Genomic DNA, 56,711 nt, shown 5'->3' on the forward strand with positions numbered 1-56,711 from the left:
AACAGCCACTGGGGCGCGTACCAGTACGTCAGGAAGGGCTTCTTCTCCTTGGCGAACTGCTTCATCTGGGTGATCTGGGCCGCCTCGGAACCGGCGAAGACGACCTGGTAGTTCAGCTTCAGGTTGTTCACCAGGGCCTTGTCGTTGGTGACGTAGGACGGGGAGCCGTCCATCAGCTGGCCCTTGCCGCCGCTCTCCGCGGTGTGGAAGAGGGAGGCGTACTTGTTGAGGTTCTTCCAGTTCGTGATGTCCGGGTGCTGCTTGGCCAGGTAGGTCGGCACGAACCAGCCGATGTGGCCGGTGACGCCGAGGTCGCCGCCCGGCGTGATCGTCTTCTTGTCCTCGACGTACCGCTTCTCCTGGTCCGGGTGGCCCCAGTCCTCCATGATGGCGTCGACGCGGCCCTGGCTGAGCGCGTCCCAGGCGGGCACCTCGTCCACCTGGACGGTGTCGACGCGGTAGCCCAGCTTGTGCTCCAGCAGGTACTGGGCGACGGCCACGTTGGACTGGGCGCCGACCCAGGACTGCACGGACAGGGTCACGGACTTCGCGCCCTGGGCGTTGGCGAACGGGCTGGCCTGCTTGGTCATGTCGGCGGCGCCGCAGCCGGTGAGCAGGGCGAGCGAGCCCGCCACGGCGGTCGCGGTCAGGACGGTCGTACGAATGCGCATGTCAGGCTCCCTTCTTCGCGCGTCGTTCGGTGGGCTGGGTCACCCGGTCGAGCATCAGGCCCAGGCAGACGATGGCGGCACCGGCGACGAGGCCGGTCGCCAGGTCGCCCTGGGCGAGGCCGAAGGCGACGTTGTAGCCGAGGGCACCGCCGCCGACCAGGCCGCCGATGATGACGACGGCGAGAACCAGGACCACGCCCTGGTTGGCGGCGAGCAGCAACGAACGCCGGGCGAGCGGGAGCTGGACCTGCCACAGCTGCTGGCGGCCGGTCGCGCCGAGCGAGCGCGCGGACTCCAGGGCGGCCGGGTCGACCTGGCGCAGGCCCTGCGCGGTGATCCGGACGACGGCCGGGAGGGCGTAGACGACGGCCGCGGCGACGGCGGGCGCGCGGCCCACGCCGAACAGGGCGACGACCGGGATCAGGTACACGAACTGCGGCATCGTCTGGAAGACGTCCAGGACGGGGCGCAGGGCGCGGTCGACGCGGTCGCTGCGGGCGGCGGCGATGCCGGTCGCGAAGCCGAGGACGAGGGTGACGGCCACGGCGGCGAGCACCTGCGAGAGCGTGTCGAGGGACGGCTCCCACACTCCGAGCACGCCGATCGCGGCCATGGCGAGGACGGCGGTCAGGGCGGTGCGCCAGGTGCCGATCACCCAGGCCAGCGCGGCCACGACGAGCAGCACCGCCCACCAGGGCAGCCACTGCAGTCCGGAGCGGACGGGGTCGAGGACCCAGGTGGTGAAGTGGGCCGCCCAGTCGGCCGTACCGCCGACGACGGGGACGCCGGAGTACAGGTGGGCGGTCATCCAGTCGACGGCGCGGTTGACCGGCTCGGCGATGTCCAGCGTCCAGGACCCGGGCCAGTTCAGGCGGCCGAGCAGGCGCGCGGCCACGGCGAGCGCCACGGTGGCGGCGAGGGCGTACGGCCGGCCGGTCGTCCGGCGGTCGCTCGCATCGGCGCCGTTTCCGGCGGCTGCGGTGACGCGGTCCAGGACGACCGCGAGCAGCACGATCGGGATACCGGCCGCGAGGGCCGCGCCGACGTCGACGGAGGCGAGGGCCTGGTAGACGCGGTCGCCGAGGCCGCCGGCGCCGATGACGGAGGCGATGACGGCCATGGACAGCGCCATCATGATCGTCTGGTTGAGGCCGAGCAGGAGTTCCTTGCGGGCCAGCGGGATGCGGGCGGTCAGCAGCCGCTGGCGGGCGGTGGCGCCCAGCGACTCCACGGCCTCCAGGACTTCGGGGTCGGCGCCGCGCAGGCCGAGCGCCGTGAGGCGGGCCATCGGCGGGGCGGCGTAGACGACGGTGGCGAGGACGGCCGCGGGGACGCCGATGCCGAAGACCAGGACGACGGGGAGGAGGTACGCGAACGCCGGGAGCACCTGCATGGTGTCCAGGACCGGGCGCAGGGCGCGGTCCAGGCGGTCGGAGAGGCCGGCGGCGAGACCGAGCAGCACGCCGACGACGACGGACGCGAGGACCGCGACCACCATCAGCGCGAGGGTCTGCATGGTCGGCACCCACATGCCGAGCGCTCCACAGGCCAGGAAGGCGACGGCCGTGCCGGCGGCCAGGCGTACACCGGCGACGCGCCAGGCGACGAGGGCACCGAAGGCGGTGACGCCGAGCCAGCCCGCGGCGAGCAGGGTGAGGTAGACGGCGCGCACGGAGAGCACGACCGCATTGCTGATGTAGCCGAAGAAGTACAGGAACAGGGGGTGGCTGTCCCGGTTGTCGATGACCCAGTCGCTGGCACTGGCGAGCGGCTTGGACAGGTCGACGGTCAGCGCGTGCGGCCAGGCGCCGCTGCCCCAGTGCGCGTCGACGGCGGGCACGAGCACGGCGGCGAAGAGCGCGAGCAGCAGGAGCTTGCCGAGCGCGCGGTTACGGAGCAGGCCGGGGCGCAGGGTGCGGGCGGTGGCGATGGTGAGTGTGGCCATCAGACGGCCTCCGGACTGGTGCGGGGGGCGGGCGGCGTCGCTACGGCGGTGACGCCGGCGACCACGCCGAGCAGGCGCTCGTGGTCCACCGTCCCGAGGCAGCGGCCGTCCTGGACGACGCACGCCGGCTTGCCCTCGCGGGCGACCGTCTTGATCGCGTCGGCGACGACCGCGTCGGGGGCGAGGGCGCCCGGGTGGTCCGGGCCGCCGCAGTCCCCCGGCTTCATCGCCGTACCTACGGTGACGACCTGCTCGCGCGGGACGTCCCGGACGAACTCGCGGACGTAGTCGTCGGCCGGGGTGGAGACGATCTCCTCCGGGGTGCCGAGCTGGACCACGCGGCCGTCGCGCATCAGGGCGATGCGGTCGCCGAGCTTGAGGGCCTCGGAGAGGTCGTGGGTGATGAAGACCATCGTGCGGCCCTCCTCGCGGTGCAGGCGGACCACCTCCTCCTGCATGTCCCGCCGGATGAGCGGGTCGAGCGCGCTGAACGGCTCGTCGAACAGCAGGACTTCGGGGTCGGCGGCAAGGGCGCGGGCGAGGCCCACACGCTGGCGCTGGCCGCCGGAGAGCTGGGCGGGCCGGCGCTTCTCCATGCCTTCCAGGCCGACCTTGGCGACGACCTCGGCGGCCCGCCCCCGCCGCTCGGCCTTGCCCACGCCCTGGATCTCCAGGCCGTAGGCCACGTTGTCGAGGACCGTGCGGTGCGGGAGCAGGCCGAAGTGCTGGAAGACCATGGCGGCGCGGTGGCGGCGCAGTTCGCGCAGCCGGGCCTTGTCCATGGCGCGCACGTCCTCGCCGTCGATGGCGATCGAGCCGGCGGTGGGCTCGATCAGCCGGGTCAGGCAGCGTACGAGGGTGGACTTGCCGGAGCCGGACAGGCCCATGACGACGAAGACCTCGCCCTTGCGCACGTCGAAGGAGACGTCCTGGACGGCCGCTGTGCAGCCGGTGCGGGCGCGCAGGTCGGCGGGGCTGAGCCCGCTGAGTTCCGGGTCGGCGGGGATGCGGCCGGCCTTCGGGCCGAAGACCTTCCACAGGCCGTCGACGGAGAAGACAGGCGCGCTGTCGGTGGTGGGGGGCTTGCGTGTGGGCACGGTGAGAGTCATCGGGCGTCACCTCCGATCAGGTCGACGGCCTTCTCCCCGACCATGAGCACCCCGATCATCGGGTTGACCGCGGTCATGGTCGGGAAGACGGAGGCGTCGGCGATGCGAATACCGTCGAGTCCGCGGATCTTCAGATCCGGGTCGACTACGGCCAGTTCGTCGTCGGCGGCGCCCATCTTGCAGGTGCCGGCCGGGTGGTAGACGGTGTGCGCGACCTTGCGGGCGTAATCGCTCAGCTCGGCCTCGTCCTGGATCTCCGGGCCGGGGCACACCTCGCGCTTGAGCCAGCTCGCGAGCGGCTCGGACTTGGCGATCTCGCGGGCGATGCGGATGCCGTCGACCAGGGTCTGGCCGTCGTAGTCGTCCTCGTCGGTGAAGTAGCGGAAGTCCAGGGCGGGCTTCACGGACGGGTCGGCGCTGGTCAGGTAGAGCCGGCCGCGGCTCTTCGGCTTGGGGATGTTCGGGGTCATGGAGACGCCGAACTCCGGCCGCTCGTAACCCAGTCGCTCCGGGTTGTCCGTGAACGGGATCTGGTAGAAGTGGAACATCAGGTCCGGGCCCGCGTGTTCGGGATCGCGGCGTACGAACAGGCCCGCGTCGGAGTCCATCGCGGAGTTCTCCGGGATCGGTCCGTGGGTCTCCCAGACGATGACCGACTCGGGGTGGTCGAGCAGGTTCTCGCCGACGCCGGGCAGGTCGTGCACGACCGGGATGCCGAGCGCTTCGAGGTCCCTGCGCGGCCCGATGCCGGAGTGCATGAGCAAGCGCGGCGAGTCGACGGCGCCGGCGCACAGGACGACCTCGCCCCGGGCGCGGATCAGCAGTTCCTCGCCGTCCTTGGTGCGCACGTGCACGCCCTCGGCGCGGGTGCCGGCCAGCTCCAGCTTGTAGGCCCAGGTCTCCAGGAAGATGTGCAGGTTGGGGCGCTCGTCCATGACCGGGTGCAGGTACGCCACCGAGGCGGAGGACCGCTTGTTGTTCTCCGGGTGGTAGGCGAGGTCGAAGAAGCCGACGCCCTCGGTGAACGGCTTCTTGTTGAAGCCCTCGACGCGCGGGACCCCGAGGGCCGACTGGGCGGCGTCCACGAAGTCGCGGGCGATGGAGTTCCGGTCCTTCTCGTCGACGGAGACGATGTTGTTCTTCAGGCGGGCGAAGTACGCCTCCATGGGCACCGCGCCCCAGCCCTTGGCGCCCGCGGCCTCCCACTCGTCCCAGTCGGACGGCAGCGGCTTGAAGGAGATGAGGGTGTTGTGGGAGGAGCAGCCGCCGAGCACGCGGGCGCGGCTGTGCCGGATGTGCGAGTTGCCGCGGGGCTGCTCGGTGGTCGGGTAGTCGTAGTCGAGTTCGCCGCCGAGCAGGCCCATCCAGCGGCGCAGGGTGAGGACGTCGTCGCGGCCGACGTCGCTGGGGCCGCCCTCGATGACGGCGACGGTGACGTCCGGGTTCTCGGTGAGGCGGGCGGCGATGACGGAACCGGCGGTGCCGCCGCCGATGACGACGTAGTCGTACTCGTGGGGGGTGTGGGGGGTCTTCGGGGTGTGGGACATGGTGGTGCTCACTCCGGAAGCGTGGAGGGGTCGTACTCGAAGGGGAGGCGGGGCGTCAGCCGGCGAACCAGCGGACCGGCTTCGGCGCGAGGTTCTGGTAGACGTGCTTGGTCTCGCGGTACTCGGCGAGCCCCGCGGGCCCCAGTTCGCGGCCGGTGCCGCTCTTGCCGAAGCCGCCCCACTCCGCCTGCGGCAGGTAGGGGTGGAAGTCGTTGATCCAGACGGTGCCGTGGCGCAGCCGGGCCGCGACGCGCCGGGCGCGGCCGGGGTCGGCGGTCCAGACGGCGCCCGCGAGGCCGTACTCGGTGTCGTTGGCGAGGAACACCGCCTCTTCCTCGGTGCGGAAGGTCTCGACGGTGAGGACCGGGCCGAAGACCTCCTCGCGCACGACCCGCATGTCGCGGTGGCAGTGGTCGAGGACGGTCGGCTCGTAGAAGTAGCCGGATTCCGGGCGGACTTCGCTCGGCTCGGGGCGCTTGCCGCCGCTGCGCAGTACGGCGCCCTCCGCCAGCGCGGAGGAGACGTACGCCTCGACCTTCGCGCGCTGCTGCTCGGAGACGAGCGGTCCGCACTCGACGCCGTCGGCGGTGCCGCGGCCGAGCCTGATCTGCTGGGCCCGGCGGGCGAGTTCGGCGACGAAGCGGTCCCGGATCGACTCCTCGACGATCAGCCGGCCGCCGGCCGAGCAGACCTGGCCGCTGTGGATGAAGGCGGCGTTGAGGGCCTGGTCGACGGCGGTGTCGAAGTCCTCCGCGGTGGCGCAGGCGTCGGCGAAGACCACGTTGGGGTTCTTGCCGCCGAGTTCGAGCGCGACCTTCTTGACGGTGGGGGCGGCGGCCTGGGCGACCTTGGTGCCGCTGACCAGGCCGCCGGTGAAGGAGACCAGGTCGACGTCGGGGTGCTCGGCGAGCCGGGCGCCGACGGAGTGGCCGGGACCGGTGACGAGGTTGGCGACACCGGCGGGCAGCCCGGCCTCGGCGAGCAGGTCCATCAGCGCGATGGTCGTCATCGGGGTGATCTCGCTGGGCTTGACCACGAAGGTGTTGCCCGCGGCGAGCGCCGGGGCGATCTTCCAACTGGCCTGGAGCAGCGGATAGTTCCAGGGCGTGATGAGCGCGCACACGCCCACGGGCTCGTGCACGACCACGCTGTGGATGTCGGGCGAGCCCGCGTCGACGACCCGGCCGGGGGCCTCGGCGGCGACCAGGTCGGCGAAGTAGCGGAAGGCGTCGGCGACGCAGTCGATGTCGATGCGGCCCTCCTCGGCCGTCTTGCCCGCGTCCCGGCTCTCCAGCAGGCCGAGCTCCTCGCGGTCGCGCACGAGGAGGTCGGCGACGCGGCGCAGCAGGGCGGCGCGCTCGGCGACGGGGGTGCGCGGCCAGGGGCCGCGGTCGAAGGCCTGCCGGGCGGCGGCGATCGCGCGCTCCGCGTCCTTCTCGTCACCCTCCGCGACCACGGCGAAGGGCCGGGCGTCCGCGGGGTCCAGGATCTCGCGCGTGGCGCCGGAGCTCGCGGCCAGCCACTCACCTCCCGCGTGGATGGTCGCCTCGGCCTGTCGTTCGGTTCTTTCCGCCATGATCGGTGTTGCCTTCCGTTCCTGTTCGGTACCCCTGCGTCACATGGATGCCACACTCGGGGACCGTCACCGCCTGCCCCGGGCCATGCATGGCATGCGCAATCGGTGGTCGAAAGTGCGCCTCGTCACTGAAAATGCGGGCGAAAAGGTACAAAAGTAGGCTGGAAAAGGGTGTTGGGAGGTATGTGATGCCCAGAAGATCACTGACCTGTGCGGCGACGACCATCACGGCGGCTCTTCTGCTCACCCCGGCCGTTTCCGTCGCCGCCGGAGCGGCCGGCAGTGGCCCGAGCGCCCGTGACCTGGAGAAGGAGGCCCGCGCCAACCTCGTCAGGGCGAACTCCGTCCATCTGCTGCTCAGGGACAACAGCGCGAACGTGCGCGGCAACCGGACCGAACCGACCGTCGTGGACCTGACACTGAACCGGCAGGGCAACTGCGTGGGCAAGGTCACCATGAGCGGGGGCGGCGGCAGTGTGGAGCTGATCAAGCAGGGCGACCAGGTCTGGATGAAGCCCGACACGGCGTTCTACAAGGCGCAGCTGCCGGGCGGCCAGGGCGGTGCGGTCGCCAACCTGTTCAGGAACCGCTACCTCCACGGCTCCACGCACGACCCGCTGCTCAGGAACATGGCCGACAGCTGCGACCTGACCAACTTCCAGAAGGAGGTCGCCGGTCACCGCCTCGGATCGCCGGCGAAGGGCTCGCAGACCACCGTGAACGGCACGAAGGCCACTCCGGTGAGCGGTACCTCGGAGGGCAAGCAGGTGGTCATGTACGTCAGTTCGGCCACCCCGCACCGGCTGGTCGAGGCCACGCGGAAGGGCGGCGGCACGAACCAGACGCTGTCGGTCGACAAGTACAACGCGCCGGTCCCCTCCGCCACCCCCTCCGCGCGCGAGTCCGTGGACATCTCGAAGCTGGAGCAGCAGCTGCGGAACTCCTGAGCTACTCCGTGTCCGTCGGTGAATCGCAGCTCTGGCCGGGCGGGCAGAACCAGCCCAACGCGTTGTTGAGCAGCGCCAGTTCGTCGTCTCCGCCGTCGCTGTCGGGACCGTAGGCGGCGATGGCGTAGATGTTGCCGTCCCCGGCGACGAAGCGCTCGTCGTAGACGTGCCAGGTGCCGACGTCGGGCTCGCCCTTGATGCTGCCGGCCAGGTACTCAAGGCGTGAGCCCACGAAGTCGCCCTGGTCGAGGTTCTCCAGGTTCAGCTCCTGGAAGCCGTCCGGCTTGGGGGTCGCGTCGGACAGGTACTGCTCGAACGAGGCGTCCGGGGACGACTCCGCCACCTGGTAGACCTGGAGCCGGTGCTGCCGGTCCGGGCTGCGGTAGCTGACGACCGCGATGCCGTACGACGACTGGACCGAGGACCGCGACCAGCCCTTGGGGCGCGCTATTCGGAAGCCCTCCGCGTCCTCGTACGACTCGTAGCCCGCGGGGAGCTCGGACGGCGAGGCGGAGACCGAGGCCGAGGGAGACTCGGTGGGCTCGTCGCTCGGCGTCGGGGACTCGGAGACCGTGGAGGCCGGAGCCGACACGGACGCACTCGGCGAACCGCTGGCCCGCTTGGGCGAGTTGCCGTCCCCGTTCTTGACGACGAGGGTCAGCACCAGGCTCACGGCAACACCGACGACTGCGGCCCCCGCGAGGACGGACCAGACCGTACGACGACTGAAACCGCCGGCGGGTGCAGGAGCCTGACCGGGCTCCACCGGCCCACCGACCCCCGGGACGGGCCACTCGGGCGTGGACCAGCCGCCGCTGCCACCGTGGGGCGCGCCGGGGCCGTAGCCGTCGACCGAAGTGCCGACGCCGGCACCCGAGTTCGTACCCGCGTCCGACCCGCGCCACCATTCGACCGACGACGGCACGGGCGGTGCTGCCTCGGGCGCCGGGGCGGCGGACGCGCCTGCCCCGGACGGCGTCGCATCGGACACCGCCCCCGTAGGCCCGCCCGACCCCGTCGGCGTCACATCAGGCACCGCCGGAGCAGGTCGGCCCGGCCCGGCGGGCGTCGCCTCAGGTGTCGGAGGGGCGGACGCATCCTCCCCGGCCGACGGACCGGACGGCGCTCCAGCCGGACCAGCCACCGGCGCGCCGGCCCGCTGGCCGGCAGGCGGCCACGCCGGCGGCTGGTCCGGCATGGCCGGTGGTGGTGGTGTCGGTGGCGCGGTGGGCCGGGCGCTGTCGGCGTCCTCCCAGCGCTGGGTCTCCTCGTTCCAGAAGCGCGCTCCCCCGGTCATCGTCGCCCTCTCACAGCCCCACCAGGCCGGCCAGCGCGCCCGCCGAGGCGAGGACGCTCAGCAGGGCCTGGGAGTCGTCGAGGAGGTTGCGCAGGCGCTCGCGGCGGGTGGGGGTCGCCTGGCCGGTGCGGGTGATCTCGTCCTCCGTGTCGGCGAGGGCCGCGTCCAGTTCCGCCGTCTGCTCGCTGGCCCGCACCCGGGCCAGGTCGGCGCGCAACTCCCGCACCGCGCTCAGCAGTTCCTCTGCCGCCGCGTCGTACTGCGCGCTCGTGCCGTGGTGGCTCTCGGCGTGCGCGTGGTCGCCGATGGCGAACGTGCTGTTCGACACGTCGCCGATGCTGATCCTCGTCTCATCCGTTGCCATGGCCGTCGGCCCCCTTCTGCGGCGTGCCGCCGCCGGTCGTGGAGGAGGCGGAGGCCTTGTCGCCGACGGCGAACGTGCTGCCCTCGACCTTGCCGATGTGCACGCCTCCGTTGCTGATGTTGTTGACCTGCTGGACGAACTCACCGGTCTGGTACCCGGATTCGGCGAGCGCTGCCCGCACCCCGTTGGCCACCCGGTCCTGGATGCTCTTGAGGTAGCGGGAGACGTCCATCTCCTGGAAGTGCGAGCCGGCGTTCGCCGAGCCCAGCTCCCGCACGGACAGCGTGGGCCCGTCGGGCAGCGCGTTCGCGTACCCGCCCGTCAGCAGCCGCCAGCCGTAGACGACGGCCTTGCTGAGGACGACCAGGGAGGCGGCCAGGGAGCGCGGCAGCCGGGCCATGGCCCAGGCCGCCTTGCCGAGCACGTTGTTGTGCCGGAACCGGTGGGCCGTACGGTCGGCGTCCTTGAAGTCCGCGCGCACCGGCAGCAGTACATGCGGGGCGATCTCCAGCATGAGCATGCGGCCCTGGGTGTGGATGCGCACGAACACCGTGACGACCAGCTCCTCCTCCCAGCCGCCCACGCGGATGCGCAGGAAGTGGCGGCGCTTCTCGGCGCCTTCCTCGACCGCGTGCGCCCGGTGGTCCTCGAAGGCCTGCGGGTGGTACGGCGCGTCGTCGCGGCGCAGCAGCCCCTCGGCGGGCAGGAACACGCACTCGTCGAGCTCCAGCCAGCGCAGCCGGTCGCGCACGCCCGGTCCCGCGTACTCGGCGGGCAACCGCAGCCGTTCCACCAGCGGCCGGATCTTCTCCAGCACCAGACGGTTGCTGATCGGCTGCTGCTTCTTCAGCGGGTCGGGCTTCAGCTCGACGGCGAGGACCCAGTCCGGGTAGGCCGCGCCGGCCCCGCAGAACGGGCGCGCCTCGTGGTACATGACCAGAGGCGCGTGCTGTTCGGTCCGGATGCGGTGCTTGAGCCACTGGAACCGCTGGCTGTCGCCCTGCTCGGCGGGGTCGCCGGCGGCGTCCGGGAAGCGCTGCGGGGACAGCTCGGCCGCGAGCACGCGCGCGAAGGCGCCCCGCTGGCCCGCCGTGCACAGGATGATCAGCACGAAGACGATGAGCGCGGCCCAGGCCTGCCAGGGTTTGATCGCGTTCGCGAGGCTCTTGAACCCCACCAGGAAGATGTCGCTCGGGCTCAGTGAGTCGAGGCCCTCGCCGTCGGTGTAGACGTTGCCGTAGTCGTCGTACGACACGTGGGTGTCGCCGCCGTCCCAGCCGCCGAACGCGGCGATCACGGTGACCAGCAGCAGCCCCGCGAACGTGAGGCGGCCCCACCAGCGGAAGACAAAGGCGGCCACCAGGCGGTACATGGGCGGCTCCGGATTGCCGCCCCTGATCCACACGCCGATGGCGAGGTAGAGGCTGGGCCCCAGGAAGACGACCAGCAGACCGCCGCTCAACGCGGCGCCCACCACCCACAGGGCGAGGATCGCCGCGGCCCAGGCGAGTTCCTGCCGACGGGCGCGCAGCGCGTGCGCGAGGACGCGAGCCGCATCAAAACCGAGCGAAGGCGGCACGAAACGCTGGCTGTTGAGGTGCAGCTGCCCGATGACGCGGTCCCGGTAACCGGAATCCAGATAGGTACCCGCGCACAGCAGCCGTGTGGCCTCACTGGCGTGTGGTGGGGTGGCCGGTGGCGTGGGTGGTGGTGCCGCAGGCTGCGACGGGTCGGCCGGCTGCGGTTGCTGCGGCACGTAGGCGTTGCTCACGCGAGTCCCCCGAGGCGTGGAAAGTCACTTGCTCACAGATGAACTGACGGGCCATGAGCATAGAGTGACGAGCCGTGCGGGGGAAAGCGGAATGCGCTGGCAGGGGTGCGTAGTTCAGTTCGCGGGCTCCGGCGGGTCCTCCCCCACCCGGCCGTCGACCGCCTCGCGGATCAGGTCGGCGTGGCCGAGGTGGCGGGCGTACTCCTCGACGACGTCGATCAGGAGGCGCCGGACGCTGACAGAGCGTCCGTCGCGCGAGGTGTGGTGGGCGGGTGCGTCCGGGCCGCCCTCGGCCAGCGCCTGCCGCAGGGCCGCGCGGGAGCGGGCCACGGCCCCCTCCCACAGGGCGTACAGCTGCTCGGGGGTGTCGTGGGCGGCGGAGGTCCACTCCCAGTCGGGCTCGGCGTCCCAGTCGACCGCGCTCCACGGCGCGCCCAGCTCCTGGCCGAGCAGCCGCTTGCTGAAGTACTCGTCCTCGACGAGGGCGAGGTGCTTGAGGAGCCCGCCGAGGGTGAGCGTCGAGGTCGCGAGCCGTGCGCCCAGGCCGGCCGCGTCCAGGTTCCCGCACTTCCAGGCGAAGATCCTGCGCTGCCGTTCCAGCGAGCCGGTCAGCGTGTCGGCCTCGGTGCCCGCGAGGGGCGGCTCGAAGAGAACCGTTTCGCCGAACAGAGCCGTTTTGGTGTCCATGACGAGCACGCTATGGCCCGTTCCGGACGATCCACTGCCGGATTCACTTACCGCTTCGGGAAGCGGCCGGGCCCCGCTCCGGTGGAGAACCGGAACGGGGCCCGTGCGTGCAATGAGTCGGCTCAGATGAGGCCGAGGGCGCGGACCGCGTCGCGCTCCTCCGTAAGCTCCGCGACGGAGGCGTCGATGCGGGTGCGGGAGAACTCGTTGATGTCCAGGCCCTGGACGATCTCGTACTTGCCGTCCTTGGTGGTGACCGGGAAGGAGGAGATCAGGCCCTCCGGGACGCCGTAGGAGCCGTCCGACGGGATGCCCATGGAGGTCCAGTCGCCCTCGGCGGTGCCGTTGACCCAGGTGTAGACGTGGTCGATCGCGGCGTTGGCGGCGGAGGCGGCCGACGAGGCACCGCGGGCCTCGATGATCGCGGCACCGCGCTTGGCGACGGTCGGGATGAAGTCCTCGGCGAGCCACTTCTCGTCGTTGACGAGTTCGGCGGCGTTCTTGCCGGCGACCGAGGCGTGGAAGATGTCCGGGTACTGGGTGGCGGAGTGGTTGCCCCAGATGGTCAGGCGCTTGATGTCGGCGACCGTGGTGCCCGTCTTCTTCGCGAGCTGGGTCAGCGCGCGGTTGTGGTCCAGGCGGGTCATCGCGGTGAAGCGCTCGGCCGGGACGTCCGGCGCGGAGGCCTGGGCGATGAGGGCGTTGGTGTTGGCCGGGTTGCCGACGACGAGGACCTTGATGTCGTCCGCGGCGTGGTCGTTGATGGCCTTGCCCTGCGGCTTGAAGATGCCGCCGTTGGCCTCCAGCAGGTCGCCGCGCTCCATGCCCTTGGTGCGCGGGCGGGCGCCCACGAGGAGGGCTACGTTGGCGCCGTCGAAGGCGACGTTCGGGTCGTCCGTGATCTCGATGCCCTGGAGCAGCGGGAAAGCGCAGTCGTCCAGCTCCATGGCGGTGCCCTCGGCGGCCTTCAGGGCCGGGGTGATCTCCAGCAGGCGCAGCTTGACCGGCACGTCCGCGCCGAGCAGCTGGCCGGAGGCGATGCGGAAGAGGAGCGCGTAACCGATCTGGCCGGCCGCGCCGGTGACGGTGACGTTCACGGGAGTGCGGGTCATGGCGTTCTCCGTATGACAGCTGGCGGTGGGGTCGTCGTTGGCCCCGGATGATCGATCTCTTGGCATCAAGAGAATCCAGCGGTCAGGCTATCGCGCATCCGACATGCGAGACGTCCCGGGCCCTGTGGCTCACCCCACAAGTCTCGTGGTGCACGAACTGGTGCGCGAAGCACAACGAATGTGGCGGCTGTGAACGAAAGTGGCGGCCGTCCGTCCGGGAGAGGGTGGACGAGGACGGCCGCCATGGGGGTACCGGATTGCCCGGATCCCGTGGGGGTACGGTTCGCGTGCCCCGGATTCGGCGGGCCATGCGTCCGTCACCCGAAATAGTTCACGTTTCTCGGCTCACTACCGCGTGCACCCCGTCCGCCCGTCGGCGAGGGTCGCGCAGGCACGGGCCGCGCCCGCGTCCCGTACGGCCACCATCGGCGTGTACGCGATGGTGTCCCCGGCGCCGGCGATGTCACCGCGCTCCCGGACCGTGCCCACGGAGAGCTGCACCGTGTCGCCCGGGGAGGCGTCGGTGATCCGCCCCCAGGCGGCGCCGCACGTCCTGCTGTAGCGGACCTCCAGGGTGACGGTGCCGATGGTGGCGGTCTTCGCGGTGGTCACCAGTTCGCCGCTGCACCCCATGGCCTCGGCGTCCTTGCCGGTACAGGCGGAGTGGGCGCACTTGACCCCGGCGGGCAGGGCCGGGTGGGTGGCGGCCGGGGAGGGCGAGGACGGGGGCGGCGTGGCGGCGCGCTCGTGCTTCTCGCCGCTGCCCTGACGGGTGAAGAAGAAGACCCCGGCGATGATGACGAGCACACCGGCCAGGCTCGCGAGGAGCATCGTCACGCGGTGCCTGTTCGCGCTCGCCGTGCCCGCGCCCGGCCGCGGAGGCCGCGCCCCGCCGTCGTACGGATCCGGGACGCCTCCCGAGCCGCTCGCGCCGCCCGCTTGCCCGAACTCCCCCGGCGCCGCGCCCGCCTGGGAGATCCGGAGCGCCTGCATGGTGGTGTCGTGCCGCGCCTCCGCGCGGTTCCAGGAGCGTTCGGCCAGCTCCCACAGCGTCGTCAAGTGAACCGGGCCAGTGCCGGTGACCTCGGCGAGCGCGACGGCCGCGCCCTTGGGTGCGAGCAACTCGCCGCCCAGGTAACGCTCCCAGGACGTCTTGGCGTAGCCCGTGCGGTCGGCCAGCGTCGCGGGGTTCAGGCCGCTGCGGTCGACGAGCAGCCGCAACTCACCGATGAACTCCTTGATCTGCGGATCCAGATCGTCCGGCAGGGCCTTCCAACGAGGCATCGCTTCCCCCCAATACGCGGTACGCCCCCATGGTCCCCCGTGCCGCCCCGATCGGGCACCCCGACATGTGGCAGTGCGCGGACACGGTAGCGGAACGGTCACTTCCGTGCCACAGCGCACAGACAGGCGTTGAACAGGCAGTTCTCGGCAGGGAAGGCTGTGTCTGCGACGGCGGCCCGCCCCTCATCGGGGGAGGGGGCGGGCCACCGTTCCGCATGTCCACCGGGCCCACGGGGAGGCGTTCACCCGCCCGGCGTCACCAGGCCCGACTCGTAGGCCACCACCACCGCCTGGGCCCGGCTGCCGAGATCGAGCTTGGTCATCGTGCGGTTGAGGTGGGTCTTGACCGTGGCCTCGCTGATGTAGAGGCGGTCGGCGATCTCCAGGTTGGACAGGCCGCGCGCGGTGAGCTTGAGGACCTCCGTCTCCCGGGAGGTGAGCACGCCGAGGTCGGGCGGGGCCGCCCCGCCCTGTGCGGGGCCCTGCTGCCGGGCGAAGGCCTCGACCAGGCGTCGGGTGACGCTGGGCGCGAACAGCGCGTCGCCGCCGTCGACGGCGGTGACCGCGGCCAGCAGCCGCTCCGGCCCGGAGTCCTTCAGCAGGAACCCCGCGGCTCCGGCGCGCAGCGCGCCGTACACGTACTCGTCCAGGTCGAAGGTGGTCAGCACGAGCACCCGGGGCGGCCGGTCGCCGGCCTCGGCGAGGATGCGCTCGGTGGCCTCGATGCCGTTGACGCCGGGCATCCGGATGTCCATGAGGATGACGTCGGGCCGGGTCTCGGCGGCGAGCCGTACGGCCTCCGCGCCGTCCGCGGCCTCGCCCACCACCTCGAAGCCGGGCGCCGCGTCGAGCAGGCCCACGAGCCCGGCGCGGATGAGGAACTGGTCGTCGACGACGAGCACTCTGGTCATCGCGTACGCCCGCCCCCCGGTGCGCCGTCCTACGTCGGTTCCGCCTCCGGCGTGCCCCCGCGGCTCCGCTCGGTGGCCGAGGTGGGCAGGGTCAGGTGGACCTCGAAGCCGCCCTCGGCACGCGGGCCGACGCTGATCGTCCCGCCGTAGAGCTTGGCCCGCTCGCGCATGCCAATCAAGCCGTGCCCGCCGCGGGTCGGCACTCTGGCTTGAATCGCCCCCTCCCCGTCGTCGGTGACCCGGACGGTCAAGTCATGGGTGCCGTACCCGAGTTCCACCCGGGCCCGGGCCCGTCCCGCGTGCTTGAGGGCGTTGGTGAGGGCTTCCTGGACGACCCGGTAGGCGCACAGCTCGACGCCGGGCGGCAGCGGGCGGGCCGTGCCCTCGACGGTCAGCTCCACGGGCAGACCGCCGGCCCGGACCCGGTCCACGAGTTCCCCGAGCCGCTCCAGGGTGGGCATGGGCGCCCGTTCGGGGGCCTCCGGGTCCTCCTCGCGCAGCACCTGGAGCATGCGGCGCAGTTCCTCCAGGGCCTCGCCGCTCGTGTCCGCGATGGTGCCGAGCGCGCCGCGGGCCTTGGCCGGATCGGAGGCGAAGACGAACCGGGCCAGCCCCGCCTGCACGGAGATCACCGACATGTGGTGGGCGACCACGTCGTGCAGCTCGCGGGCGATCCGGCCGCGCTCCTCGGCGACCGCCTGCCGGGCCCGCTCGGCCTGCTCCGCGCGCAGCCTGCGGGTGAGTTCGGCGGAGCGCTGGGCCAGGTGGCCGAACCAGACCAGCACCGAGCAGTACAGCAGCGCCTGCCCCAGCACGGACGCCATGGAGGGGGTGTCGCTGACCACCCCGGCGTACGCCCACACGCCGGTCATGCAGACCGCGCAGACCAGGGCGGTGCGCACCGGGCGGACGGAGGCGACGGTGTACAGCGCGAGCATGGAGCCGAAGGTGCACACCACCGGCCAGTAGCCGAGGCTGATGTAGCCGACGAACGCCGCCTGGACGACGGCGAAGACGGCGAGCGGCCACCGCCCGCGCAGGGCGACCGGCAGGTGGGCGAGGGCGACGAACACGTAGGCGCGGGCATCGAGTTCCGGCCAGCCCTGCGAGCGCGACTCCCGCCCGAGCAGGACGGCGACCACGGCCATGGCGACAGCGATCAGCGTGTCCACGGCGAGGGGGCGGGGGGTCCTCAGCTGCACCGCCGCAGGGTAACGCCCGAGGCCGGGGCGGGGAGTCAATCCACAGGCGTACCACGGAAGTTGCAGTACGGCACCGCTCGGAACACCCTGGCGGTACGAGGAGTTCCGCCCGGGGTCTGACGCAGCGGGCAGCCCGGCGCCCGTACGGTCGATCCGGGGAACGGGGGAAGACGCCGGTGGCCCGCGTCCCCGGGGGAGACGCGGGCCACCGGTCGTACGGGCACCGCTGCCGCTGCTCGGCGGCTACTTGGTGACCGTCAGGTGCAGGGTGTCCTTGAGGAAGGGGAGCTGCAGCCACGGCTTGGGCTGGGCCATCAGCGCCAGCAGGACGATGACGAGGCCGAGGATGCCGTAGGTGACGATGTCCGTGAAGCGCGAGCGTACGGCGAGCATGCCGACGCTCGGCAGTATCCAGCGCATGACCGCGCCGGCCAGCAGGGCGGCGCCGATCAGCAGGGTGCCGTAGCGGAACACGTCGAGCGAGGTCAGCAGCAGGCCGAGGGCGACCGTGCCCAGCACGACCAGCAGGGGCCACTGCCGGTAGGGCGCCGGCGCGTCACCCCCGGCCGCCCTGCCGCCGCCCTCGGGGCGCGCCGTGTCCCTGGTGATCCGCGGGAAGCGGCGCGAGGGCCGCCCGCCGCGGGCGTCCTCAGCCGGCACGGCGCTCCGCCGCCTCGACCACGTTGACCAGCAGCTGCGCCCGGGTCATGGGGCCCACACCGCCCGGGTTCGGGGAGATCCACCCGGCCACCTCGGCGACGTCCGGGTGCACGTCCCCGACGATCTTGCCGTCCGCGTTCCGCGAGACACCGACGTCGAGAACGGCCGCGCCCGGCTTCACGTCCTCGGCACGGATCAGGTACGGGGAGCCGGCCGCCGCGACGATGATGTCGGCCTTCTTGAGGTGCGAGGACAGGTCACGGGTGCCGGTGTGGCACTGGGTCACGGTGGCGTTCTCGCTGCGCCGGGTGAGCAGCAGCGGCATCGGGCGCCCGATGGTCACGCCCCGGCCGACGACCACGACCTCGGCGCCCTTGGTCTCGACACCGTGGCGGCGCAGCAGGGTGAGCACGCCGTTCGGGGTGCAGGGCAGCGGCGCGGGCTCGCCCAGCACCAGCCGTCCCAGGTTCATCGGGTGGAGTCCGTCCGCGTCCTTCTCCGGGTCCATCAGCTCCAGGATGCGGTTCTCGTCGATGCCCTTGGGCAGCGGGAGCTGGACGATGTAGCCGGTGCAGGCCGGGTCCTCGTTCAGTTCCCGCACCACCGCCTCGATCTCCTCCTGGGTGGCGGTGGCGGGCAGCTCCCGCTGGATGGAGGCGATGCCGACCTCGCGGCAGTCGCGGTGCTTGCCGGCCACGTACTTCCGGCTGCCGGGGTCGTCCCCGACCAGGATCGTGCCGAGGCCGGGCGTGAAGCCCTTCTCCTTCAGCGCCGCCACGCGGACGGTCAGATCGGACTTGATCGCGGCTGCGGTGGCCTTGCCATCGAGAATCTGGGCGGTCATGGCACCATCCTCGCGGATGACGGGCCCCGGGTTCCAATCAGGGTCGCCACGTGATCGGCGATGTTGCACTCGTGCGAACCCCTCAACCGTGAGGGACGATGACCGCGCGGCCCTTGATCCTGCCCTCGTGCAGGAGCTGGTAGGCCTCGGCGGCGCGTTCCAGGGGGAAGTGCTCGACCAGCAGCTTGATCTTCTGTTGCTGGGCGAGGGTGATGACTTCCATGAGTTCGGTGAGGTAGCCCCAGTAGGGGGAGGCGACCGAGCACTCGTGCGGCGGGCTGAAGAAGTTGACCGGCAGGGCTCCGCCGCCGAGGCCGACGATGGTGAGGTGGCCGAGCACCCGGGCCACCTGGGCGGCCGTCCGCAGGGTCGGGTCCACGCCGACCATGTCCAGCACCAGCTCGGCGCCTTGCCGGCGCGTCATGTCCTTGATGCGCGTGACCGCCTCGTCGCCCGAGAGCAGGGCCTCGTCCGCGCCCATGCGCTTGGCGGTCTCCAGCTTGTCGGCGGCCGTGTCCACGGCGACGATCACGGTAGCCGCGCTGAGCGCGCGCAGGATCTGGATGGCCATCTGGCCCAGTCCGCCCGCCCCGATCACCACCGCGGTCGAGCCGGGCCCCAGCAGGTGCAGTGACCGCTTGACGGCGTGGTAGCTCGTGAGGCCCGCATCGGTGAGCGGGGCGGCCTCGCGGGGGTCGAGGTCGCCCAGCGGGATCAGGAGCCGTGCCGCCGGGACCAGCAGGTACTCGGCCATTCCGCCGTCGTGACCGCCCAGGCCCCCGCCCAGACCGCTGGCCACCTGGCAGTAGTTCTCCCGGCCCTCCCGGCAGTTGGCGCACACCCCGCAGCCCCAGGGGCCGTAGACGATCACAGGGTCTCCGGGGGCGAAGCCGGTGACACCCGGCCCCAGTGTTTCCACCCACCCCGCGTTCTCATGGCCGAGCGTGAAGGGCAGCCCCTCGCCGCTCCCGGGCCCCGGTTCCTCCATGATGTGCAGGTCGGAGTGGCAGGCGCCGGCTCCCGCGACCTTCACCAGGACCTGCCCCGGCCCGGGCTCGGGAACCGGCACCTCGCGCAGCTCGGGCGGCTTCTGCCATTCGACGAGTCGAAAAGCGCGCATGGCGATCCCTTGCGGCAAGTACCGCGTCAGTCGCGGATGCCGTCGACGTCGACCAGGACGTGGCGCGGGCCGCGGAAGATCTGGTTGTGACGGTACGGCGGCGGGTCTTCGACCAGCCGCGGGTTCTCCACGCGGCGGACGAACTCGCCGACGGCGACCTGGACTTCGAGCCGGGCGAGCGGGGCGCCGAAGCAGAAGTGGATGCCCTGGCTGAAACCGACGTGCTGGTTGTCGGGGCGTTCGAGGTCGACCTGGTCGGGGTTCTTGAACCGTTCCGGGTCACGGTTCGCCGAGCCGTACGCCAGGAAGATCGGCGCCCCCTTCGGGATGGTGGTGCCCGCGATCTCGATGTCCGCGAGGGCGGAGCGGGTGTGCCAGAACTGGACCGACGACTCGAAGCGCAGCAGTTCCTCGACCCCGGTCACGATCAGCTCGGGCCGACGGCGCAGCTTGTCCAGAGCGTCGGGGTGCCTGAGCAGGGTGAGCACGCTGTGGGCGATCAGATTGACCGTGGTCTCATGCCCGGCGAAGAGCAGGAGCAAGGCATTGCTGATGAGCTCGCCCCTGGCCATGGGACCGTTCGGGCCACGGTCGTGCACCATCGCCGAGAGCATGCCGGGGCCGGGCTCCTCGGCGTACTGGTCGAGCAGCCCGGCCAGGTACTCCTCGAACTTCTTCACGCTCTCCCGGCCCTCCTGCGCTCGACCCCGTATCTCCTCGTCGCCCGCCTCCGGGCCGAGGTCCAGGGCTTCCAGGGCCGTGTGGATCCAGGCGTGGAAGAGCGGTTCGTCCTTCATCGGCACGCCGAGGATCTCGCAGATCACGGTCACCGGCAGGGGGTAGGCGAACTCGTCGACGGCGTCGAAGCGGGTCTTGCCCCGCAGCTTGTCCAGGAGATCGCCGACGATGCGGCGGATCTCGGGCTCCAGGCGGGATATCCAGTCGGGTGACTCGGGCGGGCCGTAGAAGTGCCGGATCATCAGGCGCCGAGCCCGGTCGTGTTCGGGCGGGTCCACGGTGATGATGTTCGGCGCCACGCCGGCGACCTGGAGAATCGACTCGTGCCCCGGCACCGCCGTGACCGCCCGGGGGCGCTTCGTGAAATCCGAGCTGACCCGGTTGTCGTGGAGCAGCGAGACGACCTCCCGGTAGGTGCTGACGACGTAGGTGCCGTCCGGCTGCCGCGACACCGGCGTCTTCCTGAGCTCCTCGTAGAAGGGGTACGGGTTGGCGCGGTTGGCATAGCGGAGAGCCTGCTGCCAGGGAGTTTCCTCGACCACGGTTCCTCACCACCTGTCGCTGTTGCGCTCGCGGTCGCCGTGACGCTCGTCAGCGGCTCCGGGGCCGGAACTCGGCCCGCCGCTCGGTCGGGTCGTGGCCGGTCAGGACCACGTCGGGCATCGCGGCCGGGGCGCCCGGTGCCGGGAACCCGGCCGGCATCGCCTGCATGTAGTCGGGCACGTCCCAGCCCGGCGGCGGGGGCGGGAACGGAGCCGACTGCTCGATCAGCCGCCCGTAGTGCTGCAGCCACTTGCCCTGGTCGAAGGCGACGGCGGCGACGGTGCGGCCCCGGTGGCCGTAGGCGGCGATGAAGCGGCGCTCTTTCACCGATCCCTGGGTGAAGATGATCTCGTCGCCGAAGGGCGGTACGCCGACGGACTTGATGTTCACGCCGAACTGGCCGGACCAGAAGCTGGGGAGCAGCAGGTTCGGCCGGTAGTGGGGTTCGAGGTTCACCATGTTGTGGGCCGCGACCTGGGCGCCGAAGACCGCGTTGTCCCAGTGCTCCATCGCGAGGAACTCGTACTCGTACAGCACGTAGGGCTGGCGGGCGACGTCCCCCGCCACGTAGACGGAGTCGGTCACCACTCCGTTGATGTCGAAGGCCCGGCCTCCGGCGTCGCAGCCGACGCCCCAGGGGCCGACTGCCAGCCCGGCGCCGTCCAGCCATTCCACGTTGCGGATCGAGCCCAGCGAGGCCAGCACCAGGTCGGCCTCCACGGTGGTCCCGTCCGAGAGCCGGGCGCCCCGTACGTGTCCGGCGCCGTCGTCCTCCAGCGACAGCACGCCCACCCCGCAGCGCAGGTCCACGCCGTGGTCGCGCTGCGTCTCAGCGGCGATCTCGCCGATCACCCCGCCGAGCGCGCCGATCAGCGGCGCCGCGCCCCGCTCGGCGACCGTCACCGGGATGTCGAGGTCCCGGCAGACGGAGGCCGCCTCCGAGCCGATGAACCCGGCGCCGATGACGAGCACCCGCGAGGGCCGCGCGGCCAGCGCCCGCTGCAGCGCCGTGGCGTCATCACGCGAGCGCATGGTGTGCACGCCCTCCAGGCCGGCCTCGGCCGGGTTGTGCCACTGCCGCGCGCGGGTTCCCGTGGCGATCAGCAGGCGGTCGTACGGCACCTGATCGCCGTTGGCCAGGAGGACCTGCTTGTGGGCCCGGTCCAGCCGGGTGGCGGGCACCCCGAGACGCCACTCCGCGTCCACTTCCCGCAGGCGGGGCAGGGTGGTGTTGCCGGCCGGCACCCACCCCTTGAGCACCTGCTTGGACAGCGGAGGACGGTCGTAGGGCTCGTAGGGCTCGTCCCCGATGATGGTCAGGGACCCGGTGAAGCCCTCCTCGCGCAGGGCTTCGGCGGCCCGCAGTCCCGCCAGGGAGGCGCCGACGATGACGATCCGGCCTCGGGCCCTGAAGTCGCGCACCAGCTCCGAGAGCGTTGCCGCCATGGTCATGACGTCGTGCCCCGCTCCGCGTCGGCCGGGCCGTCCAGGCGGTCGACCACGATCGCCTGCACCGGGCAGGCCGCGGCGGCTCGCCGTACGTGCAGGCGCCGCTCGTCATCGGGGTTGGGTTCGTAGGAGAGCACCTCATCGCCCGTCAGCTTGAAGACCTCGTGGGCCAGGTACACGCACTGCGCGTACCCCTGACACCGGTTCAGATCCACGGCGATACGCATGGGCAGACCCCTTCCGTCCACGGCGATCACTTGGGGTGACGCGTAATGACGGTGAGTGTCACGGCACGGGAGCCGCCGATATGTGAGGGCGTCGGCACCAAGGTGCGCCCCGGCTGTGCCCCGGCCGTGCCGCCGCAGGGCGGTTCTCCACCCTGCCTTTACGACCATAACCCGCAAGCAGGTGCCCCGCACGGGCACGCCAACTCGGCGAGGACCGGCTGCTCTTGAGCACATACGACGGCGCGAGGGTGCGACGACCCTGGTGCGAGGTCAGCACAAGAGGTTGACACAAGATCAGCAATCTGATTTAACTCAATAACTATGGATCTAGATAAAGATGGTTCGCCGTCGCCGATCGAGTTCCGCCTCGATCCGGGATCAGGGGTGCCCACCTACTTGCAACTGGTCCAGCAGGTGGAGCAGGCGCTCCGGCTGGGATATCTGAGGCATGGAGATCAGCTGCCGAGAGTCAAGGACGTCGTCGCCGGGTTGGCGATCAACCCCAACACGGTGTTGAAGGCCTACCGGGAGCTGGAACACCGGGGCTTGGTGGCCGGTCGACGCGGAGTCGGGACGTTCGTCGAGGGCACCGTGGAGCGTGTGGGCCTGCGAGAACAGGCAGCCCTGCACAAGAGCCTGCTGGCCTGGATGCGCACGGCGAACGAGGCCGGGCTGGACGAGGACGGCATGAGTGCCCTGTTCACCGCGGCCCTGCACGATCTGCGGCAGAGCCGTGCAGGGCGCGCGGACGAGGACGGCGGCAGCAGCCGGGCGGGGGTGGTCGCATGAGCAGCGACCTGGCGATCGAGACGGCCGGACTCGGCAAGCGCTACGGCCGCACGTGGGCCCTGCGGGACTGCTCGCTGGCGGTTCCGGCCGGACACGTGGTCGGCCTGGTCGGCGCGAACGGTGCGGGCAAGACAACACTGTTGAGCCTGGCGGTCGGCCTGACCAGGGCGACGACGGGGCAGGTGCGGGTGGCAGGCGGCAGGCCTGCGGGGTCGGCCGCCGCGCTTGACGCGGTCGCCTTCGTCGCCCAGGAGGCGGCGCTCTACCGCAATCTGTCCGTGGCCGACATGCTGCGGATGGGGCGCGTCATGAACCGGCGATGGGATGCCGACCGCGCCCAGGACCGCCTGAAGGAGCTGGGCATTCCACTGGCGAAGAAGGTCGGCGCTCTGTCCGGCGGCCAGCGCTCACAGGTGGCGCTCTCCCTCGCGCTCGCCAAACGCCCGGAACTGCTCATCCTGGACGAGCCGTTGGCCGCGCTGGATCCCGTTGCGCGCCAGGACTTCATGTCGGCGTTGATGACGGCCGTGTCGGAGGACGGCATCTCGGTGGTGTTCTCCTCCCACGTCGTCGCGGAGCTGGAGCGGGTGTGCGACTACGTGGTCGTCGTACACGGCGGCCGGATCCAGGTCTGCGGTGAGGCCGAGGAACTGGTCGCCGGGCATCACGTCTGGACAGGTCCGACCGCGCAGGCCGATTCCGTCACGCAGCGCTTCCCGGTCGTCCGGGACCGGCGCACTGCCGCCCAGGCGCACCTGCTGGTCCGCACCCCCGACCCGTCGGCCGCACCGCCGGGCTGGCAACGGCACCCGGTCGGCCTGGAGGAACTGGTGCTCGCCTACATGCGCGAACCCTCCGCCTCGGCCCTGCCCGGCCCGAAACCCCTACACGGCGAACAGGTGGTCCACTGATGGCAATGACCGATGCACCGTCCCCGGCTCGCGGCGCCTCGCTGCCCCGGCTCGGCCTTGCCTGGGTGACCTGGCGCCAGCACCGGTTCGCTCTCTATGGCCTGCTGGCGATGCTGGCCTGCTTCGCCGCGCTGATGGTGGCCGGAGGCCTGCAGGCACGTTCGACCTACGACCAGCTGGGGCTGGCCCAGTGCACGTCCTACTCCAGCGGCCGCTGCCGGCAACTCGCCGACGACCTGTTCACCTCGTACGGGTCGAAGTGGCCCTTCCTGTTCCTCCTTCTGCTGCCAGGGGCATTCGGTGCCTTCCTCGGAGGGCCCCTGATCGCACGGGAACTGGAGACGGGCACCTACCGGTTCGCCTGGACACAGGCGGCCGGGCGCACCCGCTGGCTGCTGACCAAGCTGACCCTGATCGCGGTGGCACTGGCCGCGGTGACGGAGGCATTCGGCGCCCTGTACACGTGGTACAACGCCCCACTGGACCACGCCCTGCCCAGCGGATTCGGCGACCAGCTCACCTTCGAGCTGGAGGGGATCGTCTTCCCGGTCCAGACGCTGCTGGCCTTCACGGCAGGCGTCCTCGCCGGCGTGCTCATCCGCCGCACCATGGTCGCGGTCGGTACGGTCTTCCTCGGCGCGTTCGGCCTGCTCATGGCGACCGACTACAAGCTCCGCCGGCACTACATGACGCCGCTGACCACCATCGGCAAGCCCGGCCCTCGGGACTGGGTGATCGGCAACGCATACACGGATCCCACCGGTCACCCGCTCGGCACTGCCCAGAGCCACAGCCTGTACATGAAGTACCTGGCGCAGCTCCCCCCTGGCAACGGGCTTCCCTCGGTCACCTACAGGGACTGGCTCCAGGCCCGGCACTACACCATCGTGACGAGCTACCACCCCGCCGGCCGCTTCTGGTCCTTCCAGTTCATCGAGGCCGGCTGGACGGGCCTGCTCGCCCTGCTCCTGGCCATCGTCACGGTCTGGCTGGTCCGCCGCAAGATCGGCTGACCCGGCGTTCGTGCCGATGACCGCCTTCAACACCGTGGTCAGTATGGCCGCCGGGCGGCTGACCAACCGGTACGGGTCGCGGCTGCCGCTGCTCGTGGGGGTGCTGATCCAGGCGGCCGGCCTGCTGGCGCTGCTGGTGCCGCCAAGCATCGGCGGTGGGCTCGCGGTGCCGCCGCTGACCACCTCGATGCTGGAGGCGGAAGAGCACGAGCGGGCCTGCCTGGCCTCGGGCATCCTCAACTCCGCCCGGCAGATCGGCGGCGCCATCGGGGTGGCGGTCTTCGGTGCCCTGGCGGCCGGCGGGTCGGGCTTCATCGCCGGCATGCACCTCTCGATGCCGGTGTCCGCGCTCTCGCTGGTGCTGGCCTCCGCCACGGTGGCAGCGCTGCTGCCGGCCCGGCTGCAGCCCCAGACCGGCTGAACCCGGCGGCTCAGGCCTCAGGTTTCAGAGGGTGTTCGGGTCCGCGCCGGGGGGCCCGCCTCGAAACCGCAGACAACGGCGGCCGTACCCGGCTGGAGGTCTCCGACCCCGATGCCCACGCCTGGCTCGTACGGCGCCGCCCCGGCGCGGACGAGGAGTCCGGCCGGGGCCTGTTGCCGGTCGACGCCGTGGCCCTGCGCCGGGGCATGGAGCACTGCCCCGGCGACAAGACCGTGTGGTGCGAACTGTCCGGCGAAACCGCCGGAGGGCTCGGTGGAGGGCTCAGTGGAAGAAGTGGCGCGTGCCCGTGAAGTACATCGTCACGCCCGCCTTCTTCGCGGCCTCCACGACGAGTTCGTCACGGATCGAGCCGCCCGGCTGGACGATCGCCCGGACACCCGCGCCGATGAGGATCTCGGGGCCGTCGGGGAAGGGGAAGAACGCGTCGGAGGCCGCGTAGGAACCGCGGGCCCGCTCTTCGCCCGCCCGCTCGACCGCGAGCTTGCAGGAGTCCACGCGGTTGACCTGGCCCATGCCGACACCGACCGAGGCGCCGTCCTTGGCGAGCAGGATCGCGTTGGACTTGACCGCGCGGCAGGCCTTCCAGGCGAAGGCCAGCTCCTTCAGCTCCTCGGCGGAGAGCGCCTCGCCCGTCGCCAGCGTCCAGTTGGCCGGGTCGTCGCCCGCGTCCTGGAGACGGTCGGCCTCCTGGAGCAGGACACCGCCGTCGATCTGCTTGGCCTCGACCTTGTTGCACGGGCCGTTCGGGGCCTTCAGCACGCGGATGTTCTTCTTCTTGGTGAGGGCCTCCAGGGCCCCCTCCTCGTAGTCCGGCGCGACGATGACCTCGGTGAAGATCTCCGCGACCTGCTCGGCCATCGCCTTGCTGACCGGGCGGTTCACGGCGATGACACCGCCGTACGCGGAGACCGGGTCGCAGGCGTGCGCCTTGCGGTGCGCCTCGACGACGTCCGCGCCGACCGCGATGCCGCACGGGTTGGCGTGCTTGATGATCGCGACACAGGGCTCGTCGTGGTCGTACGCGGCACGGCGCGCGGCGTCCGTGTCCGTGTAGTTGTTGTACGACATCTCCTTGCCGTGCAGCTGCTCCGCGTTCGCGAGGCCGGCGCCGCTGCCGTCGACGTAGAGGGCGGCGGGCTGGTGCGGGTTCTCGCCGTAGCGCAGGGTGTGCGCGCGCTCGAAGGTGGCGCCGAGGAAGTCGGGGAACTGAGAGTCGTCGTCCGCCGGGGCGTAGCCGGAGGCGAACCAGGACGCGACCGCCACGTCGTACGCGGCCGTGTGCTGGAAGGCCTCGGCGGCCAGGCGCTTGCGGGTGGCGAGGTCGAAACCGCCGCCCTGCACGGCCGCGAGGACGTCGGCGTACCGCTCGGGGCTGGTGACCACGGCCACGGACGGGTGGTTCTTGGCGGCGGCGCGGACCATGGAGGGACCGCCGATGTCGATCTGCTCCACGCACTCGTCGTCCGAGGCGCCGGAGGCGACCGTCTCGCGGAACGGGTAGAGGTTGACCACGACGAGGTCGAACGGCTCCACACCCAGCTCGGCGAGCTGCTCGCGGTGGCTGTCGAGGCGCAGGTCCGCGAGGATGCCCGCGTGCACCCGCGGGTGCAGGGTCTTCACGCGGCCGTCCAGGCACTCGGGGAAGCCGGTCAGCTCCTCGACCTTGGTGACGGGGACACCGGCGGCGGCGATCCGGCCGGCCGTGGAGCCGGTGGAGACCAGCTCGACGCCGGCCTCGTGCAGGCCGCGGGCCAGCTCTTCCAGGCCGGTCTTGTCGTAGACGCTGACGAGCGCGCGGCGAATGGCCCGCTGGTTGCTCTCGGCCGTGACTGTGCTCTCGGCGGTCACTGGATTACTACCTTTCGTCCCTCAATGCGATAGCCGTTGCGGGCGAGCCGCCCCACGACCTCGACGAGCAGCCTTCGCTCGACTTCCTTGATGCGCTCGTGCAGCGCGCTCTCGTCGTCCTCGTCCCGGACCTCGACCACGCCCTGCGCGATGATCGGGCCGGTGTCGACGCCGTCGTCGACGAAGTGGACGGTGCAGCCGGTGACCCTGGCGCCGTACGCGAGCGCGTCGCGGACGCCGTGGGCCCCGGGAAAACTGGGCAGCAGGGCCGGGTGCGTGTTCACGAACCGGCCGCCGAACGACGCGAGGAATTCCTTCCCGACGATCTTCATGAACCCGGCGGAGATCACGAGGTCCGGCTCGTAAGCGGCGACGGCCTCGGCGAGGGCCGTGTCCCACTCCTCGCGGGTGCCGTAGTCCTTCACCCGGCACACGAAGGTCGGCAGGCCGGCCCGCTCGGCGCGGGCGAGCCCCTCGATGCCGTCGCGGTCGGCCCCTACGGCGACGATGCGGGCGCCGTACGCATCGGCTCCGGTGCGCTCGATCTCGTCCAGGAGCGCCTGCAGGTTGGTGCCGGATCCGGAGACCAGCACGACGAGGCGCTTGACCGCGGGGCCAGGGGTGGTGGCGGCCACGATGGGGCCCTTTCTCGGGAAGCGATGTGTCCGGCGGGCTGTCGCCCGGCCGGGCGGGTTTGTGCAGTCGGGGTTTGTACAGTCGTACGAATGCTTCACCCCGCGGGATACGGGGAAGTCTACGAAGCGGCCGACCGGCAGCAACGATACCGGCATTCCGGAAGGCCCCCTCGGGACGGGTGTGTGGCCGGAAGGTAGCGTTCGGGAGGAATCGAATACGAGCAGCCTCGGGAACGCGGTCGTCGTGCGGTGCGTTCACGGGGTGGAAGCTCACGTCGGACTGCCTTATTCACCTAGGGGAAGACGCTCTTTTGATGCCCGATCGCAGCCTGCGACTCCTCACGTTTCCCTCGCGCCCGGCCCAGCGAGGCGAGCGTGGTGCCTTGCTGCTGCGGGAGCGGCCGACCTCTCCGCCCGAGGCGCCCCAGGGCGGCCGGGACGGCAACGGTCGGGGCAGTGAGCAGCAGGACGACAACCCCTTCGCGCCACCGCCGGAGGGCACCCCGGACCAGCCTTGGCAGCCCCGGCACCCCGAAGGGTCCTCGGGCTCCGATGGGTCCTCGGGCTCCGGGGGCGGTTCCCCCTGGGGCAGCCAGTGGAGCGACCAGCAGCCGGGCCGCTCCCCCGGCGGTTTCGGCCAGCGCCCCGGCGGCTTCGGTGAACGTCCCGGCGGCGGGCCCCAGGGCCCGGACCGCCAAGGCGGCCCCGGCATGCGCTGGGACCCGACGGACCCGGCCCAGCGCCGCGCGCGCTACGCACTGCTGTCGGGCATGTGGGCCGTCTTCTTCGCCCTGTTCAGCTGGCCGTACGTGTCCCTGCTGCTGGGCGCGCTGGCCCTGTACTGGGCGATCAGCGCCCTGCGCGCCAAGCCCCGCACCCCCGCCCCGGACGCCCCGGCCCCGGCCGCCCCGACGGGCCGCCCCCAGGTGACGGCGGCCCTCGGCGGCCTGCTCGCGGGGTCCCTGGCCCTGGTCCTGGTGGGCGCGACCTTCACCGTGCAGCTGGTCTACCGCGACTACTACACCTGCGTCAGCGACGCCCTCACCCACGAGGCCAAGCAGTCCTGCAACCAGCTGCTGCCGCGCGAGCTGCGCGGGGTGCTGGGGGTCAACAACGGCTGAGGCCGAGCGCGCGGCCTGGCACGAGGTCAGCCTCCGGCGGGGGGATCGGCAGGGGGATCGGTGGGGAGCGGGGGCGTGTCCGGGGTGTCCCTCGGGGTCGCGGCCTCGCGCAGAGCCGCCCAGCGGGTCTCGCGGGACAGGTCGTCGTGCCAGTCCGGGAGCGGGGGGAACGGGTCGTCGGCTGGGAGGAAGTCGTAGAGGTCGCCTTCCTCCTCCTCGGGCCCGTCCTCGTCCTCGGTGGGCTCGGAAGCGGTGAGCGTGGAGGCGGACGGCTTCTCCGATTGGGGCGCGTCCTTCGTCGGCCTTGCCTCCTTCGCCTGCTTGCCTTCCTTGGCCGGTTTTCCTTCCTTCACCGACCTGCCCAGGGTGCCCTGTGCGGGAATTCCGGCCCGTGTCCGCGGGCCCCGTAGTCGCCAGGCCCGTACGGTCAGGGACAGAGGCAGCGCGAGCAGCATGATCCAGAGGCCCGCCGCCGCCCCGGTCTGCCACCACACCGGGCCGAAGCGGGCCAGTGCGCCCACGCCCAGGGGGCCGCCCGCCAGCTCGGCCAGGAGCGCGAGGAACGCCGCGCAGAGGATCGCCGTCAGCAGGACGACCCCGGCGGTGCGCCCGGCCGACCAGCGGACCGGCGCCGACTCGACGGGCTCCGGCCGGCCGGCGGACCCGGACTGCGGCCGGCCCGGAGCGCGTCTCACGACGAACCAGCCCGCCGTCACCCCGGCCGCCACCGGCACCAGCCCCGCCGCCCAGTTCAGCAGGCTCCCGGCGCCCGGCTCCGGCACTGCCGCGAGCAGAGGGAACGGCGGGAGCAGCGGGGCGGGGTCGGAGGCGAGCGGGTGCACCAGGTGCCCGGCGCCGAGGGCGAAACCTGGGCCGAGGGCGTAGGAGGCGGACCACACCGCCGCGTTCGGGACGAGCGCGACGCCGAGCAGCAGGACGGCGAAGCGGCCCGTCCAGCCCTGCGTCAGCTCCACGAAGGACAGCCGGGCCGCGTCGCCGTGCCACACCAGCGACACCCCGACCAGCAGCGCCCCGCCCCCGACGAGCACCGCCGTCGCGGCCCCGGCCGCGCGTGCCGCCGTACCGAACACGCCCAGCAGCGTCCCCCAGGCTCTCGGCTCCGCTCGAGCAGGGAGGCGCCGCCATCGCGGACGGCCGTACGCCGACCACACCCCGATGCCTGCCGCGCCCGCCGCGACGAGCGGCAGAGATGCCGTCACCCAGCTCCACTGGGGCCGCAGTTCGCCGCCGGAGCAGTACAGCGCGATCCCGTAGCCGGTGGCGAGGTAGCCGAGGACGACGCCCGTCCACGCCGCGTACGCCGGCACCGGCGGCGGGCCGTCGGAGTCGGGGGGCGGCGCGTCCACCGCGTCCCGGGCCGCCCGGAACAGCAGCCACAGCGGAAGCGCGAGCAGCAGCAGCGGAGTCACGCCCATCGGCAAGGGGGCGCCGGAAAGGGTGTCGGTGCGGACCAGTTCGACCCCGTGGGCCAGCAGCCAGAGCGCGGCGGCGATGTGCAGCGCGGCGCCGGGGCCGCTGTCGGGGTACGGCGAGCTGATCCACAGCCCCATCACGAGCACGGCGAACGAGCCGAACCCGAGCCCGGCCGCGACGGCACCTCCCAGCAGGCTGTTGGCCAGTCCGGGCGAGCGGTCGCGCACCCGGGTGAGCAGAGGGGACAACGACGATCGGCGAGCGGTCACGGGAATCACGCCCGCCATGCTCCCAACGACACACGCTTTCCCGTCGTAACAGGCGAACCTCCGATGTGTCGCTCAATATATGCTTATGTACTTTTCCGTACGGAGGGGCGCCCGGTGACTCAGAGCCCTGCCAGCCCGCTGCCACCGCCGCAGGAGCGCCGACGGCTGCGCGAGTCCCAGTCTCTGACGCTGGCTCAGTTGGCGGCGCGGGTCGGCGTCAGGCGCGCGACCGTACGCGCCTGGGAGCAGGGCCGCGGCACCCCGAGCGGCGACGCGGGCGAGGCGTACGCCCGGCTGCTGGCCTCTTTCGCGGAGCCGACGGCTGTGCCGCCCGAGCCCGAGCAGCTGACTCCCGATCAGGCCTTCGACGCCCTGTACGCGTTCTGCGCTCCCGCTCTCGTGCGCCAGACCTATCTGCTCACCGGGCGCCGCGAGCTGGCCCGGGAGGCCGTGGAGCGGGCCTTCCAGCTGGCCTGGCAGCGCTGGCCGGAGGTGGCCCGGGACCGGGACCCGGCAGGGTGGGTGCGGGCGACGGCGTACGACTGGGCGCTCTCCCCCTGGCACCGTTTCCGCCCGCGCTACCGCTCCCCGGAGCCCCCGCCCGCCACCCCCGCCGACCGGGAACTGCTGGACGTCCTGCTGCAGCTTCCGGCGTCGTACCGGCGCACGCTCGTCCTCTACGACGGCGTCAAGGTCGGCCTGCCGGAGACGGCCGCGGAGACGGAGGCGAGCACACCGGCCGCCGCGAACCGGCTCACCCATGCCCGTGCGGCCGTGGCCGCGCTGCTGCCGGAGCTGGCCGACCCCGCGCAACTGCACCGGCGCCTGGCCCAACTGGCCTCCGCGGAGCGGCTGAGCGCGGCCAGACCGACAACGGTGCGCACCGTCGGCGAACGCCGGAACGTGTTCTGGACCCGGGCGGCCATCGCCTTCACGGTGACGATCATCGGCGCGACGACGCTCACGCTGCGGACAGCGCCGACGCACTACGAGCCGCCGATCGCCGCGCCGCATGCGGTGGAAGGGGTCCCGGCCCGGGTTGCCCTGGGCCCGCTGTCCGAGCAGGAACAGGCACTGCGAGCAAAACTGCAACGGTCGGAAGCGAGCGGACCGGAGAGACTGGTACCGCTGGCGAGGTGAACGCCGACAGCCCGCCGCCGCTGCGGGCGGGCGGGCAAAAACGGCGGTGGGCCCGCCCCAGCCAAGGGGAACGGGCCCACCAACGCAGCTGAGAAGCTCAGGCGCTCAGGATCTCGCGCGCCAGCTTCGCCGTCTCGGTCGGCGTCTTGCCGACCTTGACGCCGGCGGCCTCGAGGGCCTCCTTCTTCGCCTGGGCCGTGCCGGAGGAGCCGGAGACGATGGCGCCGGCGTGGCCCATGGTCTTGCCCTCGGGCGCGGTGAAGCCCGCGACGTAGCCGACGACCGGCTTGGTCACGTTCTCCTTGATGAACGCAGCCGCGCGCTCCTCGGCGTCGCCACCGATCTCACCGATCATGACGATCAGGTCGGTGTCGGGGTCGTCCTGGAACGCGGCCAGGGCGTCGATGTGCGTGGTGCCGATGATCGGGTCGCCACCGATGCCGACGGCGGTCGAGAAGCCGATGTCACGCAGCTCGTACATCATCTGGTACGTCAGCGTGCCGGACTTCGAGACCAGGCCGATGCGGCCCGGCTTCGTGATGTCGCCCGGGATGATGCCGACGTTCGACTGGCCCGGGGTGATGATGCCGGGGCAGTTCGGGCCGATGATGCGGGTCTTGTTGCCCTTCTTGCCGGCGTACGCCCAGAAGGCGGCCGTGTCGTGCACGGCGATGCCCTCGGTGATCACGACGGCCAGCGGGATCTCGGCGTCGATGGCCTCGACGACCGCGTCCTTGGTGAACTTCTCCGGCACGAAGATGACCGAGACGTTGGCGCCGGTGGCCTCGATGGCCTCCTTGACGGTGCCGAAGACCGGTACCTCGGTGCCGTCGAAGTCCACCTTGGTGCCCGCCTTGCGCGGGTTCACGCCGCCCACGACGTTGGTGCCGTCGCCGAGCATGAGCTTGGTGTGCTTCATGCCCGTGGCGCCGGTCATGCCCTGGACGATGACCTTGCTGTCCTTGTTGAGCCAGATAGCCATGGTGTGTTGTGTCCTCGTCCTGAGTGCTTACTTGGCGGCGTGGGCCAGCTCGGCGGCCTTGTCGGCCGCGCCGTCCATGGTGTCGACGCGCTGCACCAGCGGGTGGTTCGCGTCCGTGAGGATCTGCCGGCCGAGCTCGGCGTTGTTGCCGTCGAGACGGACGACGAGCGGCTTGGTGACGTTCTCGCCCCGGTCCTCGAGGAGCTTGAGGGCCTGGACGATGCCGTTGGCGACCTCGTCACAGGCGGTGATGCCACCGAAGACGTTGACGAACACGGACTTGACGTCCGGGTCGCCGAGGATGATCTCCAGGCCGTTCGCCATGACCTGGGCGGAGGCGCCACCGCCGATGTCCAGGAAGTTGGCGGGCTTGACGCCACCGTGGTTCTCACCGGCGTACGCGACGACGTCCAGGGTGCTCATGACGAGACCCGCGCCGTTGCCGATGATGCCGACCTCACCGTCGAGCTTGACGTAGTTGAGGTTCTTCTCCTTGGCAGCGGCCTCGAGCGGGTTGGCCGCGGCCTTGTCGTGGAGTTCCTCGAAGTCGGGGTGACGGAACTCGGCGTTGTCGTCCAGCGACACCTTGCCGTCGAGGGCGATGACCTCGCCGGAGGCGACCTTCGCCAGCGGGTTGACCTCGACCAGGAGGGCGTCCTCCTTGATGAAGGTGTCCCACAGCTTGACGAGGACGTTCGCCACCTTGTCGGCGACCTCGGCCGGGAACTTGGCGGCGGCGACGATCTCGCGGGCCTTGGCCTCGTCCACGCCGTCGATCGGGTTGATCGGCGTCTGGGCGACGGCCTCCGGACGGGTGGCCGCCACCTCCTCGATCTCCATGCCGCCCTCGACGGAGGCGATGGAGAGGAAGGTGCGGTTGGCACGGTCGAGGAGGAAGGAGACGTAGTACTCCTCGAGGATCTCCGGAGCGGTCTCGGCGATCATCACCTTGTGGACCGTGTGGCCCTTGATGTCCATGCCGAGAATGTCCGTCGCGCGGGCGACGGCCTCGTCCGGGGTGGCGGCGAGCTTCACGCCACCGGCCTTACCGCGGCCACCGACCTTCACCTGGGCCTTGACGACGGACTTGCCGCCCAGCCGCTCGGTGATCTCGCGCGCCGCCTCAGGCGTGTCGATGACTTCACCGGCCAGCACCGGTACATCGTGCTTGGCGAAGAGGTCCCTCGCCTGGTACTCGAACAGGTCCACGCGCTTCCGTCCCTATCAGTGATCTCGCGGTTCGTTGGATGCGTGGGCGTGCCGCGAAGGGCAACGTGACGTCCGCTTGTCACTAGGGGGGCGCACACGGTGTCCGAGCGCGCGGCATGTCCGTCTCGCAGGTTATCTCTGCTTGCCGGAGGGCTCTAAATCGCGAGTCACACCTGAGCGGTGATACCTGTCACACGATGCCGGGATACCTGGCACGGCGTGCCGACATGTGAGTGACGTACAGGCTGCCTTCGTGCTGACTTGGCGCGATGTGCGAGGCCTCACCGGGCTGGGGTCTACCCGGTGAGGCCTCCGGACCGGCCCCGGTGGCACCGAGGCCGGTCCGGGGCGGTTGATCCCCACCCCAATGGGGACCACCCGCCCCTCCGCGGGACTCCGGCCGGACAAACCGATGGCATTCGGCCATCCGGGTTCCGGTCACCCCCGCGAAGCGGTACGGCCCGGCTACCAGATGTGGGGCTGGGCGCTCGGGTACGACAGGTCCTGGGCGTAGCCGGTGGTCAGGTCGTGGGCGTAGCCCGGGGTGGCCGAGTGGGCGATCCCCTCGGCACCGGTGACCGCGTGCCCGGCCAGCGGGCCGCCGGCCCCCTGCACCGTGCTGCCGAGGTCTTGCGCGAAGCCCCCGGCCTGCTGCGTGAGCGGCACGGTCGCGCCGGTGACGCCCCCGGCGAAGGGCCCGGCCTCGCCCGCCACGCCGTACGCCAGCCCGGCCGCACCGCCCTGGACCCCGCCGGCCACAGGCCCGACGGCCCCGGTGACCGTGCCGACGGCCTGATGGACGGCACCCGCGGCTGTGTCCGTGACCGGCTGGACCGCACCGCTGACCCCGGCCGCGAAGGGCGGCACCTGCCCGCGCACGCCCTCGACGAAAAACCCGGCCTGCCCGGCCACGCCGTGCGCGAGCGGCGGTACGGCGCCGACGACCCCGTCCGCGAAGGGCCGGATGTCCCCGGTCACGCCGTAGGCGAGACCGCCCGCGTCCGCGACCGCCTGCCCGGCGACCGGCACGGCCCCGTGCACCGCGGCGGAAGCCACCGGCGGCAGCACGGCGTCCGTGGTGTCCCGGGCGACCTGGCCGACCAGCCCGGTGGCGTACGACGGCACGTCCGCGAGGACCCCGGCCGCGACCGAGTGCACATCGGCGACGGCATGCGCGGCCACACCGTGGACACCCGCCACCGTGTTCGTGGCGGTGCCATGCACACCGGCGACGGCGCCCCCGACGGTGCCCTGCACGCCGTAGAGCGCGTCACCGGCCGCCCCTTGCACGCCGGGAACGGCGTCTGCGGCGGTCCCGTACACGCCCGCGACGGCATGCCCGGCCGTCGGCTGCACGCCCGCCGGCGCCTGGCCTGCAACCGGCACGGCGCCCTGTACGGCGACGGAGGCCACCGGCGGGACGGCGGAGGCGGCCGTCCCGTCCACCACCGGGGTGACCGTGCCCGGCACGGCCCGGACCGTGCCGACGGCCCGCTGCTCGACCCCGGTGACGGTGCCGGTGACGTGTGCGGGGACACCGGCGACGGAGGCCTGGACGGCGCCGGTCACCTCGGTGGCCTTGCCGGTCGCAAGGGTCGTGGCACCGGCGGTCCGGCCCTGCGCCGCGGCGACGGTCTGCTGTGCCGTCGTCCGTACGGCGCCCTGGACACCCAGCGTCTGGGCGCGGAGCGCCGCCTGCGTGGCCTGGAGCTTGGTCTGGGCGGCGGCCAGGGCCTCCTCCACCTCGGGGGCGAAGGAGGCGAGCGGGCCGAAGAGGTAGTCGATCTCGTCCTGCTCGTCCCGGGGAGACGTCGAGACGGCGTGGGTGGCCTCGTCGGCGACCCGGGCGGTGACGGGCGCGCCCTCGGCGTGCACACGGGCCTCGGCCTTCGCCTGCGTCCGCGCCTGCTCGGCCCGGGCCGCCTGCGCGCCCTTGACGGCCTGGCCGCCCCGGACCTTCGCGGCGGCCGGGATCTTGGCGTCGACGTAGCGGCGGGCCTGGTCGGCCTTGCCGGTGGCAGTGCCGGTGGCGGCGGTGCTCACAGACTGCACGGACTGCGCGTGCTGCGTGGCCTTGGCCGCGGAGCCGGTCAGGCCGGAGACGGTGCCCTGGGCGCCGGAGACGGTGTCGTGGACGTCGGTGGCGACGCCGTCGACCGTGTCGGCCAGGACGCCGATGGCGCCGGAGGCCTCGGCTCCCGCGTCCGGTACGGACAGGGTCGTGGCGGGCAGCTCGTCGGCGCTGGCGGCGGCAGAGCCGAGCGCCCACGCACCGGTGACACCAGCGGCTATGACGATCGAACGGCGGATGTTCTTGTTCATCGCGTGCGTCAAATCCTTCGGAAACGGCTTCGGAAACGGCTAGGGAGTTCCGTCCGGAGGTCGCTCAGCGCTCATCGCAGTTGGCTGACGGCTGGGAGGTCCGGACGGGCGGGCAGACCTGTTCCGCCCCCGCGCGACAGTTGTGTGGCGGGGAGGTCGGCCCTGCTGCCTAGCCGGGGAAGACGGGGATGTCCCGGTGCCGTTCCCGGGTCCGGGGCGCGTCGACGCGCGCGGCGGCGCCGGGCAGCAGCCACAGCGGCGCCCGGTCGTCGAGAGTGATCGCGTACCCGTCACCGTGACGGGACGCGCTGCCGTCGACCGCCTGCTTGCCCAGCACGCTGTCCGGGTCTCCGGAGGGCGCGGGCCGGCTTGGGGCCTCGACGGGTGCGGTGGCGCGGTGCACCGACGGGTGCGCCGCACCGTGCGGCACGAAGGCCGCGTGCGGGCCGTACTCGGCGACCGGCTGCGGTGCAGGCACGCCCACGGGTACGGGTACGGCGTGACGGGCCTCGGCACGGACGCGCGGGGCCGCGGGCACTGCTTGGACCGGGCCGGCGTGCGGCTGCGGCCGGGACGGTGCCCCGCCGTGCGGAACCGTCGGCAGCGAGCGCGTCGGCGGATCCACCGGGAGCTCCACCGGCAACTGCGTGGGCAATTGCTCCGGCGACTGCTTCGGCACCTCAGGCACCGGGGGAAGCACGGAATCCAGAGCGCGGGACGCCGTGCGCGTCACTTCACGTACGGGAGTCACGGCCTTCTGCGTGAGCGTCGTCCGCACCGGTGCCACCGTCTGGGCCACCGGAACCGCCGGCCCGCCCTCGGCCGCGTGTGCCTGCTGCCCGCACAGCAGCCCGAGGGCGAACACCCCGCCGACCAGCAGCGCCAGTTGCAGCGCACGCCGACCGGCCACCGCGCGCATCACGCGCAGGGCAGCTGGGGGCAGGGCTGCTGACAGGGTCAAGGGGGCGGATCCTCTGTGTGGCCACCGATTCGGGCGCCGTCGATCCTCGCACGGTTCGCCCGAGGTTGCGCAAGCCCCCTGTTACCGATGGGTAGTCATGTCCCCTTTCATGCCCGGCGTCACGCCATGTCCGGTATCGGCAGCGGCCGTTTCTCGATGGCCGCCGCCATCACCTCGGGGAACAGGTCGGGCGTGCAGGCGAACGCCGGTGCGCCGAGCGCCGCGAGTGCCGCCGCGTGCTCCCGGTCGTAGGCGGGCGCGCCTTCGTCGGAGAGTGCGAGCAGGGCGACGAACTGCACTCCGGAGGCCTTCATGGCCGCGACCCGCTTGAGCATCTCGTCGCGGATGCCGCCCTCGTAGAGGTCGCTGATCAGCACGACGACCGTGTCCGCGGGCCGGGTGATCCGGGACTGGCAGTACGCGAGCGCCCGGTTGATGTCGGTGCCGCCGCCGAGCTGGGTGCCGAAGAGGACGTCGACGGGGTCGTCGAGCTGGTCGGTGAGGTCGACTACCGCCGTGTCGAAGACGACCAGCCGGGTGTTGATCGACCGCATGGAGGCGAGCACCGCCCCGAACACGGACGCGTGGACCACGGACGCCGCCATCGACCCGGACTGGTCGATGCAGAGGACGACCTCCTTCTTCACGGACTGCGCGGCCCGCCCGTACCCGATGAGCCGCTCGGGCACGACCGTGCGGTACTCGGGGAGGTAGTGCTTGAGGTTGGCCGCGATGGTGCGGTTCCAGTCGATGTCGTGATGGCGCGGCCGGTGGATGCGCGCGCTGCGGTCGAGGGCGCCGTTGAGAGTGGTCCGGGTGCGGGTGGCGAGCCGCTTCTCCAGGTCTTCGACGACCTTGCGCACGACCGCGCGCGCCGTCTCCTTCGTCGTCTCCGGCATCGCCTTGTTGAGCGAGAGCAGCGTGCCGACCAGGTGCACGTCGGCCTCCACCGCCTCCAGCATCTCCGGTTCCAGCAGCAGGGCGGAGAGCCCGAGCCGGTCGATGGCGTCGCGCTGCATGACCTGGACGACGGAGGAGGGGAAGTAGGTGCGGATGTCGCCGAGCCAGCGCGCCACGGACGGCGCCGAGGCGCCGAGCCCCGCCGAACGGTCCCGGCCCGCCTGCGCCTTGGCGCCCTTGTCGTAGAGCGCGGCGAGCGTCCCGTCCATCGCCGCGTCCCGGCCGGAGAGCGTGCATCCGGTGCCGTCGGCCTGCTCGCCGCCGAGCACCAGCCGCCAGCGCCGCAGCCGCTCCCGCGCCGGGTCGCCGAGGCCGGTGGCCGTGTCGGCGTCAGCCTCCACCGTGATCCGTTCGGTTGTCATGGGCCCACCCCCGTAAGGCAGTTGTCGTCCCTCGTCTCCGGCTCGGCGCCCTCCAGACCGAGCAGCAGCCGCAGCACCGGCAGCACGGCGTCCGCGCGTTCGGCGTCGGCCTCCGCGGCGAAGCCGGGCACGGCGCCCCCTGTCCCGGCCCGGCCGCTCGCCGCTCCCGGGCCGCGCCGGACCAGTTCGCCGAGGGTGCGGCGCACCCCCGGCTCGTACGCCGCGAACGTGCGCCGCAGCAGCGGCAGTACGTCCGTGAACGCCTGCGCCGGTACCTCGGTCAGCCAGGCGTCGACCAGGCCGAGCAGCCGCTCGTCGTGCACCAGCAGCATGCCGCCCCCGCCGCCGACGAAGCCCTCGATCCAGGCGGCAGCGTCGGCGGGCGGGGTGCCCGGTGACAGCACCAGGCCCATCAGCCGTGCCGCTTCCTCGGGCCCCAGCTCCCCGTCGTCCAGCAGCAGCCGCACCGCCCGCCCCCGCACGACTCCGGGCACGGTGTCCCGCAGGGCCAGCGTCCGCAGCACGGAACGCCACCGGCCGCGCAGGTCGCCGTGTTCTTCGGCGAGGGCACCGGCCAGGGTCTCGGCGAGCAGCCCCACCGCCGTGTGCACGGCGTCCACCTGGCCGCGCATCTCCTCCGCCGCGTCCGCGTCCAGGGCGGCGCAGGCCGGGGGCAGGCCGACGAAGATCCGCTCGGCGAGGCCCGCCGCGACCCCGGCCAGCGCGCCGGTGTCGGTGCCGCGCACGTCGCCGTACCGCAGCGAGCGGACCAGGGCGGGCAGCGCCTGGGCGAGCTGGCCGACGTCCGTGTCGAGGGCCGCGCGGTCGGCGAGCACCCGCATCACGACGGGCAGCGCGTCCGGCAGCCCGGCGAGCAGGCACTGTTCGGCGAGAGCGGTGACCTCGGCGAGGGCCTGCGCGGCCGTCGCGTCCGCCTCCGCCTTGGCCGTGGCCGCGGCGAGCACGGTCGTCCCCCACACGCCCGCCTCGGCGACCCGCACCGACAGCTCCGGCTCCCAGCGCAGCCGCCAGGTCTCCCGGAACGTGCCCGTGCTCCCCCGCGACCGCGCGGGCTCGCCCCAGCCGACGCCGAGCAGCCGCAGCCGGTGCAGCAGCCTGCTGCGGCCGGCGTCGGTCTCCGCGCGCAGGTCCAGCTCCAGCTCGCGCTCCAGCGCCTCCGGCTTCAGCCGCAGCGAGCGCTGCTGCCGGGCCAGGTCGCGCTGCAACGGCACGGCGGGGGCCGCCTCCGGGACCTCCCCGAGGACGTCCCCGACCACCAGCCGGTCGTGCACCAGGGCCAGCGGTATGTCAGAGCCGTCGCACATCACCGCGCGCACGGCGTCGGTGGTCTCGCTCAGGCCGGGCAGCGGGCGCCCGCGCATCGCCGCGAGGGTCCCGGCCAGCCGGACCGCCTCGATGACGTGCGCGGAGGACACGATCCGGTCCTCCTCGCGCAGCAGCCCCGCCACCTTGGTCATCCAGCGCTCGACCGGCCGGTCGGGGGCGCGGAACAGATGCCCGTACCAGCCCGGCGAGTCGATGCCCGCGCCGTACCCGCTCGACCGGGCCAGCCTGCGGTGCGTCCATGGCACCCAGGTCAGATCCGCCTTGACCTTGGGCAGCCCCTTCAACAGCGCCCGGTCGGCGGTGACGGTGGTCTTCGCCCGCAGCGCGGGCACGTGCCAGGCGCCGCACACCACGGCCACGGCCTCCCCGAACTCCTTGCGGGCCGCGCGCACTTGGAGCCGCATGTACGCCTCCCGCACCAGGTCACGGGGGCGCCCGCCGACGCCGTACCGCTCGCGCAGCGCGCCCATCGCCTCCTCCAGCGCGGCGAACGGCGCGAACGGCTCCCGCTCCCCCGGGCCCCGGTGCTCGACGACGTCCTCCCACCACCGCTCGGGGTCGTCGTACCCGGCGGCCTCGGCGAGCACCGCGAGCGGGTCGACGCGGAGCCGCTCCTCGGCGGCGGGGCCGGGCTCCGGTGACTGCGGCGGCTCCTCTTCTTCGGTCTGCCACGCGAGCGTGTGCGCGGCCGGCAGGTCGATGAAGCGGGCCGGGACCCCGTGGTCGAGGGCCCAGCGGATCGCCACCCACTCGGGGCTGAACTCGGCGAGCGGCCAGAACGCCGAGCGGCCGGGCTCGTCCACCGCGTGGGCGAGCAGCGCGACCGGGGGGCGCAGCTCCGGGTCGGCTGCCAGCGGGATCAGCGCGTCGGCCTCCGGCGGTCCCTCGATCAGTACGGCGGCGGGCCGAGCGGCGTCCAGGGCGGCGCGCACCGCGCGCGCGGAGCCGGGCCCGTGGTGCCGTACGCCGAGGAGCAGCGGCCCGGAGGCGTATGCCCCGGTCTCCGCGGAGTCGTTCACACGCTCACCTCCCGGCAGGCGCGGTAGAAGTCCTTCCAGCCGTCGCGCTCGCGGACGACCGTCTCCAGGTACTCCTGCCAGATGACCCGGTCGGCCGCCGGATCGCGGACGACGGCGCCGAGGATCCCGGCGGCGACGTCGCCCGGCCGCAGCACGCCGTCGCCGAAGTGGGCGGCCAGGGCGAGGCCGCCCGTGACGACGGAGATCGCCTCGGCGGTGGAGAGCGTGCCGCTCGGCGACTTCAGCTTCGTGCGGCCGTCGGCGGTGATGCCGTCGCGCAGCTCGCGGAAGACGGTCACCACCCGCCGGATCTCCTCTATGCCGTCGGGCGCGGCCGGCAGATCGAGGGAGCGGCCGATCTGGTCCACTCTGCGCGTGACGATGTCGACCTCGGCCTCGGGGCTCTCCGGCAGCGGCAGCACGACGGTGTTGAAGCGGCGGCGAAGCGCGCTGGAGAGGTCGTTGACGCCGCGGTCGCGGTCGTTGGCGGTGGCGATGAGGTTGAAGCCGCGGACCGCCTGCACCTCCTCGCCCAGTTCCGGGATCGGCAGGGTCTTCTCGGACAGGATCGTGATCAGCGTGTCCTGCACGTCGGCGGGGATGCGGGTCAGTTCCTCGACGCGGGCCGTCATGCCCTCCGCCATGGCCCGCATGACGGGGCTGGGCACGAGGGCGTCCCGGCTGGGGCCGTGTGCGAGCAGCTGTGCGTAGTTCCAGCCGTACCGGATCGCCTCCTCAGGAGTGCCGGCGGTGCCCTGCACCAGCAGGGTCGAGTCGCCACTGACGGCAGCCGCGAGGTGTTCGGAGACCCAGGTCTTGGCGGTGCCGGGCACGCCGAGCAGGAGCAGGGCGCGGTCGGTGGCGAGCGTGGTGACGGCGACCTCGACGATGCGGCGCGGGCCCACGTACTTGGGTGTGATCACCGTGCCGTCCGGCAGGGTGCCGCCGAGCAGATACGTCGCCACCGCCCACGGCGACAGTTTCCAGCGCGCCGGGCGCGGACGGTCGTCCTGGACGGCCAGCGCGGCGAGTTCGGCGGCGAAGGCGTGCTCGGCGTGCGGTCGCAGCGCGTCGCCCCCGGACGCGGATGCGGACGGGCCCGCGTTCGCGGGCGCGGAGTGGTTCTGGCTCGGTTCGACGGACGTGGCGTCCACGGACACGGACATGGCTGAGGCCCCCTCCAGCTCGGCCGGTTCGACTTCTGGCATCCACCGTGCACCACGCCACTGACAATCGCTCTGACCTGCACAAATGTGCTCGCAGGGCCGATTGTCAGTGGGGGGATCTACCGTCGTTGGCATGACTCAGCAGGGGGTGCGCTGGACCGCGGAACAGGTGCTGGCACTGGCGCCTGACGCCGCGTCACGCAAAGCGGGAAGCAAACTCGGCACGGCGGGGCCGTGGTCCGGGACGGGGAGCTGCGGAGAGGGGACGGTGTGGGGGCTGTGCAGAGGCAGTGGCAGCAGGCCGTACCAGACGGTGGTGGATCTGACGGACGCGGCGGGGCCCGGGTACAAGTGCAGTTGCCCGAGCCGGAAGTTCCCGTGCAAGCACGCGCTCGGGCTGCTGTTGCTGTGGGCGGGCGAAGGCGGCGCAGAGGGTGCGGTACCGGGTCCGGCGGAGCCGCCGGACTGGGCCGAGGAGTGGCTCTCGGGCCGGCGCAAGCGGGCGGAGAGCAAACGGGAGAAGGACAGCGGGACTTCCTCCTCCGGGCCCGCTGATCCGGAGGCGGCCCGGCGCCGGGCGGAGCGGCGGGCCGAGCGGGTCACAGCGGGCGCGACGGAGCTGGAGCAGCGCCTGGCCGACCTGCTGCGCGGCGGCCTCGCCTCGGCCGAGCAGGCCGGGTACGGACTGTGGGAGGAGGCGGCGGCCCGCATGGTGGACGCGCAGGCGCCCGGGCTGGCCGCGCGCGTGCGCGAGTTGGGGGCGATACCGGCCTCCGGTCCGGGCTGGCCGGCCCGGCTGCTGGAGGAGTGCGCGCTGCTCCATCTGCTCGACCAGGGCTGGCTGCGCCGCGACCGGCTGCCGGACGCCCTCGCGGCCACGGTCCGCTCCCGGCTCGGCCTGCCCGCCTCGGCGGACGGCCCGCCGGTGCGCGACCACTGGCTGGTCCTCGCCCAGTACGACACGGTGGACGCGAAACTGACGACGCGCCGGGTCTGGTTGTACGGTGCCGGCTCCGACCGCACCCGCCTGCTCCTTTCCTACGGCGCGGCCGGCCGCGCGCCCGAGCTGTCGCTGCCGGTCGGGCTGGCGCTGGAGGCGGAGCTGTCCGCGTATCCGGGCTCCGGGCAGTCGCGGGCCGCCCTGGGCGAGCAGTTCACCCGTCCAGCCCCGGCCGGCATCCGTCCGCCGGGCGTGAGTACCGCCGAGGCGGCAGCCCGCTACGGGGAGGCCCTGTGCGCCGATCCCTGGCTGGAGTCGGTCCCCGTCACTCTGGACCGGGTCATACCGACCCCCGGCGAGGAACCGGGCTCCTGGCAACTGGCCGACGCCGACGCCGACTCGGCCCTGCCGCTCGCCCCGGCCGCGCGCACCCGCCCCGGCCTGTGGCGGCTGGTCGCCCTCTCCGGCGGTGCCCCCGTCAAGGTCTTCGGCGAGTGCGGCCACCGCGGCTTCACCCCGCTCACGGCCTGGCCGCAGGGCCCGGGCGAGGCGGTGATGCTGTGCTGAAACCCCACCCGCCAGCCGCTACCGCAGACCCTCAACCGCACCGGAAAGGACGGTCATGAACGGGTCCTCGGCCACCACGGCGTCCAGCGCACCCGCGCCCGCCTGGGACGACCTCCTCACCACCGCCCTGCTGGGCACCGACCGGCGACCGGTGCCCGGCGGCGGACCCGGCGGGCAGCCACCCGGCCGGGAAGCGCCCCTCGCGCTGCTGGACCTGGCCGCCCTGGCCACCGTACGGCGGCGGGCGGGGCTGCGGGCCGCGCCCGCCGCGCGACGGCCGGAGCCGGCGCCCGAGGACCCGCGCCCGGCCCTGCCCGGCGCGGCGGCGCACCGGCTCGCGACGCTGCTGGCCGACCGTTCCGCGGGCACGGGCGGCGGCCGCCGGGGCAGTTCGCCGGACCTCATGGAGCTGCTCCCGCAGTGGCTGGCGACGGCCAACGCGCGCGGGTACGCCGCACCCCCGCACACGTTGCCCGCCCTGCTGGACGCGGCCCGGGGCCGTACGGACCTGCGCCCGGCGGCGCTGGCGTTCGCGGGGCCGCGGGCGCTGTGGCTGGCCCGGCTGAACCCGGACTGGCGGTTCGCCCTGCGCGCGGCCCCCGGCGGCGGTGCGACGCTGCCCGACCTCGACGACTCCGAGGCAGTCGAACGCCTGTGGCAGGAGGGCCTGTTCGCCGAGCGGGTCGCCCTGCTGGGTGCGCTGCGGGACCGTACGACGGCGTCCGCGCGGGAGCTGCTGGCGGCGACCTGGGCGACGGAGCGGGCGGAGGACCGGCTGATGTTCCTCGACTCGCTGCGCACGGGCCTGTCCGCGGCCGACGAGCCCTTCCTGGAGCAGGCGTTGGGCGACCGTAGCCGCAACGTCCGGGCGACCGCGGCCGAGTTGCTGTCCGCGCTGCCGGGGTCGGCGCTCGCCGCGCGCATGGCGGTGCGGGCCGCCGCGTGCGTGGCCCTCGACCCCATGGGGGACGCACCGGCGATCGCGGTCGAGGCCCCGCTCAGGTGCGACAGCGACATGGAGCGGGACGGCGTCGCGGCCAAACCTCCGGCGGGCAGAGGGGAACGGTCCTGGTGGCTGGGCCAGTTGGTGGAGGCCGCGCCGCTCTCCACCTGGCCGCGGCGGCTGGGCGGACGTACGCCCCAAGAGCTCGTGGCGCTGCCGGTGACGGACGGCTGGCAGGGCGAGCTGCACGCGGCCTGGTGCCGGGCGGCGGTGCGGCAGCGCGACGCCGAGTGGGCGAAGGCGCTGCTCGGGTCCCCGTCAGCGCCGGAGGCCGGCGGGCCGGGGGCGGTGTCGCTGGCGGAACGGGCGAAGCTGCTGGGCACGCTGGGCGCCGAGGAGCGGGCCGCGTGGGTGGCCGGGTTCATCGCGGCGCACGGCCTGTCGGAGGCGTTCCAGCTGCTCGGGGTGTGCGCGGTCCCCTGGGCACCCGCCCTCGGCCGGGCCGTGGTGGACGCCCTCAACATCGCGCGGGACGCGGGCAGTTACCCCTGGAGCTTCAGCGGGGTCATGGGCCTGGCGGAGCGCTGCCTGGACCCGGCCGAGGCCGCCCGGCTGGACGGCCTGCTGGCGATACCGGACGAACGGGAGGACGCCTCACCGGGGGCCGGGGGGTACTGGGCGGAGGCGTTCCTGAGACTGGTCACGACGCTGCGCTTGCGCGCGGCGATGACCGAGGAACTGGGGGCGGCCGACAGCCGCTGAGTGACCGGCCGGCAGTCACTGAGCACTGCCGGCTTCCCTCCCCGGTCCGGCCTACGCCTCCGCCGCCTGACGCACGTTGCCCCGCACCCACTCCACGATCGACGTGGTCGTCGCGCCCGGCGTGAAGATCTCCGCGACACCCTTCTCCTTCAGCGGCGGGATGTCCTCGTCCGGGACGATGCCGCCACCGAAGACCACGATGTCCTCGGCGTCGCGCTGCTTGAGCAGGTCGATGACCGCGGCGAAGAGGGTGTTGTGGGCGCCGGAGAGGATGGACAGGCCGATCGCGTCGGCGTCCTCCTGGATGGCGGTGTCGACGATCTGTTCCGGCGTCTGGTGGAGGCCCGTGTAGATGACCTCCATACCGGCGTCGCGCAGGGCGCGCGCGATGACCTTGGCTCCCCGATCGTGGCCGTCGAGCCCCGGCTTGGCCACCACCACGCGGATCGGACCGGCTGCCACACCCATCACTTCCTCCATCAACCGACTACGGAAGCGACCGCTTCCGTCCGTACCGACAAGTACCGCACATCTCGCGCGTGCCGTCACCCACCGCGAAGTGAACGAACGTTATCTCCAGCATCCCGTAACCGGCAGTTTTGCGGTGGCGAGCGAGGGGGAAATCACACGGTGGGACATGAAGGCACACGGGGGAGCGCGGCCTCCTCCTGCGTGCCGACAGGAGGTCGGCCATGAAGGTCACCGGGGTACTGCCACTCTTCCTCCCGCTGTGCCGGCGCCTGTGCCCCGGCAGGCCGACCGAACTGACCAGGCTGGCCGGACTCTCCGTGGCGCTGCTCAAGGCGACCGTCCTGGAGGCCGCGATCCTCGCCGGCCACCTCGTGCTGTATCCGACCGGCCTCACCCCGGAGCGCCGCTCAGCCGAACACCCCGCCCAGGGCGACCCCGCGCGGCTGCCGGTCCGGCCGGGCCCGCCGGTCGTGCTGCTGCACGGGTTCATCGACAACCGCTCGGTCTTCGTACTGCTGCGCCGCGGCCTCACCCAGCACGGCGGACGCAGAGTGGAGTCGCTCAACTACTCTCCGCTCACGCGTGACATCCGTACCGCGGCCGAGCTGCTCGGCCGGCATGTCGAGGAGATCTGCGAGCGCACGGGCAGCGACCGGGTCGACATCGTGGGGCACAGCCTCGGCGGGCTGATCGCCCGGTACTACGCACAGTGCCTCGGCGGGGATCTCCGGGTGCGCACGCTGGTCACCCTGGGCACCCCGCACTCCGGGACGCGGGTGGCGCCGCTGGCCGACGCCCATCCGATCGTGCGCCAGATGCGGCCCGGCTCGGCGGTGATCGAGGAGCTGGCCCGGCCCGCGCCCGGCTGCCGTACGCGGTTCGTCAGCTTCTGGAGCGACCTCGACTCCCTGATGGACCCGCTGGAGTCGGCCCGCCTCGACCACCCCGACCTCGACGTGCGCAACGTCCGGGTGACCGGGATCGGGCATCTCGCACTCCCCGTGCACCCCGCCGTCGCGGCCGGAATACGTGAGGCCCTCGACGCGGCACACCCAAAGGACCGGCTCGCCGGCGGACTGACGGTGGCCTGAGGCCGGCTGAGGTCGCCCGAGACCGCCGCACAAGCGACGCACAGATGAAGAATCGGCGACGGACCGTCACTCCTCACCGAACATTCTTCGAACACAAGGCCAAACTCAGGTCCAGCCTCCCCCGAAACACGGCCGAATGCCCGTTTCCGGCCAACGCGAAACCAGCCGAAGATTGTCGGGTCCAGGTACCGGCGGGTACAGTCGCCGCACTGCTCTGGCAGCCCCTGTCGTCGAGGCGAAAGAGAAGTTGGTGAACGACCGTCACCCGTCGGGGACCATGACACCCCCGGCCCCGGCCTCGGACGCCTCCTCCGCGACCCACGCGCCCTACGGAGCGCAGGGAGTCCACTACGGCGACCTCACCACGTACGGCGGCTACGACGCCACTGGTTTTGCCGCCGGTTCCGGACCCGCCCCGGCCTACGACGCGGATCCGCTCTTCGGCCGCCTCCCGGGCGACGCGCACGCGACCGGCTCGTACGACGCCACGCAGTGGCAGACCGGCACCGGCCAGAACCTGCACTACGACCCGTACGCGGCCCAGCACCACGCGGCCTACGACTCCGGCGTCTACGACAGCACCGCCTGGGCGGTCCCGGCGCAGGCCACGGGGAACGACATCAGCGGCCACTGGGACGCGAGCACCTGGCTCCAGCCCGGTGTGTCCGAGCAGCCCGGCGGCGCCGACCCGACCCAGCAGTGGCAGTGGGGCACCCAGACCTTCGACACGGGCGCGTACGACGCCACCCAGTGGAACGCCGACGGCCAGGCCGTGGCCGCTCACCACGAGCAGCCTGCCGAACCGTTCGACCAGCACTCCACCACCGTGTCCGAGCAGGCGCCGTACGGCGACACGGCGTACGAGGACACCGGCTTCCAGGACCCGTACTACCAAAACATCGACTTCGAGGACTCTGACGAGGACTCTGGCTTCGAGGACTCTGGCTTCGAGGACTCTGGCTTCGAGGACGACCCCGCCGAAGACGACGAGCTGTCCTCGACCGGCGAACTGCCCGCCGTGACCGGCCTGCTGGAGGACCAGGAGGAGACCGGCCCGGCCCCGGCGCCCCGCGGGGGCTCGCGTGGCGCGGGGCGGTCCCGGCGCCGTACGCCCGCCAAGCGCTCCGCGCTCCTGACCGTCGCGGTCCCCTCCGTCTGTGTCATGGGGGTCGCCGGGATCGCCGCCGCGACCGTGGGCGGCCTGACCGACGATGGCAAGGAGACCACCGCCTCCGCCCCGGACGCGCACGCGGTGCAGCCGTCGGTCGCCAACAACAAGCTGGACACCCAGCTCAGGAGCCTCTCCGCCGGCGCCGACGACTTCGCCGACCGGGCGAGCCGTACGCAGGAGCGCATCGACCTCAAGACGCAGCAGGAGCTGGAGAAGAAAAAGGCGGCGGCCGAGGCCGCGCTCAAGGAGCGGCTGCGCCCCAAGTTCGTGCTGCCGGTCCTGCAGCACGGGCTCAGCGCCTACTTCGGCCAGGCCGGCGTCAACTGGATGTCGGTGCACACGGGCATCGACTTCCCGGTGTCGTACGGCACCACGGTGATGGCCGCGACCGACGGTGTCGTCTCGACCAAGTGGAACAGCGCCTACGGCAACATGTTGATCCTGACGGCGAAGGACGGCACGGAGACCTGGTACTGCCACCTCTCCAGCTACCGCGTTGCCCCCGGCACGAGCGTCCAGGCCGGCCAGCCGATCGCCTACTCGGGCAACTCGGGCAACTCCACCGGCCCGCACCTGCACTTCGAGGTACGGCCGGCGGGCGGGGCGGCCATAGACCCCCTGCCGTGGCTGCGCAGCCACGGCCTGGACCCGACCTGAGCCCGGCCTGAAGACCGTTACGAGTGAGCCCCGCCGATATCCGGCGGGGCTCACTCGTCCACGGCTTCTTCCTACAGCTTCTCGACCGGCGCGTACCGCAGCAGCAACCGCTTCGGCTTGTCGTCGCCGAAGTCGATCGTCGCCTCCGCGTTCTTCGGGTCCGTGCCCTTGACCGCGACCACCGTGCCGAGGCCGAACTGGTCGTGGGTCACGCGGTCGCCGACGGCCAGCCCCACCACCGGCTTCTCCGTGGCGCGCCGCGTGGCGAAGCCGGACGCGCCCGCCGCCGAGGAGCGGGAGCGGGACGAGGACAGCGAGGCCGCGATGCCCGACGCGGGCCCGGAGGACACCGGCGCGGTGGCTCCCGTCCGCTTCCACTCCATGTGGGCGGGCGGGATCTCCTCCAGGAAGCGGGAGGGCGGGTTGTACGAGGGCTGGCCCCAGGCGCTGCGCATGGCCGAGCGGGTCAGGTACAGCCGCTCCCGCGCGCGCGTGATACCGACGTACGCCAGGCGCCGCTCCTCCTCCAGCTCCTTGGTCTGGCCGAGGGCGCGCATGTGCGGGAAGACGCCGTCCTCCATGCCGGTCAGGAACACGACCGGGAACTCGAGGCCCTTGGCGGTGTGCAGGGTCATCAGGGTGATGACGCCGTCGCCGTCCTCCTCGTCCGGGATCTGGTCGGAGTCGGCGACCAGGGCGACCTTCTCCAGGAAGTCGGCCAGCGTGCCCTGCTCGCCTTCCTCACGCTCCTGCTCGAACTCCAGGGCCACGGCCGCGAGTTCCTGGAGGTTCTCGATGCGGGTCTCGTCCTGCGGGTCGGTGGAGGCCTGCAACTCGGCCAGGTAGCCGGTGCGTTCGAGCACCGCCTCCAGGACGGTCGCCGGTCCGGCGCCGGACTCCACGATCGTGCGGAGGTCCTCCATCAGCGTGTTGAACCGCTTGACCGCGTTGGTGGAGCGCGCGGCCATGCCGTACGCCTCGTCCACCCGCTTCAGGGCCTGCGGGAAGCTGATCTTCTCGCGCTGGGCGAGGGCGTCGACCATCGCCTCGGCGCGCTCGCCGATGCCCCGCTTGGGCACGTTGAGGATGCGGCGCAGCGGCACCGAGTCCTCGGGGTTGGCGAGGACGCGCAGGTAGGCCAGGACGTCCCGGACCTCCTTGCGCTCGTAGAATCGGACGCCGCCGACGACCTTGTAGGGCAGGCCGACGCGGATGAAGACCTCTTCGAAGACACGGGACTGGGCGTTCGTGCGGTAGAAGACGGCGACGTCCCCGGCCTTCGCCTCGCCCGCGTCCGTGAGGCGGTCTATCTCGTCGGAGACGAACTGGGCCTCGTCGTGCTCGGTGTCGGCGACGTAGCCGGTGATGCGCGCGCCCTGGCCGGCGTTGGTCCACAGGTTCTTCGGGCGGCGGGACTCGTTGCGCTCGATGACCGCGTTGGCGGCGGACAGGATGGTCTGCGTGGAGCGGTAGTTCTGCTCCAGCAGGATCGTCGTCGCGTTCGAGTAGTCCTCCTCGAACTGGAGGATGTTGCGGATGGTCGCGCCCCGGAAGGCGTAGATCGACTGGTCCGCGTCACCCACGACGCACAGTTCGGCGGGCGGCAGCTCGTGCTCGCTCAGGGGGACGTCGACGTCTTCGGAGGCGCGGTCGCCCGTACCGACCAGCTCGCGCACGAGCGCGTACTGGGCGTGGTTGGTGTCCTGGTACTCGTCCACGAGGACGTGCCGGAAGCGGCGGCGGTAGTGCTCGGCGACGTCCGGGAAGGCGCGCAGCAGGTTGACCGTCGTCATGATCAGGTCGTCGAAGTCGAGCGCGTTCGCCTCGCGCAGCCGCGACTGGTACAGCGCGTAGGCCTGGGCGAGGGTCTTCTCGAAGCCGTCGGCGGCCTGCGCGGCGAAGTCCTCCTCGTCGATCAGCTCGTTCTTGAGGTTGCTGATCTTGGCGCTGAAGGACTTGGGCGGGAAGCGCTTGGGGTCGAGGTCCAGGTCGCGGCAGACCAGGGCCATCAGGCGCTTGCTGTCGGCGGCGTCGTAGATCGAGAACGAGGACGTGAAGCCGAGCCTCTTCGACTCGCGGCGCAGGATGCGCACGCACGCGCTGTGGAAGGTCATGACCCACATCGCGTTCGCGCGCGGGCCGACGAGCTGCTCGACGCGCTCCTTCATCTCGCCCGCGGCCTTGTTGGTGAAGGTGATCGCGAGGATCTGGCCCGGGTGTACGTTCCGCTCGGCGAGCAGGTGGGCGATGCGGTGGGTGAGCACGCGGGTCTTGCCGGAGCCGGCGCCGGCGACGATGAGCAGCGGGGAGCCGGCATGCACGACCGCGGCGCGCTGGTTCTCGTTCAGCCCCTCCAGCAGGGCCGCGGCGTCGATCGCGGGGCGCGGGGCGCCGTCGCGGTAGTACGGGTCCCGGTCCGGCGGCACGTCGAACTTCCCGCCGAACAGATCGTCCGGAAGCGGCTCCGGAGCGTGATCGTCCTCGGGCGGCGGCGGGGGCTCCTCCTCGTGCCCGCGAGGGGGCTGGAGGTCCGCCAGGAAGCTGTCGTCAAAGAGGCTGCTCATCGCTCTCCGAGTCTAGGGCGCCGGACTGACAACCGTGGGCCGCCCCGAGAACCCGCCCCCCACGGGAGGCTCCCCGCCAGGCCCCACCCGGCCTCTTCCGCCCCTCACGCTGCGGAAGCGCCCGATGACCCAGCCGTGATTTCCCGCACCTCCACCCCCGAGGTCACGAAAATGTATCGGACATACTACGCACCAACCTTCACAGAGGTCCCACGAGTTGGCTAGCGTGCGTGCGGGCCGTACGACCCCCACCGGCGAACCTCGCCGGGCCGCGCGGCCCCCGCCGAGTCCGGCGCGCCCTCGCGGCGACCGGAGCCGGGGACCCACCGACCTCTGGGGTGAATCGGCCGCCTCCCACCGGGAGGGGGCCGTAGGGCAACCCTTCCGAACGCACCCGCCCGAACCCGACAGCTAACCCGGTAGGCGGCGCATGGAAGGAGTCGCCTCCCTTGGCGTCGCACCGCAAGCCGCGCCCCGTCGGGCCCCGTACAGCAGGCCTCCGCGCCCCCGTCCTCGCCACCGCCGCACTGACCTCCGTGGCCGTACTCTCCCAGTCGGCGAACGCCTCCCCCGCCGCCGACAAGGGGAAGCCGAGCGTGGAGGAGGTACAGAAGAAGGTCGACGATCTCTACCGGCAGGCCGAGTCGGCGACCGAGAAGTACGACGCGGCCAAGGAGCGCGCCGGCAAGGAGCGCGTGCGCGTCGACAGCCTCCGTGACGATGTCGCGAAGCGCACGGAACGCCTCAACGCGGCCCGCGAGGAACTGGGCACCATAGCCGCCGCCCAGTACCGCACCGGCACCACCGTGCCGGACACGGCCACCTTCCTGCTCGCGAGCAATCCGCAGGACTACTTCGACCAGAGCCAGCTGATGCACCGGCTGACCTCGCGTCAGAAGAGCGCGGTCGACGACTTCGTCACGGAACAGACGGCGACCATGAAGAAGCGCCGGGAGGCCGCGACGAGCCTCCAGACGCTGACCAAGACGCAGGACGACCTGAAGACGGCGAAGGCCACCGTCCAGAAGAAGCTCGCTACCGCGCGTGAACTGCTGTCCAAGCTGACGGCCGAGGAGAAGGCGCGCCTGGCGGCGATCGAGAAGCAGAAGGCGGAGGAGGCTGCCCGCAAGGCGGCCGAGCTGGCGAAGCAGCAGGCGGCGCGCCAGCGAGCGGCGCAGCAGAGCACCCCGTCGCCCTCGTCTTCGCCGTCTCCGTCGCCCTCGGGCTCCTCGGACACCTCGGGCTCGTCCGGCGGATCCACCTCTTCCGGCGGTTCGACCACCTCCGGCTCCTACGACACCAAGGCCGCGGAGGCGATCGCCTTCGCCCGCGCGCAGATCGGCAAGCCGTACGTGTGGGGCGCCACGGGGCCCGGCTCCTACGACTGCTCCGGCCTCACCCAGGCCGCCTGGCGGGCCGCCGGCGTCAGCCTCCCGCGCACCACCTGGGACCAGGTCAACGTGGGCACCACGGTCTCCCTCGCCGACGCCCGCCCCGGCGACCTGATCTTCTTCTACGACGACATCAGCCACGTCGGCCTCTACATAGGCAACGGCATGATGATCCACGCCCCCAAGCCGGGCGCGTACGTCCGCGAGGAGTCGGTCTACTACGGCGGCACATCGATCATCCACAGCGTGGTGCGGCCGGCGTAGGAGCCTGACCGGCACAGGAGCGTGGCGCGACCGGCTCAGGGCGTGGCGCACGCCCGCGTGCCCCGCCCTGAAGAGCCGCGTCCCTCTCTAGCATCGGGCGCATGTTCCGCCTCTCCTCCCTGCGTGCCTGGTCGGCGCGGCGTTCGCCTGCGGCCGGGACCGCGGTGATGGCCACCGGGATCGTGTCGGTGGGGCTGCATCTCACGGGCGACGAGGGGCTGTCCCAGGTCTTCCTGGGGCTGACCTGCGTTGCCTGGCTGGGGCTGGGCGCGGAGTTCGTCGTACGGCTGGCGGGGCAGCGGCGGCGCTGGCTGGCCGAGGCCGGAAGTCCCGGGGCGCTCACCGCCGTGGCCGCGACGTCCGTCCTGGGCACCCGGCTCTCCACGCTCGGCCGGCAGACCCTGGCCGAGGCGCTGCTCGCGCTGGCGGCGCTGCTCTGGCCCGTGCTGCTCGTTCTCGTCGTACGGCGCTGGGAGCGGCGCATGCCGGGAGCGGTGTTCCTGTGTTGTGTGGCCACACAGGGGCTCGCCGTACTGGGGGCCACGCTGGCCGCGGCCGAGGCGACGGCGTGGCTCGCGCACGCCGCGCTGGTGATGTTCTTCCTGGGGCTGGTGCTCTACGGCGTCGCCCTGGCCCGGTTCGAGTCGCGGCAGGTGCTGGAAGGGGCCGGGGACCACTGGATCGCGGGCGGGGCGCTCGCCATCTCGGCGCTGGCCGGGGCGAAGCTGCTCTCCGCCGACAGTGCCCGGCTGTACCTGTGGAACGTCGACGACCGGGGGACGCTGCGTACGCTGACGGTCGCCCTGCTCGTGCTGGATGTGGCCTGGTACCTCGTGCTGCTGGCGGCCGAACTGGTCCGGCCGCGCCCGGGCTACGACGTACGGCGGTGGGCGACCGTGTTCCCGATGGGAATGACGGCGGCGGCGACGGTGGCCGTCGCCGCCGCGCTGGACGTTCCATGGCTGAAGGGGCCGGGGCGGGTCCTGACGTGGGTGGCGGTGGCCGCCTGGCTCGCGGTCGCCGCCGGCGCGGTGCCGACGGCTCGCGCCGCCGTCAGGCCCGGGCGCTGAGCGTCAGGCCGAGAGCGCCGAACTCAGGTCCACAGCACGGCGATGAAGATGTTCGTCATGGTCAGCAGGCCGACCAGCCCGAAGATGTTCTTGTCGATCTCCTCCTCGTCACGCTTCACGTAGACCAGCCCGAGGATCACGACGAGCAGAGCGAGCTTCAAGCCGATCTTGAGGAAGTTGAGGTCGTGGCCGTCGTCGTCGGCCCGGTGGAGGCCGACCAGGATCACACCGGTGGCCAGCATCGTCAGCGCGCCGTGCAGCATCCCGGGCACGAACCGTGCCGTGCCCTGGCCTATGGCCTTGATCTGGGTGATGAATCCGCCCAGCAGCGCCGCGATGCCGATGATGTGCAAGGCGACGAATATGTGGATGAGTACGTCCATGAGGCCGGAGCCTAATCAGGGCGCACCCGCGGGGCGTCCCCGGGGCACCCGCCCCCCATCCATGCTCTTGCGTATACGCGCCCCATAGCACCCCACCGCTTCCGGAGCCCCGGCATTCCTCGCTTCGGTCACCACGCTGCGCGAAGGCGACGGCTCCGAACCGGGAGCGCGGTCGCATACGGTCACATCCCGGCCCGTCAGGGCCAGTTCCGTACACCGCGTTACCAACCCGTCACCGTCCGGCCTAGCGTCCTCCCCCAGGTGACCGGCTTCCCACGCCGCCCGGCCAGGGGCGACAGTCGGCCACCCCCGCCGAGAAAGGTCCGGCGGCGGCCCGATCCCCCCGTGCGGGCCGCCGCCGGACGTACCGACCGCTCCTCGGCCGCACGAGGCGTACGAAAGGACGTGACGGTCCAGGTGGCAGCGCACCGCAAGCCCCGACAACGCTCACTCAGTGGCGGTACGGCCCGCACGGCCGTCACGCTCGCCATGGCGGGCGCGGCCACCGCGACGGGCTTCGACGCAACGGGACACGCCGCACCGCAGCTGACTCCCACGCAGGTGAAAGCCAAGGTGGACAAGCTGTACGAGGAGGCGGAGGCCGCCACCGAGAAGTACGACGGCGCCAAGGAGAAGGCGGACGCGGCCCAGCGGCGGCTGAACTCGCTGCGCGACGAGGTCGCCCGCAAGCAGCAGGGGCTCAACTCGGCCCGGGACGCGCTCGGTTCGATCGCGGCGGCCCAGTACCGCGACGGCGGCATCGACCCCGCCTGGCAGCTGGCACTGTCCAGCGACCCGGACCGGTATCTGGACGGGGCCGCGTTCGCGGAGCGGGCCGGCCACCGGCAGGCCGCCGCCGTCTCCGGGGTGCGTGAACAACTGCGGGAGATCAAGCAGTTGCACAGCGCCGCCAGGACCGAGCTGACGTCGCTCCGCTCCCGGCAGGCGGAGCTGAAGCGGCAGAAGAAGACCATCACCGGCAAGCTGGCCGAGGCACGGCGGCTACTGACGCGGCTCACCCCGCGCGAGCGCGCGCAGCTCACCGGCGCCGACGGCACCACCGCACACGCCTCACGGTCGGCCCCGGACACCCGGGAGGCGCCGGTGCGTACGGGCTCCGCCGCGGCCCCCGACTCCCGCGCTGCGGCGGCCGTCGCGTACGCCTACGGCAAGCTCGGCAGCCCCTACGTGTGGGGCGCGACCGGCCCGAACGCCTTCGACTGCTCGGGCCTGGTCCAGGCCGCCTACCGCTCCGCCGGCGTCTCCCTGCCGCGCACCACGTACGCCCAGATCAACGCCGGCCGGCGCGTCTCCCGCTCCCAACTCCAGCCCGGGGACCTGGTGTTCTTCTACTCCGGGATCAGCCACGTCGGCATCTACGTGGGCGACGGCCAGATGATCCACGCCCCGAACCCGTCGGCCCCGGTCCGGCTGGCCCCGGTCGACCTGATGCCGTTCGCGGGGGCGACGCGAGTGGCGTGAGCGCATATGGCTCGGGGCTCAGACCTCGCGGGCTGCGTAGGTGACGAAGGCGGCCCAGGCGTCTGCGGGCACCCCGAAGCGGGGGCTTCGAGCGCCGAGCTTCGAGTCGCGGACGTGGATGGCGTGGGGGCAAGCGGCGACTTCGAGGCAGGCGTCCTCGGCTTCACTGCTGTAGCTGGACTTGCGCCAGGTGTAGGCGACTTCTAGGCATTCGCCGCCCTGGTCGTCGCTGTAGCTGGACTTGAACCACGATAGTCCGGCGCTCATAGCTCCTCCGCCACCCTCCTGATGAACCGAGCAGACTCTGCGACGTTAAGCGCCTGCATGCGGATCATGCCATGACGCTGCGTCATGGCATTGAGCTTGTCCGCATCTGCGTACAGCACTCCAGTCTCCTGCCCCTCGACGTAGGCGTACTGCTCATGCTCCTTGGTCTCTACGAGGACCAGCGGGCCACCGAGCGCCACAGGGGGTGCCGAAGCGAACGGCAAGACCTGGATGGACACATTCCGCGGCACCCCCACTTCCAATAGGTGGCCGAGCTGCCTGCGCATGACCTGCTGCTTACCGACCACCGCACGTAGTGCAGCCTCATGGATCACGAAGCTGAAGTGCGCCAGGGGCTTCCTGGTCAAGATCTCTTGGCGCTTCAACCGAGCCGCGATGCGCTCCTCAATCGTCTCCTCATCAAGCGGTGGGCAACTGTTGCTAATCAGCTCGTTGGCGTACTCCTTGGTCTGCAACAAACCGGGAATCAGCATCGCCGCGTACGAGTAGAGCGTGATCGCCTCATCCTCCACTGGCACATACTGCTGCGTACGCTGCGGAAACGGCTCAGGCTTCAGGAACTCGTGTGCAGCCACCAACTTGCCGCGCGCCCCGCACAACTGATCCGCGACCTGCAGCAGCCGGAGCGTCGGCCGCCGCCTCCCGCACTCCATCGACTTGACGTACTCGTAGTCGTACCCGGCCTGGTCAGCCAGAGCCTGGCGGCTGACCCCCGCCTCCTCCCGCCACAACT

Annotated in this window: 48 protein-coding genes and 1 riboswitch (2 of these 49 cut by a window edge); of the genes, 14 read left to right on the plus strand and 34 right to left on the minus strand. The window is 72.2% G+C overall.

The features are described from left to right. The 5 genes in view from ACWD3E_RS23865 to ACWD3E_RS23885 are tightly spaced (at most 55 nt apart) and all read right to left on the minus strand, a layout consistent with a single transcriptional unit that may run on beyond the window. A protein-coding gene (locus ACWD3E_RS23865; RefSeq protein ID WP_451389578.1) for an ABC transporter substrate-binding protein crosses the window boundary here: on the minus strand, positions 1 to 671 show its 5' portion. Its footprint begins 292 nt before the window's first position; the window shows 671 of its 963 coding nt (coding positions 1-671); its start codon is at positions 669 to 671; its stop codon lies off the left edge, out of view. 1 nt (position 672) lies between these two features. Next, entirely contained in the window at positions 673 to 2,616 is a 1,944-nt protein-coding gene (locus ACWD3E_RS23870; RefSeq protein WP_451389579.1) for an ABC transporter permease, read from the minus strand. Next, positions 2,616 to 3,725 carry a quaternary amine ABC transporter ATP-binding protein gene (locus ACWD3E_RS23875; RefSeq protein WP_451389580.1) on the minus strand — a complete coding sequence of 370 codons (1,110 nt, stop codon included), beginning with the start codon at positions 3,723 to 3,725 and terminating at the stop codon, positions 2,616 to 2,618. Before ACWD3E_RS23875 ends, ACWD3E_RS23870 begins: the two co-directional genes overlap by 1 nt. Next, positions 3,722 to 5,272, minus strand: coding sequence for a GMC family oxidoreductase (locus tag ACWD3E_RS23880; RefSeq protein ID WP_451389682.1), 1,551 nt, complete (start codon positions 5,270 to 5,272; stop codon positions 3,722 to 3,724). Before ACWD3E_RS23880 ends, ACWD3E_RS23875 begins: the two co-directional genes overlap by 4 nt. Positions 5,273 to 5,327: 55 nt before the next feature. Next, a complete protein-coding gene (locus ACWD3E_RS23885; protein WP_451389581.1) occupies positions 5,328 to 6,848 on the minus strand; it encodes an aldehyde dehydrogenase family protein in 1,521 nt (506 codons plus the stop codon). A gap of 188 nt (positions 6,849 to 7,036) precedes the next feature. On the opposite strand from ACWD3E_RS23885, the gene ACWD3E_RS23890 reads away from it, so the two are divergent. After that, positions 7,037 to 7,795, plus strand: coding sequence for a hypothetical protein (locus tag ACWD3E_RS23890; RefSeq protein ID WP_451389582.1), 759 nt, complete (start codon positions 7,037 to 7,039; stop codon positions 7,793 to 7,795). A 1-nt stretch (position 7,796) separates the two neighbouring features. Here the strand turns inward: ACWD3E_RS23890 and ACWD3E_RS23895 are convergent, their stop codons facing one another. The 14 genes from ACWD3E_RS23895 to ACWD3E_RS23960 all read right to left on the minus strand — a co-directional run bounded on the left by ACWD3E_RS23895 (position 7,797) and on the right by ACWD3E_RS23960 (position 22,004). Next, the gene (locus ACWD3E_RS23895) at positions 7,797 to 8,720 is read right to left on the minus strand and encodes a hypothetical protein (protein ID WP_451389583.1); all 924 of its coding nucleotides are present in this window, start codon (positions 8,718 to 8,720) and stop codon (positions 7,797 to 7,799) included. Between the two features lie 382 nt (positions 8,721 to 9,102). Continuing rightward, on the minus strand, positions 9,103 to 9,456 hold the full coding sequence (locus ACWD3E_RS23900) for a hypothetical protein (protein WP_451389584.1): 354 nt from the start codon (positions 9,454 to 9,456) through the stop codon (positions 9,103 to 9,105). After that, on the minus strand, positions 9,443 to 11,227 hold the full coding sequence (locus ACWD3E_RS23905; RefSeq protein ID WP_451389585.1) for a hypothetical protein: 1,785 nt from the start codon (positions 11,225 to 11,227) through the stop codon (positions 9,443 to 9,445). Before ACWD3E_RS23905 ends, ACWD3E_RS23900 begins: the two co-directional genes overlap by 14 nt. Before the next feature lie 114 nt (positions 11,228 to 11,341). Further along, a complete protein-coding gene (locus ACWD3E_RS23910) occupies positions 11,342 to 11,914 on the minus strand; it encodes a mycothiol transferase (RefSeq protein WP_451389586.1) in 573 nt (190 codons plus the stop codon). Between the two features lie 122 nt (positions 11,915 to 12,036). Then, positions 12,037 to 13,026 (minus strand): malate dehydrogenase, encoded by a 990-nt coding sequence (locus tag ACWD3E_RS23915; protein ID WP_451389587.1) that lies wholly within the window; start codon positions 13,024 to 13,026, stop codon positions 12,037 to 12,039. A gap of 348 nt (positions 13,027 to 13,374) precedes the next feature. Further along, positions 13,375 to 14,310, minus strand: coding sequence for a DUF2690 domain-containing protein (locus ACWD3E_RS23920; protein ID WP_451389588.1), 936 nt, complete (start codon positions 14,308 to 14,310; stop codon positions 13,375 to 13,377). A gap of 242 nt (positions 14,311 to 14,552) precedes the next feature. Continuing rightward, complete coding sequence (locus ACWD3E_RS23925) at positions 14,553 to 15,221, minus strand: response regulator (RefSeq protein WP_451389589.1); 669 nt, start codon at positions 15,219 to 15,221, stop codon at positions 14,553 to 14,555. Positions 15,222 to 15,250: 29 nt separating this feature from the next. Further along, positions 15,251 to 16,369, minus strand: coding sequence for a sensor histidine kinase (locus tag ACWD3E_RS23930; protein WP_451389683.1), 1,119 nt, complete (start codon positions 16,367 to 16,369; stop codon positions 15,251 to 15,253). 297 nt (positions 16,370 to 16,666) lie between these two features. Next, positions 16,667 to 17,083 (minus strand): DUF3017 domain-containing protein, encoded by a 417-nt coding sequence (locus ACWD3E_RS23935; RefSeq protein WP_451389590.1) that lies wholly within the window; start codon positions 17,081 to 17,083, stop codon positions 16,667 to 16,669. Then, the gene (locus ACWD3E_RS23940; RefSeq protein ID WP_451389591.1) at positions 17,073 to 17,927 is read right to left on the minus strand and encodes a bifunctional methylenetetrahydrofolate dehydrogenase/methenyltetrahydrofolate cyclohydrolase; all 855 of its coding nucleotides are present in this window, start codon (positions 17,925 to 17,927) and stop codon (positions 17,073 to 17,075) included. The genes ACWD3E_RS23935 and ACWD3E_RS23940 overlap by 11 nt, the downstream gene beginning before the upstream one ends. An 82-nt stretch (positions 17,928 to 18,009) precedes the next feature. Next, the gene (locus ACWD3E_RS23945) at positions 18,010 to 19,047 is read right to left on the minus strand and encodes an NAD(P)-dependent alcohol dehydrogenase (RefSeq protein WP_451389592.1); all 1,038 of its coding nucleotides are present in this window, start codon (positions 19,045 to 19,047) and stop codon (positions 18,010 to 18,012) included. Between the two features lie 26 nt (positions 19,048 to 19,073). Further along, on the minus strand, positions 19,074 to 20,327 hold the full coding sequence (locus ACWD3E_RS23950; protein WP_451389593.1) for a cytochrome P450: 1,254 nt from the start codon (positions 20,325 to 20,327) through the stop codon (positions 19,074 to 19,076). A gap of 49 nt (positions 20,328 to 20,376) precedes the next feature. Next, entirely contained in the window at positions 20,377 to 21,780 is a 1,404-nt protein-coding gene (locus ACWD3E_RS23955) for an NAD(P)/FAD-dependent oxidoreductase (protein ID WP_451389594.1), read from the minus strand. Then, a complete protein-coding gene (locus tag ACWD3E_RS23960) occupies positions 21,777 to 22,004 on the minus strand; it encodes a ferredoxin (protein WP_451389595.1) in 228 nt (75 codons plus the stop codon). The genes ACWD3E_RS23955 and ACWD3E_RS23960 overlap by 4 nt, the downstream gene beginning before the upstream one ends. Before the next feature lie 384 nt (positions 22,005 to 22,388). Here ACWD3E_RS23960 and ACWD3E_RS23965 point away from each other — a divergent pair, with 384 nt between their 5' ends. The 4 genes from ACWD3E_RS23965 to ACWD3E_RS23980 are packed head-to-tail and all read left to right on the plus strand — an operon-like array spanning position 22,389 to position 25,138. Next, entirely contained in the window at positions 22,389 to 22,793 is a 405-nt protein-coding gene (locus ACWD3E_RS23965) for a GntR family transcriptional regulator (protein WP_451389596.1), read from the plus strand. Then, on the plus strand, positions 22,790 to 23,704 hold the full coding sequence (locus ACWD3E_RS23970; RefSeq protein ID WP_451389597.1) for an ABC transporter ATP-binding protein: 915 nt from the start codon (positions 22,790 to 22,792) through the stop codon (positions 23,702 to 23,704). The genes ACWD3E_RS23965 and ACWD3E_RS23970 overlap by 4 nt, the downstream gene beginning before the upstream one ends. A gap of 5 nt (positions 23,705 to 23,709) precedes the next feature. Continuing rightward, entirely contained in the window at positions 23,710 to 24,717 is a 1,008-nt protein-coding gene (locus tag ACWD3E_RS23975) for a hypothetical protein (protein ID WP_451389598.1), read from the plus strand. Positions 24,718 to 24,727: 10 nt separating this feature from the next. Next, entirely contained in the window at positions 24,728 to 25,138 is a 411-nt protein-coding gene (locus tag ACWD3E_RS23980) for a hypothetical protein (RefSeq protein ID WP_451389599.1), read from the plus strand. Positions 25,139 to 25,420: 282 nt separating this feature from the next. Here ACWD3E_RS23980 and purH read toward each other — a convergent pair whose 3' ends face one another. Next, a complete protein-coding gene (gene purH, locus ACWD3E_RS23985) occupies positions 25,421 to 27,007 on the minus strand; it encodes a bifunctional phosphoribosylaminoimidazolecarboxamide formyltransferase/IMP cyclohydrolase (protein ID WP_451389600.1) in 1,587 nt (528 codons plus the stop codon). Next, a complete protein-coding gene (purN, locus tag ACWD3E_RS23990) occupies positions 27,004 to 27,798 on the minus strand; it encodes a phosphoribosylglycinamide formyltransferase (RefSeq protein WP_451389601.1) in 795 nt (264 codons plus the stop codon). The genes purH and purN overlap by 4 nt, the downstream gene beginning before the upstream one ends. Before the next feature lie 158 nt (positions 27,799 to 27,956). On the opposite strand from purN, the gene ACWD3E_RS23995 reads away from it, so the two are divergent. Further along, complete coding sequence (locus ACWD3E_RS23995; RefSeq protein ID WP_451389602.1) at positions 27,957 to 28,763, plus strand: hypothetical protein; 807 nt, start codon at positions 27,957 to 27,959, stop codon at positions 28,761 to 28,763. Between the two features lie 26 nt (positions 28,764 to 28,789). Here the strand turns inward: ACWD3E_RS23995 and ACWD3E_RS24000 are convergent, their stop codons facing one another. After that, positions 28,790 to 30,484, minus strand: a complete 1,695-nt coding sequence (locus ACWD3E_RS24000; protein WP_451389603.1) for a cell division protein PerM — start codon at positions 30,482 to 30,484, stop codon at positions 28,790 to 28,792. A gap of 96 nt (positions 30,485 to 30,580) precedes the next feature. On the opposite strand from ACWD3E_RS24000, the gene ACWD3E_RS24005 reads away from it, so the two are divergent. Beyond that, positions 30,581 to 31,606: a helix-turn-helix domain-containing protein gene (locus tag ACWD3E_RS24005; protein WP_451389604.1), complete on the plus strand. Its 1,026-nt coding sequence runs from the start codon at positions 30,581 to 30,583 to the stop codon at positions 31,604 to 31,606. Positions 31,607 to 31,703: 97 nt separating this feature from the next. Here ACWD3E_RS24005 and sucD read toward each other — a convergent pair whose 3' ends face one another. The 7 genes from sucD to ACWD3E_RS24040 form a co-directional block, all read right to left on the minus strand. Further along, the gene (sucD, locus tag ACWD3E_RS24010) at positions 31,704 to 32,588 is read right to left on the minus strand and encodes a succinate--CoA ligase subunit alpha (RefSeq protein ID WP_451389605.1); all 885 of its coding nucleotides are present in this window, start codon (positions 32,586 to 32,588) and stop codon (positions 31,704 to 31,706) included. A gap of 27 nt (positions 32,589 to 32,615) precedes the next feature. Next, positions 32,616 to 33,797, minus strand: coding sequence for an ADP-forming succinate--CoA ligase subunit beta (sucC, locus tag ACWD3E_RS24015; protein WP_451389606.1), 1,182 nt, complete (start codon positions 33,795 to 33,797; stop codon positions 32,616 to 32,618). A gap of 465 nt (positions 33,798 to 34,262) precedes the next feature. Then, a complete protein-coding gene (locus tag ACWD3E_RS24020) occupies positions 34,263 to 36,119 on the minus strand; it encodes a hypothetical protein (protein ID WP_451389607.1) in 1,857 nt (618 codons plus the stop codon). Positions 36,120 to 36,288: 169 nt separating this feature from the next. Then, positions 36,289 to 37,080 (minus strand): hypothetical protein, encoded by a 792-nt coding sequence (locus ACWD3E_RS24025; protein WP_451389608.1) that lies wholly within the window; start codon positions 37,078 to 37,080, stop codon positions 36,289 to 36,291. A 119-nt stretch (positions 37,081 to 37,199) separates the two neighbouring features. After that, complete coding sequence (locus ACWD3E_RS24030; RefSeq protein ID WP_451389609.1) at positions 37,200 to 38,402, minus strand: VWA domain-containing protein; 1,203 nt, start codon at positions 38,400 to 38,402, stop codon at positions 37,200 to 37,202. Further along, on the minus strand, positions 38,399 to 40,768 hold the full coding sequence (locus ACWD3E_RS24035) for a DUF5682 family protein (protein WP_451389610.1): 2,370 nt from the start codon (positions 40,766 to 40,768) through the stop codon (positions 38,399 to 38,401). Before ACWD3E_RS24035 ends, ACWD3E_RS24030 begins: the two co-directional genes overlap by 4 nt. Continuing rightward, positions 40,765 to 41,934, minus strand: a complete 1,170-nt coding sequence (locus tag ACWD3E_RS24040) for an ATP-binding protein (RefSeq protein WP_451389684.1) — start codon at positions 41,932 to 41,934, stop codon at positions 40,765 to 40,767. The genes ACWD3E_RS24035 and ACWD3E_RS24040 overlap by 4 nt, the downstream gene beginning before the upstream one ends. Positions 41,935 to 42,067: 133 nt before the next feature. Between ACWD3E_RS24040 and ACWD3E_RS24045 the strand changes: the two genes are divergently transcribed. After that, positions 42,068 to 43,441 carry an SWIM zinc finger family protein gene (locus ACWD3E_RS24045; protein ID WP_451389611.1) on the plus strand — a complete coding sequence of 458 codons (1,374 nt, stop codon included), beginning with the start codon at positions 42,068 to 42,070 and terminating at the stop codon, positions 43,439 to 43,441. A 55-nt stretch (positions 43,442 to 43,496) separates the two neighbouring features. After that, positions 43,497 to 45,146, plus strand: a complete 1,650-nt coding sequence (locus ACWD3E_RS24050) for a DUF5691 domain-containing protein (RefSeq protein WP_451389612.1) — start codon at positions 43,497 to 43,499, stop codon at positions 45,144 to 45,146. Between the two features lie 51 nt (positions 45,147 to 45,197). Here ACWD3E_RS24050 and ACWD3E_RS24055 read toward each other — a convergent pair whose 3' ends face one another. After that, on the minus strand, positions 45,198 to 45,614 hold the full coding sequence (locus tag ACWD3E_RS24055; protein ID WP_451389613.1) for a cobalamin B12-binding domain-containing protein: 417 nt from the start codon (positions 45,612 to 45,614) through the stop codon (positions 45,198 to 45,200). 224 nt (positions 45,615 to 45,838) lie between these two features. On the opposite strand from ACWD3E_RS24055, the gene ACWD3E_RS24060 reads away from it, so the two are divergent. Further along, positions 45,839 to 46,708, plus strand: a complete 870-nt coding sequence (locus ACWD3E_RS24060) for an esterase/lipase family protein (RefSeq protein ID WP_451389614.1) — start codon at positions 45,839 to 45,841, stop codon at positions 46,706 to 46,708. A gap of 250 nt (positions 46,709 to 46,958) precedes the next feature. Next, positions 46,959 to 48,536, plus strand: a complete 1,578-nt coding sequence (locus ACWD3E_RS24065; protein ID WP_451389615.1) for a M23 family metallopeptidase — start codon at positions 46,959 to 46,961, stop codon at positions 48,534 to 48,536. Between the two features lie 71 nt (positions 48,537 to 48,607). On the opposite strand, the gene pcrA is transcribed toward ACWD3E_RS24065, so the two are convergent. Beyond that, a complete protein-coding gene (pcrA, locus tag ACWD3E_RS24070; protein ID WP_451389616.1) occupies positions 48,608 to 51,100 on the minus strand; it encodes a DNA helicase PcrA in 2,493 nt (830 codons plus the stop codon). A 285-nt stretch (positions 51,101 to 51,385) separates the two neighbouring features. Continuing rightward, a riboswitch (cyclic di-AMP (ydaO/yuaA leader) is annotated at positions 51,386 to 51,541 on the plus strand. A gap of 8 nt (positions 51,542 to 51,549) precedes the next feature. Between pcrA and ACWD3E_RS24075 the strand changes: the two genes are divergently transcribed. After that, entirely contained in the window at positions 51,550 to 52,755 is a 1,206-nt protein-coding gene (locus tag ACWD3E_RS24075) for an NlpC/P60 family protein (RefSeq protein WP_451389617.1), read from the plus strand. A 101-nt stretch (positions 52,756 to 52,856) separates the two neighbouring features. Beyond that, positions 52,857 to 53,825, plus strand: coding sequence for a tellurite resistance/C4-dicarboxylate transporter family protein (locus ACWD3E_RS24080; RefSeq protein ID WP_451389618.1), 969 nt, complete (start codon positions 52,857 to 52,859; stop codon positions 53,823 to 53,825). Positions 53,826 to 53,848: 23 nt separating this feature from the next. Here ACWD3E_RS24080 and ACWD3E_RS24085 read toward each other — a convergent pair whose 3' ends face one another. Further along, positions 53,849 to 54,208 (minus strand): hypothetical protein, encoded by a 360-nt coding sequence (locus ACWD3E_RS24085; protein WP_451389619.1) that lies wholly within the window; start codon positions 54,206 to 54,208, stop codon positions 53,849 to 53,851. Between the two features lie 417 nt (positions 54,209 to 54,625). Between ACWD3E_RS24085 and ACWD3E_RS24090 the strand changes: the two genes are divergently transcribed. After that, entirely contained in the window at positions 54,626 to 55,690 is a 1,065-nt protein-coding gene (locus tag ACWD3E_RS24090; protein WP_451389620.1) for an NlpC/P60 family protein, read from the plus strand. A gap of 18 nt (positions 55,691 to 55,708) precedes the next feature. On the opposite strand, the gene ACWD3E_RS24095 is transcribed toward ACWD3E_RS24090, so the two are convergent. Together ACWD3E_RS24095 and ACWD3E_RS24100 are read right to left on the minus strand one after the other, a co-directional pair. Then, a complete protein-coding gene (locus ACWD3E_RS24095) occupies positions 55,709 to 55,957 on the minus strand; it encodes a DUF397 domain-containing protein (RefSeq protein ID WP_451389621.1) in 249 nt (82 codons plus the stop codon). Next, positions 55,954 to 56,711, minus strand: partial view of a helix-turn-helix domain-containing protein gene (locus ACWD3E_RS24100; RefSeq protein ID WP_451389622.1) — the 3' portion only. 61 nt of this gene lie beyond the right edge of the window; the window shows 758 of its 819 coding nt (coding positions 62-819); its start codon lies beyond the right edge, outside the window; its stop codon occupies positions 55,954 to 55,956. The genes ACWD3E_RS24095 and ACWD3E_RS24100 overlap by 4 nt, the downstream gene beginning before the upstream one ends.

Source organism: Streptomyces sp. NPDC002676 (genome assembly GCF_053592455.1).

Excerpts from the sequence above, each read along its gene's own strand:
- ACWD3E_RS23940 (WP_451389591.1), bottom strand. The coding sequence starts at position 17,927 with ATGACCGCCCAGATTCTCGATGGCAAGGCCACCGCAGCCGCGATCAAG.
- ACWD3E_RS24095 (WP_451389621.1), bottom strand. The coding sequence starts at position 55,957 with ATGAGCGCCGGACTATCGTGGTTCAAGTCCAGCTACAGCGACGACCAG.
- ACWD3E_RS23870 (WP_451389579.1), bottom strand. The coding sequence starts at position 2,616 with ATGGCCACACTCACCATCGCCACCGCCCGCACCCTGCGCCCCGGCCTG.
- ACWD3E_RS23955 (WP_451389594.1), bottom strand. The coding sequence starts at position 21,780 with ATGACCATGGCGGCAACGCTCTCGGAGCTGGTGCGCGACTTCAGGGCC.
- ACWD3E_RS23945 (WP_451389592.1), bottom strand. The coding sequence starts at position 19,047 with ATGCGCGCTTTTCGACTCGTCGAATGGCAGAAGCCGCCCGAGCTGCGC.
- ACWD3E_RS23875 (WP_451389580.1), bottom strand. The coding sequence starts at position 3,725 with ATGACTCTCACCGTGCCCACACGCAAGCCCCCCACCACCGACAGCGCG.
- ACWD3E_RS23880 (WP_451389682.1), bottom strand. The coding sequence starts at position 5,272 with ATGTCCCACACCCCGAAGACCCCCCACACCCCCCACGAGTACGACTAC.
- ACWD3E_RS23995 (WP_451389602.1), top strand. The coding sequence starts at position 27,957 with ATGCCCGATCGCAGCCTGCGACTCCTCACGTTTCCCTCGCGCCCGGCC.
- pcrA (WP_451389616.1), bottom strand. The coding sequence starts at position 51,100 with ATGAGCAGCCTCTTTGACGACAGCTTCCTGGCGGACCTCCAGCCCCCT.
- ACWD3E_RS24080 (WP_451389618.1), top strand. The coding sequence starts at position 52,857 with ATGTTCCGCCTCTCCTCCCTGCGTGCCTGGTCGGCGCGGCGTTCGCCT.
- ACWD3E_RS23930 (WP_451389683.1), bottom strand. The coding sequence starts at position 16,369 with ATGGCCGTGGTCGCCGTCCTGCTCGGGCGGGAGTCGCGCTCGCAGGGC.
- ACWD3E_RS23920 (WP_451389588.1), bottom strand. The coding sequence starts at position 14,310 with ATGCCTCGTTGGAAGGCCCTGCCGGACGATCTGGATCCGCAGATCAAG.
- ACWD3E_RS23915 (WP_451389587.1), bottom strand. The coding sequence starts at position 13,026 with ATGACCCGCACTCCCGTGAACGTCACCGTCACCGGCGCGGCCGGCCAG.
- ACWD3E_RS24000 (WP_451389603.1), bottom strand. The coding sequence starts at position 30,484 with ATGGCGGGCGTGATTCCCGTGACCGCTCGCCGATCGTCGTTGTCCCCT.
- purN (WP_451389601.1), bottom strand. The coding sequence starts at position 27,798 with ATGCCGGTATCGTTGCTGCCGGTCGGCCGCTTCGTAGACTTCCCCGTA.
- ACWD3E_RS24060 (WP_451389614.1), top strand. The coding sequence starts at position 45,839 with ATGAAGGTCACCGGGGTACTGCCACTCTTCCTCCCGCTGTGCCGGCGC.
- ACWD3E_RS24050 (WP_451389612.1), top strand. The coding sequence starts at position 43,497 with ATGAACGGGTCCTCGGCCACCACGGCGTCCAGCGCACCCGCGCCCGCC.
- ACWD3E_RS23900 (WP_451389584.1), bottom strand. The coding sequence starts at position 9,456 with ATGGCAACGGATGAGACGAGGATCAGCATCGGCGACGTGTCGAACAGC.
- ACWD3E_RS23885 (WP_451389581.1), bottom strand. The coding sequence starts at position 6,848 with ATGGCGGAAAGAACCGAACGACAGGCCGAGGCGACCATCCACGCGGGA.
- ACWD3E_RS23975 (WP_451389598.1), top strand. The coding sequence starts at position 23,710 with ATGACCGATGCACCGTCCCCGGCTCGCGGCGCCTCGCTGCCCCGGCTC.
- ACWD3E_RS23925 (WP_451389589.1), bottom strand. The coding sequence starts at position 15,221 with ATGACCAGAGTGCTCGTCGTCGACGACCAGTTCCTCATCCGCGCCGGG.
- ACWD3E_RS24020 (WP_451389607.1), bottom strand. The coding sequence starts at position 36,119 with ATGAACAAGAACATCCGCCGTTCGATCGTCATAGCCGCTGGTGTCACC.
- ACWD3E_RS24085 (WP_451389619.1), bottom strand. The coding sequence starts at position 54,208 with ATGGACGTACTCATCCACATATTCGTCGCCTTGCACATCATCGGCATC.
- ACWD3E_RS23910 (WP_451389586.1), bottom strand. The coding sequence starts at position 11,914 with ATGGACACCAAAACGGCTCTGTTCGGCGAAACGGTTCTCTTCGAGCCG.
- ACWD3E_RS24040 (WP_451389684.1), bottom strand. The coding sequence starts at position 41,934 with ATGTCCGTGTCCGTGGACGCCACGTCCGTCGAACCGAGCCAGAACCAC.
- ACWD3E_RS23890 (WP_451389582.1), top strand. The coding sequence starts at position 7,037 with ATGCCCAGAAGATCACTGACCTGTGCGGCGACGACCATCACGGCGGCT.
- ACWD3E_RS23970 (WP_451389597.1), top strand. The coding sequence starts at position 22,790 with ATGAGCAGCGACCTGGCGATCGAGACGGCCGGACTCGGCAAGCGCTAC.
- sucD (WP_451389605.1), bottom strand. The coding sequence starts at position 32,588 with ATGGCTATCTGGCTCAACAAGGACAGCAAGGTCATCGTCCAGGGCATG.
- ACWD3E_RS24030 (WP_451389609.1), bottom strand. The coding sequence starts at position 38,402 with ATGACAACCGAACGGATCACGGTGGAGGCTGACGCCGACACGGCCACC.
- ACWD3E_RS23960 (WP_451389595.1), bottom strand. The coding sequence starts at position 22,004 with ATGCGTATCGCCGTGGATCTGAACCGGTGTCAGGGGTACGCGCAGTGC.
- ACWD3E_RS24055 (WP_451389613.1), bottom strand. The coding sequence starts at position 45,614 with ATGGGTGTGGCAGCCGGTCCGATCCGCGTGGTGGTGGCCAAGCCGGGG.
- ACWD3E_RS24045 (WP_451389611.1), top strand. The coding sequence starts at position 42,068 with ATGACTCAGCAGGGGGTGCGCTGGACCGCGGAACAGGTGCTGGCACTG.